The organism is Pandoraea sp. (genome assembly GCF_041919235.1).
Lineage (GTDB): Bacteria > Pseudomonadota > Gammaproteobacteria > Burkholderiales > Burkholderiaceae > Pandoraea.
In genome coordinates, this window is record NZ_JAYRUC010000032.1 from 1 (window position 1) to 40552 (window position 40552).

Consider the following 40552-nt stretch of genomic DNA (forward strand, 5'->3'; position numbering starts at 1 on the left):
CAATACGGCGGACGACGGATGTAGGTACTCATTTCACGCCAGTCGTACAGCGGCTCGGCCCGCTCGCCTTGCTCGATCGATGCGGCGAACATCGGCTCGTACACGCGGCGGAATTGCTCCGGCTTGACGCTGCTCTCGATGATCGCGTCGATCTCCTCGTCGCTTGGCCACAGATCCGCGAGCTTCACCGGCTTGCCATCGGCATCGACGCCCAGCACGTCCTTCTCGATGTCGAAGCGGATCGTTCCTGCAATGGCGTAGGCCACCACCAGCGGCGGCGACGCGAGAAACGCCTGCTTCGCATAAGGATGGATGCGACCGTCGAAGTTGCGGTTGCCCGAGAGCACGGCCGTGGCATAGAGATCGCGCGCGATGATCTCTTGCTGGATCACCGGATCGAGCGCACCCGACATGCCGTTGCACGACGTGCAGGCATAGGCCACCACGCCAAAGCCGAGCTTTTCGAGCTCCGGCAGCAGCCCCGCCGCTTCCAGATACAGCGTGACGGCCTTCGAGCCGGGCGCCAGCGAACTCTTGACCCAAGGCTTGCGCAGCAGGCCTGCCCGGTTGGCGTTGCGCGCGAACAGACCGGCCGCGACCATGTTGCGCGGATTGTTGGTGTTCGTGCAGCTCGTGATCGCCGCAATGATCACAGCGCCGTCGGGCATGCGCCCTGCTTCGTTCTCGACCTTGCCGCTGATGCCACGCGCCGCCAGCTCGCTCGTCGGCACACGGTTGTGCGGATTCGACGGCCCCGCAATATTGCGCACGACGCTCGACAGATCGAACTTGAGCACGCGCTCGTACTGCGCCTGCGTGAGGCTGTCGGCCCAGAGGCCCGTCTGCTTCGCATAGGTCTGCACCAGCGCAACGAGCGCGTCGTCGCGGCCCGTGAGCTTCAGGTACTTGATCGTTTGGGCGTCGATGTAGAACATCGCCGCCGTGGCGCCGAATTCCGGCGCCATGTTCGAGATGGTTGCGCGGTCGCCCAGTGTGAGATTCGCGGCACCTTCGCCGTAAAACTCGAGGTAGGTGGACACCACCTTCGCCTTGCGCAGGAATTCGGTGAGCGCGAGCACGATATCGGTTGCCGTAATGCCCGGCTGCGGCTTGCCCGTCAGTTCCACACCGACGATATCCGGTAGACGCATCCACGATGCGCGCCCGAGCATCACACTCTCCGCTTCGAGACCGCCCACGCCGATGGCGATCACGCCCAGCGCATCCACCATCGGCGTATGGGAGTCGGTGCCCACGAGCGTGTCGGGATAGGCCACACCGTCCGCGACCTGTATGACCGGGCTCATGCGCTCCAGATTGATCTGGTGCAGGATGCCATTGCCCGGCGGAATCACGTCGACATTGCGGAACGCTCGCTTCGTCCAGTTGATGAAATCGAACCGGTCTTCGTTACGACGATCCTCGATGGCGCGGTTCTTCGCGAACGCGTCCGGATCGAAGCCGCCGCACTCGACCGCGAGCGAGTGGTCGACAACGAGTTGCGTCGGCACGACCGGGTTGACGAGTGCCGGGTCACCGCCTTGCGCCGCGATCGCGTCGCGCAGACCGGCGAGATCGACGAGCGCAGTCTGACCAAGAATGTCGTGACAGACCACCCGTGCGGGGAACCACGGGAAGTCGAGATCGCGGCGTCGCTCGATCAGTTGCCTGAGCGACTCAGTGAGCGCCGCCGGATCGCAGCGGCGCACGAGGTTCTCAGCCAGCACGCGCGACGTGTAAGGCAGCGTGTCGTAGGCGCCCGGCGCAATGGCCTCGACGGCGGCGCGGGCGTCGAAATAATCGAGCGACGTCCCGGGCAGGGATTTGCGGTATTCGGTGTTCATCATGTGAGGAAGGTGTCGGCCCGGCCTATGGCGGTGTACAGCGTGTGCAGACGATGTCCCTGCGTGCCGGACGCCTGCGCGGCACAGCGGCGCGAAGGCCGCCGCTGTGCCGGGCTATCCGGGAAAGAAATGCCTGATTCAGACAGCCTCAGCGCTTTTCGATCGGCACGAACTGCTGATCTTCCGGCCCCGTGTAGTTGGCGCTCGGACGAATGATCTTGTTGTCGATGCGCTGCTCGATGATGTGCGCGCTCCAGCCCGACGTGCGTGCAATCACGAACAGCGGCGTGAACATCGCGGTCGGCACGCCCATCATGTGGTAGCTGACCGCGCTGAACCAGTCCAGGTTCGGGAACATTTTCTTGACGTCCCACATCACCGATTCCAGGCGCTCGGCAATGTCGTACATCTTCGTGCTCTGCTGATCCTTCGACAATTCGTGCGCGACTTCCTTGATGACCTTGTTGCGCGGATCGCTCACCGTGTAGACCGGGTGGCCGAAACCGATGATCACTTCCTTGTTCTCGACGCGGCGACGAATATCGGCCTCGGCTTCGTCAGGCGAGTCGTAGCGCTTCTGAATCTCGAACGCCACCTCGTTCGCACCGCCGTGCTTCGGACCGCGCAGCGCGCCGATGGCGCCGGTAATGGCCGAGTGGATATCCGAGCCCGTGCCCGCGATCACGCGCGCCGTAAAGGTAGATGCATTGAATTCATGTTCTGCGTACAGAATCAGCGACGTGTGCATTGCACGGACCCACAGATCCGACGGCTTCTCGCCGTGCAGCAGATGCAGGAAGTGACCGCCGATGCTGTCGTCATCCGTCTCCACGTCGATGCGCACGCCGTTCTGGCTGAAGTGATACCAGTACAGCAGCATCGAGCCGAGGCTGGCCATCAGACGGTCCGCGATGTCGCGCGCGCCCGGCACGTTGTGGTCGTCCTTCTCGGGCAGTACGGTGCCGAGCACCGAGACGCCCGTGCGCATCACGTCCATCGGGTGCGCAGCGGCGGGCACGGTTTCGAGCGCGTCCTTGACGGCGGCCGGCAAGCCCCGCAGCGACTTCAGCTTGGCCTTGTAGCCGCGCAGCTCGGCCACGCTCGGCAACTTGCCATAGACGAGCAGGTACGCAATTTCCTCGAACTCCGAGGTCTGGGCCAGATCCAGAATGTCGTAGCCGCGATAGTGCAAATCGTTACCCGAACGCCCCACGGTACACAGGGCGGTGTTGCCCGCGGTCACCCCCGACAGGGCGACGGATTTCTTCGGCTTGAAGCCGGTGGCAGTCGTCTCGCTCATGCTCATTCCTCCAGGTTCAGGGATTCGGTTATTTCTGTTGTTCGAACAGTGCGTCGAGCTTCTGTTCGTAAGCGTGGTAGCCAATGCTCTCGTAGAGTTCGGCGCGGGTCTGCATGGTGTCGAGCACGGCCTTTTGCGTGCCGTCGCGACGAATCGTGTGATACACATTTTCCGCCGCCTTGTTCATGGCGCGGAAAGCCGAGAGCGGGTACAGCACGAGACCGACCTGTGCGCTCTTGAGTTCTTCCACGGTGAAGAGCGGCGTCGCGCCGAACTCGGTGATGTTCGCGAGCACTGGCACTTTCACCGCATCCGAGAACTGGCGGTACATCGGCAACTCGGTCATCGCTTCCGGGAACACCATGTCGGCACCGGCTTCGACGCACGCGCACGCACGGTCGATGGCCGCCTGAAGCCCCTCGACGGCCAACGCATCGGTGCGCGCCATGATGACGAAGTTCTCGTCGGTGCGGGCGTCGACCGCCGCCTTGATGCGATCGACCATCTCCTGCTGACTCACGATGGCCTTGCCCGGACGATGGCCGCAACGCTTCGCGCCGACCTGATCCTCGATATGCATGGCGCCCGCGCCAAACTTGATGAGCGACTGCACCGTGCGCGCAATGTTGAACGCCGACGGTCCAAAGCCCGTATCGACGTCGACAAGCAACGGCAGATCGCACACGTCGGTGATGCGGCGAACGTCGGTCAGCACGTCGTCGAGCGTCGAGATGCCCAGGTCAGGCAGGCCCAGCGACCCCGCCGCCACACCGCCGCCCGACAAATAGATCGCCTTGAAACCGGCCGCCTTGGCCAGCAAGGCGTGGTTCGCATTGATGGCACCGACCACCTGCAACGGTTGCTCTGTTTTGACGGCCTCGCGGAAAGCGGCGCCGGCCGAACGGATGGAATGCGTCACGTGAGTCCCTTGGTCGTGTCGTGCGGGTGTGGCCGTGAAGCGCCGCTGGATCGCACGTGGGTTGAGTTGTGGCCATTAGCATAGCAATGGTCGTGCCAGACCGCTCCGCCTGCAGGCGCCACCATCGGCAACATACGCCTAAAGCATTCATTTAACAGCAGAAATTTCTCTCGCTCCTGGCATTCGCGCCAAGTCGATTGTCGGACTACACGCCTCGGTTGCGTCGCACATTGTTTCATATTGAAACGCAATGTGAAACACCATGTTGCTTTATGCTACGATCCGCGTGACGCTGTTGACGTCGCCAGCCCGCCCGCCGCACATATGTCGACGAAATACACCATGCCCGATAGCACCGCCACCGATGTACCGTCCCGTCTGCCCGCCTCTGCCGCGAGCGTCTCTCGCGCGGGGTATGCCGCGGGGTATGCATTACCGGCCGCCGCGGTTCGCAAGCCGGTGATCTGGGCCGTGGGCATCAGCAAGCTTGGCGAGCTGTATCGGGACATCGTGCCCGACTACGCCGCGCAAGCCGATGTGCAGATCATCGACAAAGGCTATGAAGCCGTCATCGATGCCTTGGCGCGCCTGCCGGCCGGCAGCGTCGACGGCATCGTCGCGGCCGGTTCGAATGGCGCATTCCTGCGCGAGCGCGTGGCGCTGCCCGTGGTGCTCGTGAAGGTGACGGGCTTTGATGTGATGCATGCCCTGGCCCGGGCACGCCGCGCCCTGCCGTCGCCCTCGCCCACGTCGCGCATCGCGCTCGTGTCATACGCCCGCCCTGCGCCCGAATTCGAGCGCTTCAGGAGCGCCTTCCACCTCGAAATCTCGCAGCACGCCTATCTCGACGCTCACGACGCCGAAGACCTCGTACACCGGCTGCGCGACGACGGCATGGAGGTCATCGTCGGCCCCGGCCTGGTGACCGAACTCGCCGAACGCGCCGGGCTCACGGGGGTCTTTCTCTATTCCCAGGACTCGGTGCGCGCTGCGTTCGACACCGCGCTCGAAGTGGCGCGCTTCGGGCGCATCGAAGCGCAACGGCGCGAGCGACTCGATACGGTATTGCGACACTTGCATGAAGGTGTGGCGGCGGTCGATCTGAACGGACGAATCGAAGCGATCAACGCATCGATGGCGGGCATGCTTGGCGTAACGGTTGCCGATGCGCTCGGCCGTGTGCTCGACGCCATCGCCCCGGCGCTCGACATCGCACGAACGCTGGAGAGCGCAAGCGCCGAACTCGAGGCAATCGTCTCGATGGCCGGCAAGACGTGGGTCATCAACCGCATTCCACTGCTCGATCAGGGCACGCTCACGGGCGCGTTGTTGACTTGTCAGGACTCGCAGTCGTTTGCGCGCGTCGATCGCTCGCTGCGTTCGCGCCATCGCCCACGGCATCTCGTGGCGCGCTATCGCCTCGACGATCTGATTGGGGACTCACAGGCGATGACACAGGTGCGCGCGTTGGCGCGCCGCTATGCGCAGACCGACTCGACAGTGCTCGTGCACGGCGAGAGCGGCACCGGCAAGGAGTTGCTGGCACAGGGCATTCATAACGCAAGCCGGCGGCGCGACTACCCGTTCGTCGCCATCAACTGCGCAGCGTTCCCGGAGACACTGCTCGAGAGCGAGCTGTTCGGCTATGAGGACGGCGCCTTCTCCGGCGCACGGCGCGGCGGCAAGGCGGGCCTGTTCGAGACAGCGCATAACGGCACCATTTTTCTCGATGAAATCGGTGAAATGCCGATGCCGCTCCAAACACGTTTGTTGCGGGTACTGCAGGAGCGCGAGGTGCTGCGTCTCGGCGCGAACGAGCCCGTACCCTGCGACGTGCGCGTGATCGCCGCCACACACCGCGATCTACGTCAACGGGTGGCCGCCGGCATGTTTCGTGAAGACTTGTACTATCGACTCAACATTCTGCGCATGGTGCTGCCCCCCCTGCGCGAGCGCATGGACGATCTGCCGCGCCTCACCCCGCTCTTTCTCGAGCGCGCCCTGGCGCGCGCGGGTGCGCGTATGAGTGTCGATGCGTTGCAGGCGTCGCTGCTACCGCTGCTCGCCGCGTATCGCTGGCCGGGCAATGTCCGCGAACTGGAAAATCTGCTTGAGCGAATTGCCGTCGTGTGCGCGGATGTCGTCGATGCGCGCGAGATCAGTCACGCGCGCTTGATCGAGATTGCGCCGGAACTGGGGGCGATGCCGGACGGGGCAGACATGGCGACGCCGCCCGATGTTGCAAAAACGAACAACGGACGGATAATCGGCGCGCGTGATGCTCACCTCGATGGCGTCGCCAGTGCAGACATCGGCGCGAGGCCCCCCGCCCCGCTGACAGGCCGTGCCCGTCGCGCAGCCGAGGAACTCGCACGCATTCGCACCGCGCTGGCGGCGTGCGGCGGCGACCGCAGCACCGCATGCGAAGCGCTCGGCATCAGCCGGTCGACGCTTTGGCGCAAGCTGCGCGACGCCTCGGACGGCTGACCCGTATCGGTCCGACGCAGACCTGCATCAATGCTGATGACGGATGCGGTCCCACATTTCGTGCCAATTCAGGCGCCTGTGGTCGGACGGCTCGTCGTGATGCGTCACCCAGAAATGATCGACAAGCATGCCGATGGCGAAACCGACAAGCAGCGCCACAAGCATCATCGAGACATTCAACATGGACATAGCGACCTCCCGTCGGTCGGAATCTCGCTTTCATTCTAGTCAAATGTCTTCATGCCTGCGTCGCGATCGTTGACCGATAGCGACATGGCGCTGCCGGGGTCGAAACCCCGGCTCGCGGCAGCCCCGAGCGATGGGCGCATCGTGCATGACGCATGCGTGCGCAGGCTTACCACGTCGGGATCAACGCCCCCTTGAACTGTGTTTCGATGAATTTCTTTACTTCGTCGGAGTGGTAAGCATCAACCAATTGCTTGACCCACGGCTTGTTCAGGTCTTGGGTGCGCACGGCAATCAGGTTGGCGTAGGGGCCCTTCAGATCTTCGATGGCGATGGCGTCGCGCTTGGGGACCAGACCGGCCTGCGCGGCGAAGTTGGTATTGATCGAGGCGGCGTCCAGATCCGGCAGTGCGCGCGGCAATTGCGCGGCCTCCAATTCCACGATCTTCAGCTTCCTCGGGTTCTCGGCAATATCGAGCGGCGTGGCGTTTTTACCGCCCACGCCAGCACCGGAACGTAGCTTGATCAAGCCTTCCTTTTGCAGCAGCAGCAACGCCCGGTTGCCGTTGGACGGATCATTCTGGATGCCGACCTTGGCGCCATTCGGCAGGTCCTTCAGCGACTTGTATTTCTTCGAGTAGAAGCCCAGTGGCGAGACATAGGTGAGGCCGGCGCTCACGATCTTGTAGCCGCGATCCTTCACCTGGCTGTCCAGAAAGGGCTTGTGCTGGAAGCCGTTGGCATCAAGATCGCCGGCGTCGAGCGCGGCGTTCGGCTGAGCGTAGTCACTGAACTCGATGACCTTGATTTCGAGGCCGCGCTGATGCGCGACCTTCTTCACAACGTCGAAGATCTGCGCGTCGGAGCCGGCCATGGTGCCGACCTTCAGCGGCTTCTCAGCCGTCTGAGCCGTGGCGCCGAGCGATGCCAGCGCAAGGGTAGCGCCGAGGAACGCGTTGATCAATTGACGGGACAGCATGTGCGAATTCTCCTTTTGCAATCGGGCACCTGTTGAGCACCCATTCGATGTCATGCGGACCGGATGGGTCCACGCCGGTCGCGGACGGACGGCAGCCCCCTCGCGCGCCCCAGCCCCCGGATGCTGCCATAGGCAAGCGTTGACGCGAAATACATAATCGGCATTTCCATATCCATCGCTCGCGTCATCCATCCAACCCAATAAAAAAACGCCCCTTCGTATCACCGAAGGGGCGTATCGCCGGGAGAACTGCCTGATCACGGGCCGGGGGGGTGGCACGGCTGACAGCGAGGCCGTCAGCCGGTCGAATCAGGAACCGACGATTAACCTGCGAGACTCACTAATAAGGTCAAGCGTTGCGAACCGGGGCCATCGCATGCGCTGTGCCGAGCGCATGCCGGCCGCCAAGACTGGCTCACGGACACGTCTCCTCGCCGTTCAGGCCATTCATCGCGCATCCACCGCCGCCGCCACCGAAACCGCTGGGACCGCCGAATGCGGCAAGTCCGTTCCCGCCTGCCGCGCCTCCGATGCCACGTCCACCCGGGCCGGATGCACCTCCTCCCCCGCCGCTGCTGGCACCGACGCCACCACCGCCACCGCCGGGAGCATTACCGCCACCACCACCACCACCACCACTACCGCCACCACCACCACCACCACCACTACCGCCACCACCACTACCGCCACCGCCGCCGCCACCACCACTGCCACCGCCGGGGGCATTACCGCCACCGCCACCGCCGCCACCGCCACCACCACCGCCGCCACCGCCGCCACCGCCGCCGCCGCCACCGCCGCCACCACCATGGCTACCGCATCCGCAACTTCCAGCGCCACCGATGCCGATACCTACGCCGTGACCTGCGCCGCCTGGACCACCGAAGGCACCCAGTCCGCCGATGCCGCCTCCGCCAAAGCCAATGCCGCCGCCTCCGCCGCGCCCACCACCTCCACCGCCCGCAGCGTACGAAGCGTTGATCGAAATGCCACACAGCATGGCCGCCGCCGCCGCCGCTACCAACGTCGCCTTGAACCCGTTCATGGTCCCCTCCCCGTGCACGCGCACACTCACCTCGTGATACACAGCACCCCGCCAGAAGGTGCTGCGTTACGGCGTGAGCGCATCAGCGAAAACGCGGGCAATAGCTGGCCGACCCGTGCGTGCATGCACAGGGACTCCTTGCCAACTGCCTGCGGGGAATTCGGGTTGGCGCTTCGCCATACACGATTCACATACGCGAATTTCGTGCCAGTCGAATCAACCCATTGATTTAAAAGGAACTAATACCTTGACTTGCGAGAGATCGCGACATCGCGTGCGAAAAGTGTATCGTTCCTGAAACGCCGATACCCACCGGCCCCGGCGCCATGACCATCAGCCGGACGAATCAAGCATGCATGAAACGGGGCGCACGGAGGCATGAGGTGGATATGTGCAAACCGTGTCCGGGGCTGGACACGGTTTGCGGAACCGCCGGGGATTTACTTGACCTGCACCGTCGCAAAGTCCTGACGACCGAATGGGCTCACCTGATACCCTGTCACGCCGGCACGCGTGATGACCGCTGCAATCGGGTGAGCGAGCGGAATCCACAGCGCATCGTCCTTGATCATTCGCTGCGCCACCTGATACTTCACGGTACGCGCCGCGAGATCACTCACACGCTTACCTTCATCGATGAGTCGGTCGAGGTCCTTGTCGCAGAAGCGTGCGAAATTGGTGCCCGACGTCACCGCCGCGCAACTGAACTGCGGGGTCAGGAAGTTATCCGGATCGCCATTGTCGCCCGACCAGCCCATGAACAGCAGGTCGTGCTCGCCGGCCTTGGCGCGTCGAATCAGCTCACCCCACTCCACGGTCTTGATCTGCGCCTTTACGCCGATCTTGGCGAGATCGCTCTGCAACATCTCGGCACTCATGCGCGGATTCGGGTTAAGCAGGCTACCGCCGGGACGCGTCCAGATCGTCGTTGTGAACCCTTTCGGGAAGCCCGCGTCGGCCAACAGCTTTTTCGCTCTGACGATATCGAACGGATACGCCATCACGTTCCTCGCAAAACTCCACGTGTTGGGCGGGTACACATTGGTGGCCGGGGTCGCGGCGCCCTCGAACACCTGCTTCACGTAGTTCGCTCTGTCGAACGCCATGTTCAGCGCCTGACGCACGCGCCTGTCGTCGAGCGGCTTGTGCTGCGTGTTGATGGCGACGAACGCCGTCATGAACGCAGGCGTCTCCACCACTTTGAGGGCCTTGTCGCCACGCGCGGCGCGCACGTCGAGCGGCGTGGGCGACAGCGCGATCTGGCATTCTCCGACCTTGACCTTCTGGGCACGTACGGCCGCATCGGGCACGATCGTGTAGATGAGGCGCTCCGACGCCGGCGCGCCGCCAAAGTACGCCTTGTTCGCGTCGAACCGTATGACACTGTCCTTCTGATAGCTGCGGAAGATGAACGGCCCGGTGCCGATGGGACGCGCATTCAACTCGCCAGGCTTGTTGATCGCGATGAGTTTGTCGGCATACTCAGCCGAGTAGATCGACGCGAAGCCCATCGAGAGCATCGACAGAAACACGGCATCCGGTTCGGACAAGGTGAAGCGAACCGTGTCGTCGTCGATCTTGCGCACCGATTTGATCAGCTTGCCCAGCGAGAGCGATTGCGCGTGCGGGAAGCCCGATGGCGTGAGCTTGTGCCACGGCGCATTGACGTTGAGCATGCGATCGAACGTGAAGACAACGTCGTTGGCATTGAACGGCCGCGTCGGCTTGAACAAGGCGTTGCTGTGGAAGCTCACGTTCGGGCGCAGCGTGAAGGTGTACGTCAGCCCGTCGGGACTCACTTCCCAGTGGGTCGCCAGGCTCGGCACCACCTTCCCCTGCGCAGCATCGAATTCGACCAGACGGTTGAAGACCGGATCGGCCGACGCATTGGTCGTCGTGAGCGAGTTGTAGCGCACCACGTCGAAGCCTTCCGGGCTGGCTTCGGTGCACACGGTGAGTGCCTTGGCATGCGCCGCAAGCGGCACCATCGGCAAGGAAAGAGCCGTCAGAACGGCAGCGACCTTAAGGCGCGAGCAACGGCGCATGGGCTTCTCCTCCAGGAAGTCGATGACGGTAGGCAAAACAGCGGATCAGAATAGCCTAAATTCCCGACGATTGCCCCTGCGCCACAAGCAAAAGCCAAGATCCGCTGTCGCAAATCCCAAAACCGAAAGTCAGTTCTGCCAACTGAATACCGGCAAGCGGCCGACGATGCGAACGCACACCCTGCTCGCCCTGCGTCGCGAACCGGCCGGCATGTCGCACCGAGACCGCCTGCAACTGACTCACGCAGAAGACGTGCGCGGCGGAACCAGCGGCGGTCGATAGCCCAACGCATGGCTCGCGGCCAGGGCTTCGCGACGCACGGCCTCGCCGATGGGGCCGTCCATGCGCGCGTCGAACCCGCCCGTCGCACCGAGCGCCGTGATCACCCCGACGAGGCGAGCGTCGTAGTTGAAGACCGGCGCAGCCAGCGCGCTGATGCCCGTCAGATTGGTATCGCGAACGCTCGCGCCTTGTGCGGCGCGCACCTCGGCGCGCAACGCACCGATGGGATCGACAGGATCGAGCTGTGCACGCTGTTCGGGCGTCGCCAGTGCCAACTCGCCTTCGGCCATCGCCAGTACTTGCGGGTCGTCGAGCAAGCCCAGGAAAACGCGGCCGGCGGCCGACCAGAGAACCGACATCACGGAACCGATGCGCACGTTGATCGTCACGGGCAGACCCGGCTCCTCGAACCGTACGATGGTCGGCCCCTTGTTGCCCATGACGGCAATGAAACAGGTGACTTCGAACGCTTCGCGCAGGCGGACGAGCGCGGGTTCGGACGCGCGCACCGGGTCGGCCTGCCGCATCGCGGCCACGCCAATGAGCATTGCTTCGAGACCGAGGTGGTAGTGCTGCGAATCGGTGTCCTGCGCCACGAGCCCCTCTTCCACGAGGCTCATCAGATACCGGTGCACCTTGGCGGGACTCTGCTGAACATGCAGCGCGAGCGCCGTGAGGCTGGCACGCCCGCCCAGCCGGGCCAGTCCCTTGAGCACCACCATGCCGGTCTCGGCCGATTGCACCCGTTGCCGGCGGCCGCGCTCGCGAGGCGCATCGACGGGCTCTGTGCCAGACGCCGCGAGGCCGTCCGATACGCTGGAAGTCGCGGCCGCACTACGCGGACGCCCTGCTGTGGATCGTTTGCTTGTCGTCATTGGCGAGATTCTATGATGCAAATCGACGTTGTCCGGCATCGGCAGGACTAGAGGTTAACCCCAGTCCACCAATTTACGCAATGCGTATTATATTTACGCTTATCAGATTCAAAGAATGTGAGCGCACGATGGATGCGCGGCTGCCCCGATGATAGGCGCGCATCGTCGCCCCGGCGCTGCAGGCGACCGGGTAGCCGGTGCGGAGCACATCGGAATGAGGAGACGTCCCGGCCAATCCAGCACGTTCAGCCGACTCGGCCGGGTCGGGTGCACGTGCCGGTGCGCACGCGTGGCCCGATCGCGCGGCACTCCTCTACACTTGTTTTATTGCGTGCGTCGTCGCGAGCCCGGAACGGCCGTCGTCGCACCCGACCCAGAGAGCGTGAACGGATGAGCCAAACGATGTCCCCCACCCCCGAGACTGCCGCAGCCAACGCTGGCGGCTGCCCTTTTCATCAGGCATCTCCCGCCAAGGCACCCAATGGCTGCCCGGTGAGTGCGCGTGCTGCCGATTTCGATCCCTTCGAGGACGGTTACCAGCAGGACCCGCCTGAGTACGTGCGTTGGGCGCGCGAGCAGGAGCCGGTGTTCTACAGCCCGAAGCTCGGCTACTGGGTGGTCACGCGCTACGACGACATCAAGGCGATCTTCCGCGACAACATCACGTTCAGCCCCTCGATTGCGCTGGAGAAGATCACACCGACCGGGCCGGAAGCGAATGCCGTGCTCGCATCGTATGGCTTCGCGCTCAACCGCACGCTTGTGAACGAAGACGAACCGGCGCACATGCCGCGCCGTCGCGTGCTGATGGAGCCGTTCACGCCCGAGCATCTCAAGCATCACGAACCGCTGGTCCGCCAACTCGCGCGCGAGTATGTCGATCGCTTCGTCAACGACGGCCGCGCCGATCTCGTCGACCAGATGCTGTGGGAAGTGCCGCTCACGGTGGCGCTTCACTTCCTCGGCGTGCCGGAGGAGGACATGGACAAGCTGCGCGAGTACTCCATCGCGCACACGGTCAACACGTGGGGGCGGCCGAAACCCGAAGAGCAGGTTGCCGTTGCCCACGCCGTGGGCAACTTCTGGCAACTGGCCGGCAAGATCCTCGACAAGATGCGCCAGAACCCGGAGGGCCCGGGCTGGATGCAGTACGGCATTCGCAAGCAAAAGGACTACCCGGAAGTCGTCACCGATTCCTATCTGCATTCGATGATGATGGCAGGCATCGTGGCGGCGCACGAGACCACCGCCAACGCCACCGCGAATGCCATGAAACTGCTGCTTCAACACCCGGACGTCTGGCGCGAGATCTGCGACGACCCCTCGCTGATTCCGAACGCAGTGGAGGAGTGCCTGCGCCATAACGGCTCGGTCGCCGCGTGGCGGCGTCTCGTCACCAAGGACGTCACCGTTGGCGGCATCGACATCGCGGCGGGCGCGAAGCTGCTGATCGTCACATCGTCCGCCAATCATGACGAAGCGCATTTCACCGACGCCGACCTGTTCGACGTGCGCCGCGAAAACGCGAGCGATCAGTTGACGTTCGGCTACGGATCGCATCAATGCATGGGCAAGAACCTCGCGCGCATGGAAATGCAGATCTTCCTTGAAGAGTTCACGCGCCGGCTGCCGCACATGAAGCTCGCCGAGCAGACGTTCACCTACGTGCCCAACACCTCGTTCCGGGGGCCGGAGCATGTCTGGGTTGAGTGGGACCCCGCGCAGAACCCTGAGCGTCACGATCCGTCCGTGCTGGCGCGTCAGTCGCCGGTGCGCATCGGCGAGCCCTCGGGGCATAGCGTGACGCGGCCGGTCGTGGTCGAGTCCGTCGCGCAGGTGGCCGAGGGTATCGTCAAGCTGCGTCTGGTCGCCCCGGACGGCCGCGCCATGCCGCGCTGGGCGCCCGGCTCGCACATCGACATCGAATGTGGCGATACCGGGCTGTCACGTCAATATTCGCTGTGCGGCGACCCGTCGGACACCGGCGCGCTGGAAATCGCCGTGCTGCATGAACCGGAAGGCCGTGGCGGCTCGAACTGGGTTCACACGCAGGTGAAGGCCGGCGACCGGCTGCGCATTCGCGGCCCGCGCAATCACTTCCGGCTGGATGAAACGACCTCCCGCGCGATCTTCGTGGCGGGTGGGATCGGCGTGACCCCGATTGCCGCCATGGCGCGCCGGGCGAAGGCGCTGGGCATGGACTACGAAATCCACTACAGCGGCCGCAGCCGTCGCACGATGGCGCTGATCGACGAACTCCAGGCGCTGCACGGCGAGCGTCTGCATCTGTGGGTGAAAGACGAAGGCCGGCGCGCCGACTACGCCCGCCTGCTCGCCACGCCGCAAGACGACATGCACGTCTATGCGTGCGGCCCCGCGCGCATGCTCGACGCGCTGGCACAGTGCTGTGCGCACTGGCCGGACGACACGCTGCGCGTTGAACACTTCCAGTCGCAACTGGGCACGCTCGACCCCGAGACATCGCACGCGTTCGACGTCACGCTCAAGGATTCGGGCATCACGCTGACGGTACCGGCCGATCAGACGTTGCTCACGGCACTGCGCGCCGCGAACATCGACGTGCAGAGCGACTGCGAGGAAGGGCTGTGCGGTTCCTGCGAGGTGCAGGTGCTGGAGGGCGAGGTAGAACACCGCGACGTGGTACTCACACGCGCCGAGCGCGAGACCAACACAAAGATGATGGCCTGCTGCTCGCGCGCCTGCGGCAAGAAGCTGGTGCTGGCCCTATGAGGTGCGGCGTCGCTTGACGCAATGACGCAAGCTTGACGCGAGTTCGAAGGGGCGCCACGGCGCCCCTTATTCGCTTTACCGACGGTCGCTACGCCGATCCTGACACCGCCGGTTCAGGCGTTGGGGCCTGACGCGTTCAAGGGGCGTGCTGCGGCTGGCGCAACATCGTGAGCAGCATGACGAGCGCGAGCAAGGCGAAGCCGCACATGACGGTTGCGAGCGGACGTGGCGTACCGTCGTTGAGCACACCGAGCAGGCCACCCGCTGCGAAGCCGAAGCCATACTGCACGCTGCCCACGAGCGCCGCCGCCGCACCCGCGCGCGTGGGGTGATCGGCAAGCGCCCCGGCGACGGAATTCGCGGTGATGATGCCGCGCAGCGACATGAACAGGAACAGCAGCGCCACCATGAGCGGCAGCAACGCGAAGCCCAGCCAAACCGTCGCGCACAACACGGACGTGACGATCGCACATCCAACAATGCCGGCGCGCATCAGGCGATACGCACCCAACTGCCCCACGCGACGCGAGTTGAACATCGTCATTGCGGCCATGCCGACGATGTTGATCCCGAAAAGCACGCCGAAAAACTGCGGCGACACATGGAAGTACTCCATGTACACCAGCGGCGTGCCGGTAATGTAGGTGAACGACGCGCCAAAGACCGCCCCGCCCGCCAGCGTGTAGCCGACGAAACGCGTATCGCGCAGCAACTGCCAATATGACGCCGCGACGGCGCGCGGGCCGCCCGACTGTCGCGCATGGACGGCCCCGGTCTCCGGCAGACGCCACAGGGCGAGCATCGCCACCGCGCCGAACGCCGCGAGGACGCCGAAGATGACCCGCCATGTCGTGAAACGCAGCATCTGGCCGCCGACGAGGGGGGCTACGATCGGCGCAACGCTCATCACCAGCAACATGATCGAAAAGGCCCGCGCACTGTTGCGCGGCCCGTAGACGTCGCGCACGATCGCCTGGGCAATCACCGGCATGGCGCAGCCGCCGAGTGCCTGCACGAAGCGCCATGCCATCATGTGATCGATGGTATCGGCGAACGCACAGCCGATGCTGCCAAAGATATACAGCGCGATCCCCGCGGCCATCGGGCGACGACGTCCGAACCGATCCGCGAGCGGCCCCCACACGAGCTGTCCGAAGGCGAACCCCAGGAAGAAGTATGAGAGGGTGAGCTGCGTGGCTGCCGCACTTGCCCCCAACGCGTGGCGCATCGTCACGAGCCCCGGCAGATACATGTCGGTGGACGCCGGCGCGATCATCATGAACAGGCCGAGAATGCCGAGCAACACCCGCTCGGAAGGCAACGCAGCGCAGCGTTCGGACGTCGATGTCATGAGAGCTCGGAGGGTTCGGTGCGAAGCCTGTCGCGCCGCAGGCGACGCCGCGCAAACAACGACGCCCGCCATGATAACGCTGGCGGGCGCCGCACTTTCATACTCGATCGCGATTCGTCATCGGACCCCTGGCTGCAGCGCCTGGCAAAGCCGTCGGGGCCGCGGTACTGACACCGTCAGCCAGCCGCTGCCGTGCGCAGATTGCCGCCGCTACCGCGCTGCGTGCGGGCAATCGCCAACACGCCGATCAGCGAAACGCACGCCGGCACCGCCGCCGCAAGAAACAGCGACGACGACGACCATTGCAGATGCATGAGCGCGCCGCCGAGCACCGGACCGAGCACCGAACCGATTCGCCCGATACCGAGGCTCCAGCCGATGCCGGTAGAGCGCAGCGACGTCGGGTAATACGTTGCGGCCAGCGCGTTGAGCGCCGGTTGTCCGCCGATGATCGAGAAACCCGCGAAGAAGATCGCGATGAACACCGCCAGCATCGACACCATCACCACCGGATTGCCGATCGCCGCCGTCGCTGCGATCGCGATCAGGAACGTCACGGCCAATACGCTCGTGAAGCCCACCCGGTCGATCACCCGGCCGAGCAGCAGCGTGCCGATCACGCCGCCGGCCCACAGCGCAGTCCCCGCCATCACGGCGACTTGCGTCGAATAGCCCGCGTCGCGAATCACCGTCGGCAACCAGTTCGAGAGGAAGTACATGTCGAGCAGGTTGGCGAAGTTGATGACCCAGAGCAGCAGCGTCACACGCGCTCGGCCGTCCTTGAACAACTCGATGAACGGCACGCCTTCTCCCTTTTGCTCGTCAAGCACGAAGCGGGCGTCGGCCGGAACGCTGGCCCCCGGCGCCACACGCAGCAATTGCTTGCGAATACGTGCGCTATCGCTCTTTTTGAACATCAGGAACTGAATCGACTCGGGCAGCGAGATCCACATCAGCACGCCGAGCACCAGCGGAATGGCGCCGCCGATGTAGAACACCGCGCGCCAGCCCAGACTCGGAATGATGGCCGCCGTGATGAGGCCACCGACCACACCGCCCAGCGTAAAGCCGCACGACACGATCATCATGAGCGACACGCGAATGCGGCGCGGGCTGTACTCCCCCGCAAGCGCCATTGCGTTGGGCATGATGCACCCCAGGCCCAGCCCGGCCGCAAAGCGCCAGATGACCAGTTCCGTAATCGTGTTGGCAAAACCGGTGACCATCATGCACACGGAGAAGCACAACGTCGCACCGATGAGCACCGGGCGGCGGCCCAACTTGTCGGCCAGCGCCGAGAACGTGAGCGAGCCGACCAGCATGCCGAACAGGCCCGCGCCGAACACCGGCGAGAGCGTTTCCTTGGCGATACCCCATTCGCGAATCACCACAGGGGCCACATAACCCATGGCCTGGACATCGAAACCATCCACCACCAGGCACATCGCGCACAGCACGATCACCCACCATTGATAAGCCCCCAAACGACTCTCGTCGATCAGCGCGCCGACATTCACTTCTGCTGCTTTCATCGTGTCTCCAAACGTTTTCGCAACTTCGTGGCATTGCGTACCGGTCAAGGCGCCGGTCTCTCCAGTCGTCGCCGCACACCCGGCACCCTGCCGCCCGGTCAGGCCAGCAAGGCATTTCATGCATCGGGACGAACTGCGGACAAGCCACCCCCGTCGCCCATGAAATTACGCTTTGCGGAAGTTTATATCGCCGAACGTAAATCAATGCCTAGTGTTAACACTTAGATTTTCGGAGGATGCCAATCGCCTTGGACGCACGGGCCGAACGAGATTAAAGGGTCGCTGAAGCGGACCCTGACGATCGGGTTTGTGGTTTTTCTCCATCGGGAGCATGGGATGACGCCTGGGTCGCGCATCGCAGAGCCATGCGGGACATGGAATTGGGCGATTGACGTGTGCCAACGCGACGAATTGTCGCAGTTGTGGTTTTTCTACAGATATTTCCAGCAAAGGTTAACCCGTCTAGGGATTTCCCTGATATAGTTGCACCTGTCTCCTCCACCTCCTCCTGGTGGATTTCACGGCCAGCAAATTGCTGGCCGTTTTTTTTGCCTCTCGATCGCGAGTCCCTTCGTGCTCACTGGCATTCACGGATCGTGATCCAGGCGCGTCGGCGGCATGGCTGGCGGCGCGCAGTCCTGCGCTACACTCGTCTCCATGAAATTCGCGCCGCTCGTTACCCTGCTCTGTGTGTTGCCGCTCGCCGGCTGCTATGTCGTGCCGTATCCAGGGGGCGCGCTCACGCTGTCTCCCACCCCTTTCGCGCCGCAAGCCATGCGGGCGGCGCCCGGCACGCCGGGTGCCGCCGATGTGGCGACCACGCCGGTGCCCACGCCGCGTGTCTCCGCGGCCGCTGTGAGATCGTCGCCGGTTCCGCCGCCGCCTGCGGGCACGGCGCGGCGTGAGACCTATCCAAACGGCTCGCCTGTGCCGCCGGATTACCGACCACCGAGCCAGCCAGCACCGCGCGCTCCCGCCAATCCCAATGGGTCTCCCGTACCGCCGGACTATGTCCCGCCGCCAACGGTGCATGTGCCGTCCGGTGCCGTCGTGTATTCGCCGGACGCAGCCTACGTGGCCTATCCAACTTATTCGACGTATTCGGCTTACCCGGCTTACCCGGCGTACGTTGCCTATCCAGCCTATTCGGCCTATTCGGCCTACCCGACGTTCGCCCCGTCGCCGTGGGTCAACCCTGTGTCGTTTTCATTTTCATGGGGACGCGGCTGGGGTGGCTGGGGCAGTCGATGCTGCCATCGCTGGCGCTGAACGACCGCCACCGGCGGTGTCGCTTTGCGTGCGATACGCTTGCGGTACGCATGTGATGCGCGGGGAGTGTTGCGATTGACGCAGCGATCGATGCGGCGATAAATGGTGCGATAAATGGTGCGATTAGTGCTTCGGCAAGTGCTTCGATAAGTCCAGCGGTCAGTGCGAGGTCTCGCTTTCGCCGGCGACGCGGTCTTCGATGCGGCGCTCGATGCGCTTGCGGATCTGCTGTGCCGCGTCTGACGCATCGTTGGCGTCGATGCTGGAGAATTCGCAACGGCCAATGTAGTGCCCCTCGCAGTACGCATCGACGGCACCGTCGAAGCGCGCGTCGGTACGCGGCGTAATGGCCCCCTCCAGGTCGAACGGGCGCCCGGGCGGCGTGTTGCTGACGTAGTGCCAAGAAAAACGGAATGATTGCGTCACATGTCCCCCTCTTTCCAATGACAGCAATGGGATTGCCGACCCATGCTGTTCTTTCGGAAATCCTAGCATGTTCAAGAATCTCGACAAACGGACGAAAAAAAAGCGGCCCGCCGATGCGGCGAGCCGGATAGTCCGTGGAGGTCGGGGGCACGTCTGAGCCACGGCAGTTTCACTGTAGTTCGGAATTGCGGTCGCGACTCTCGGTAATTTGCCGGATGCCGCTCGTGCTGCGGCCCAATCGGTTTGAGCGCCGTCGACGATCCAACGGCATTCTCAGGGGGGACGAAATGGGGTCGGCGCTCCGGTAATGTGGTGCTTCCCCCACTGCGTTCACAACCTCGCCATGACACTCAAATTTCGCAATCCGGCGAACGGCGATGTCGTCGCGATCACGTATATGTCGTGCGTCGCGGCATTCTTCCTCGGCCCGCTCTACTTGCTGGCGTATGGCTTTGCGTGGCATGCGCTCGCCTGGACCGTCCTCGCCATCGGCCCCGCATTGATCTGGAAGGAATCGGCGCTGGCGTTTTCACTGCCCGCCACTTGTTTGCTCTACTCGCTGACGATTCACCCGCTGCTCGTCGGCAGGTTGCGCGCCAATGGGTGGCTGCCCACGCGTGACGATGCCGTGCCGAGCCCGCGTCAGCGGGGCTACGATGCCTACACCGATACCCCGAGCCCCGGGGGCGCCCACGCGCCCATCGCCCTCGCGCCGGCGATATCGTCACTCGCTGCGCATCTCGCGAACGGCCCAATCGGCCAGATATCCTCGTCGGCGGCCAATGAAGGCACGACCCTCGCGGGTGACGAAAAGCGCTGCCCCTACTGCGCCGAGACGATCAAGCGTCAAGCGGTCCGCTGCCGCTACTGTCTGGCGAATCTGCAGGCAACATCGCAATAAACCGGTCGAGTGCGGCCGAACCGTGGTCCGCGCGATAAGCGAGGCTGATCGGCGCATGGGGCACGTCGCCGTCGATCGGCCAGAACCCCATGCCGGGTGTGCGGATCTGGCTCACCGACGCAGGCACCAGCGATACCCCGAACCCGGCGGCCACCATCGGCACGATGGATGTAATCTGCGGCGCCTCCTGCCCCAGCTTCGGCCGGAACCCTGCCGACTCGCAAGCCGCGATCGTGCGATCGTACAACGCGGGGCTGATCTCGCGCGGCAGCAAAATGAACTCGTCCTGGGCGAGCGCCGCCAGCGGGACGCGCTCCCGCGTACACATCGCATGTCCAAGCGGCAACACCAGCACCATCGGCTCATCGGCGACCGGAACGCTCACGACGCCCGCCGGCATCTCGAACGGCGTGCGCACGAACGCCGCGTCGACGCCGTCGTCCAACAGCGCCGCCAGCAGACTCGCCGTGTTGCTCTGTTGAGGATGGAGTTGCACGTCGGGATACCGGGCGCGGAAGTCACGGATCCACGCCGGAATGCGCGGCTCGAAGTATGTCGCCCCCGCAAACCCAATGCGGATATGGCCCGCGTCGCCGTGTGAAATCTGCAGCATTCTGCGCTTGACGCGCTCCACCCGCTCCAGCACCTGCCTCGCCTCCGGCAGGAACGCCTCACCCAGTGCTGTGAGCACGACATCGCGTGGCAAGCGCACGAACAACGGCCCGCCCAATTCCGCCTCGAGCTGCCGGATCTGCAGGCTCAGCGGCGGCTGCTGGATGCCGACGCGCGCGGCCGCCCGCGTGAAATGACGCTCCTCGGCGACCGCAATGAAATATTGCAAATGCCGCAATTCCATGAGCCCTCCTCTGTCAGCCCGGCCCCGCCAGTGTTCGATGTCTTCAAGACATAAAAAGTATTGAAAATGCGCGTTCAATATATTGGAAATGTAGACACCGGGTCAATACACTTCGAGTCAGGCGCGGATGGGCTTGCCTTTAGCCGCGACGCCAAGAGATCGAGAGATTCCAATAAGAGAGACGAGGAGCCTGACAATGTATGAAGACCGCATCCGCCTGGCGTCGCTGCGCGACCGGGTGATGAGTGCCGACGATGCTGCAAAGCTGATCGGCGACGGCATGGTGGTCGGCATGAGCGGATTCACCCGCGCCGGCGACGCCAAGGACATGCCGATTGCACTGGCCAAGCGCGCGCAAGCCCACCCGATGAAGATCACGCTGATCACCGGTGCATCGCTGGGGCACGATTCCGACAAGACGCTCACGGAAGCGGGCGTACTCGCGAAGCGCTTGCCGTTCCAGGTCGACACGACCTTGCGCAGCGCAATCAACCGCGGCGAGGTGATGTTTGTCGATCAGCACCTGTCGGAGACGGTTGAATTCCTGCGCACAGGTCAGTTCGGCAAGCTCGACGTGGCCGTGATCGAGGCTGTCGCCATTACCGAAGATGGCGGGCTCGTGCCGAGTTCGTCGGTCGGCAACTCGGCGAGCTTTGCGATCCTTGCGGAAAAGGTGATCGTCGAGATCAATCTGGCCCAGCCGCTCGCTTTCGAAGGCATGCACGACATCTGGATTCCGAGCCAGCGTCCGCACCGCATGCCGCTGCCGATTGTCGACGTGCGCAACCGTGTCGGCACGCGTGTCGTGCAGATTGCGCCGGAGAAGATTGCCGCCATCGTCATTACCGACACGCCGGACAGCGCCTCCAACGCACTTCCGCCCGATGCGCACACGCAGTGCATTGCCGGCCATCTCATCGAATTTTTCCAGCATGAAGTCTCGCGCGGCCGGCTGCCGCGCACACTGCCCGCGATTCAGTCGGGCATCGGCACCATTGCCAACGCGGTGCTCGCAGGCTTCATCGACTCGCCGTTCGAGAACCTCACGATGTATTCGGAGGTCCTTCAGGACTCGACATTCGACCTGATGGACGCGGGCAAGATGGTGTTCGCGTCGGGCTCGTCGATCACGGTGTCGCAGTCGGTGCAGGATCGCGTGTTCCGGCAACTCGAGCGTTACCGGGACAAGCTTGTCCTGCGTCCGCAGGAAGTCAGCAACCATCCGGAAGTCATTCGACGGCTGGGGCTGATTGCGTTGAACACCGCGCTGGAAGCAGACATATACGGCAACGTGAATTCCACGCACGTGGGCGGCACGCACATGATGAACGGCATAGGAGGCTCGGGCGATTTCGCTCGCAACGCCCGCATGGCGATCTTCGCCACCAAGTCGATTGCCAAGGACGGCAAGATCTCGAGCATCGTTCCGATGGTGCCGCACGTCGATCACAACGAGCACGATGTGGACATCATCGTGACGGAACAGGGCCTCGCCGATCTGCGCACACTCGCGCCGCGCGAGCGCGTGAAGCTGGTGATCGAGCATTGCGCGCACCCAAGCTATCGGGACCTGCTGCGCGACTATTATCGCGACGCACTGCGCTATGGCGGGCAAACACCGCACGCGTTGGAGCGCGCGTTCGACATGCACGTGAACTTACGCGAACGCGGTTCGATGCTGGCAGGGAAATGAGATCGGCATCCGGGCGCCGATGACCCGAGAAGGCGCGGCGACCGGATGAACCACCGGCGTCATGCGCTCGCCGCCGCGTCGCTAATGCGGCGGCGGCCGCGCGTCGACCGGCACGCGTAGACGTTGCGAGGTGTTCGTCGCGCGTGAGCCCGAAGTTAGGGGTGAGCGTCGGACGACGCTACCCGCAATGCCGTTGCGCCCATGTCTTTGTGCATGCAAACGGCCGACGCGGGGCACAGCGTAGCGAACTGCGCGCTGCGTTGCAGCACCTCCGGCACGAGGCGACGCTCGACGACGTCGTAGCCTTGCCGGGCGAAGAGGCGACTCGCAGTCGTCGTCAGCAGGTACACGTCGACAACGCCTCGCCGTCGGGCTTGCGCTTCGGCGACGGCGATCAGCGCATGTCCGATCTGCCCTCCTCTGGCCTGTTCCGCAACAGCGAGGGAGCGCAGCAAGCCAATCGTGGCAAACGACGCCAATCCGACACACCCGACCACGGAATGCGCGCTCGTTACGGCGACGAAAAAGTCGATCCCGGCAGACGGGGTGACGTCGTCGCACGGTAGGCCGCAATCGGCCAACATTTCACGAATCCTGGGCAATTCATCTGCACTGGCACTGCGAATTCTGATGCCGTTGTCGTTCATCGGGATGACTCCGGGGAAATTGCCGGCGGCGATGTCTCGTGTTTCGCCATTCTGGCGCCTTGGGCGAAATATACGGCGAAAGCAAACGACACCGTCGCGACCAAAGACACAGCGAGGACCATCCACTCGGCGAGCGCGTACTGCCTTTGAACGCGCCATATCGCAGCGGCGGAATCAGGCCAAGTGCCTTTCGCGATGTTGGACGGAATGGAGAGCAGGCCGCTGATCCCTCCGTAGCCTTGCGTCCATATCAAGACATCAAGCTGCACAAGGGTGCCGCGCAGAGTCGTCATCATGCCATTCGCCGCTCCGTAGCGCGGTGCAAATACGCCAGGTCCGATCCGACTGCGGACTCGATGGGTTGCGTTCCATACCGTGCGGCCCCGAAGCACTCTGAAATTGGCGTGCTCCGCAAAGGCGCTTCCAGACCTGGCCGACGCTGCCTCCGGCGATTCTACTTGCAATCCTTTGATAATTCCATAAACTTGGAAACGTAGAATACTGGACGAAGCCCTTCGATGACGACACCTAGCATGGACGCTTGCGCATTTCCGGCCGCACGCACCGACTTTCTGGACACCTCCATCGCGGCGCGACTTGGAATGCCGGGTGCGGAACCGGTCCGAATCCTGCTGCTGTATGGCTCGCTGCGACAGCGTTCCTATTCACGTTTTCTGGTAGAAGAGGCGGCTCGCCTGCTGCAATTGTTCGGGGCCGAGACGCGCATATTCGATCCTCACGGCCTGCCCTATCCCGACGATGCCGGGGCAGACGATCATCCCAAGGTCAAGGAGTTGCGCGCGTTGTCGGTATGGTCCGAGGGGCAGGTCTGGTGCAGCCCTGAGCGGCACGGGACTATTTCGGGCGTCATCAAGACCCAGATTGACCAACTTCCCTTGTCCATGGGGGGCATTCGGCCCACGCAGGGGCGCACGCTCGCGGTCATGCAAGTCAGCGGCGGCTCTCAATCGTTCAACACGGTGAACCAACTGCGCCAACTCGGGCGCTGGATGCGCATGTTCACCATCCCCAACCAGTCATCCGTTGCCAAAGCCTACGAAGCGTTCGACGACGCAGGGCGTATGAAGCCGTCGCCGTTCTACGACCGCCTTGTCGATGTGATGGAGGAACTCGTCAAGTTCACGCTGTTGCTGCGCGCTCACGCAGACTACCTCGTCGACCGGTACAGCGAGCGCGTCGAGGAAGGCCGGCCGCTTGACGGGAACACCGATCTTGCGTCGCTCGCAATGGGGCTGAACACACAGTCGCATCAAGACGAGGTCGACTAAGCCGTGACGACCTTCGATTCGAGTCGCGCGGTGACGGCCCTTGCCGCGCTTGCCCAGGCGTCGCGTCTTGCGGCATTTCGCCTGCTTGTAAGCGCGGGGCCGTCGGGCATGCGTGCCGGTGCAATCGCCGACGCACTCGACATGCCGTCACCGAGTCTGTCATTTCATTTGAAAGAGCTGACGCATGCCGGGCTCATCGAAGGACGGTCACAGGGGCGACACGTCATCTACCGTGCCCATTACGAGAACATGCAGGCATTGATCGGTTTTTTGCTTGAGAACTGTTGCGCCGCCGAGACGTGCAACGCGGCACCGCATGAGCCTCGTGCGGGTCAAGCGGACCAAGCGGGACCAAGCGGACCAAGCGAGCCAAGCAGCTAAATCGTAAGTGAGCCGATGGCATGCCGATGTCGTCGAACCGAAGTGCGACCTGTGGTGGCCGTCGGTCCGACCGCCTCGAACGTTGTCGCAGCCGGTCGAGCGCCTAATGGCTGCCGAAGACGCCGATGCCGTTCGGCGACCCTGCCGGGCGGCCAGGACAATCAGGCGGCCACCGTCGTCTTCGGCTTGCACTTGAGCGTCTTCTTCGGCGCGCACACGTCGGCTCCCTGACAGCAGTTTTCTGTCAGAAAGTCGATGAGGTCATTCATGTGCTCGATTGCAGGGGCGTAGTAGATAAAACGCCCCTCCTGGCGAGATGCGACGAGCCCGGAGTGGGCCAATTCCTTGAGATGGAACGACAAGGTGGCGCTGGCGAGTCCGAGTGTTTCCTGAATGACGCCAACGCTGAGCCCACTTGGGCCGGCCGCGACCAGCAGACGGAAAACCGCGAGACGGGTGGGTTGCGCCAGCGCGGATAGCGCTTTGATTGCGTCGTTTTCCTTCATGGTACTCAATGGCAAAAGTCAGGCGACTATTCTAAGCCTATCGAGATGACGGCGGCAGACTCACGCGCTTGCCCGCCCCAAAGGGGCACGTCACCCAGTGACAAGCCCGCCCGCTTCAACGGATCACCGACCAGCGGAAGTTGTCGGGCAACAACAATTCGATTATATTGGAATTATCGATATAATTCGATCCTTCCCCACTCAGCGGAGAAACTTCGTGACCGAACAACGCAAGTACAACGTCCTCTTTCTGTGCACGCACAACTCAGCGCGCTCGATTCTCGCCGAGGCCGCCCTGAACGCGCTGGCCGGTGACCGGTTCGTCGCCTACAGTGCGGGAAGCCATCCGGGGACGGCGCCGAATCCGCACGGCATTGCGCTATTGCGTTCGCAGAATATCCCCGTGGATGGACTTCGGAGCAAGAGCTGGGATGAATTTGCCAACGAGGGGGCGCCCCGAATCGACTTCATCTTCACCGTTTGCGATGACGCCGCAGGCGAAGTCTGCCCGATCTGGCCGGGTCATCCGTCCAAGGCGCATTGGGGTGTGCCCGATCCTTCGCGGATCGAGGGGAGCGATGAGGACAAGCGACGCGCGTTCCTGCAGACGTTCGTCCAGTTGAAAAAGCGCATCGAATTGTTCGTGAACCTGCCGTTCGAGAAGCTCGACGCCATGGCAATGCAAAAGGCGATGCAGACCATCGGTACGTCGTTGCGCGAGAAAGGAGAGTAACGATGTCGGAGCGTCGAACCGTCGGCACGCCGTCGGCGCCAGAACCGAGCGGCATCGGATACTTTGAGCGATACCTGTCCGTGTGGGTTGGGCTGTGCATCGTTGCGGGCATCGGACTTGGCAAGCTGATGCCCGGTGCGGTGCAAGCGATTTCCGCGCTTGAGGTAGCGCACGTCAACCTTCCGGTGGGCATCCTCATCTGGGTGATGATTATCCCGATGCTTTTGCGAATCGACTTCGCCTCGTTGGGCCAAGTCCGCAGCCAGCTCAAGGGTATTGGCGTCACGCTCGTCATCAACTGGGCCGTGAAGCCCTTTACCATGGCGTTCCTGGCGTGGGTTTTCGTGCGACACGCGTTTGCCTCGATGCTGCCGGCGGACCAACTGGACAGCTATGTCGCAGGCTTGATTCTGCTGGCTGCTGCGCCGTGTACGGCGATGGTGTTCGTGTGGAGCCAATTGACGAAGGGCGACCCGTATTTCACGCTCTCGCAGGTCGCCCTGAACGACCTGATCATGGTATTCGCCTTTGCGCCCATCGTGGGTTTGCTGCTTGGCATCTCCAACATTGCGGTGCCTTGGGATACGCTACTCACCTCGGTGGTTCTCTACATCGTGATCCCGGTCATCATTGCGCAGGTCATTCGCAAGCTGTTGTTGTCCAAGGGAAACGTGAGCTTCCAGCGCGCGTTAGCCAGGATCGGGCCGTTCTCGATAGCGGCGTTGCTGCTTACGCTGGTGCTGCTGTTTGCATTCCAGGGTGAGCAAATCATCGAGCAACCGGGGGTGATCGTGCTGCTTGCGGTGCCCATCCTGATTCAGGTCGTGCTCAACGCCTCGCTCGCCTATCTGGCGAATCGCAAGCTCGGCGTTGCCCACGAGGTTGCCGCACCGTCCTGCCTGATTGGCGCATCGAACTTCTTTGAGTTGGCCGTCGCCACGGCAATCGGCCTGTTTGGACTCAAGTCCGGTGCTGCGCTGGCCACCGTTGTCGGCGTGCTCATCGAAGTGCCGCTCATGCTCGCGGTCGTGAAGATCGTCAATGCGTCGCGACGGTGGTATCAACGATGCTGACCCGACTCGCGTTCTGATCCGTTAGGGCGGCTGGCAGGAGCACCGCCGCAGTGGTGCAGTGGTGCAGCGGTGCACCATGACTTTCAAGAACGGCTCCGCTCTCGAATCGATGCGAGGTATTGTGCAATCTGACTGGCGGTGTCTCTGGCGCCGCGCATGACGCCGATGAGCGTTGCCGACGCAAAGCCCGTCCACTCGCCGTACCCGACGAGCCACAGACGCGGCTCGCGCGTTGCACGGGTGCCATCGGTCGCCACGCGTCCGTCGGGCTCGCGGACGCCGAGCGCGTCGAGATGGTCCAGCGCCGGGCGAAAACCGGTGCACCAGATGACGACATCCACGCGAGAGTGCGAACCGTCGGGCCACACGACACCATCGGGTTCGAAGTGCGAGAAGGGGCGCACCGAATGGAGGACGCCTCTGGCGCGGGCTTCTTTCACGCTCTTCACCATGACGACGTCGCCAAGACCGCCGGTAGGTGCAGGCGCCGGCTTCCCTTCGCGATGGGCCTTCCACTGTTGCGTGGCGCGTTCGAACAGCACGCGGCCGTCGACTTCATCTGGCAGGAAGCGGGGTGCCTCCATCGTCACCCACGTCGCGTGACAGACTTGCGACACCTCGGCCAATATTTGAGCGCCCGAATTGCCGCCCCCGACGACCAGAACGGACTTCCCGTGCAAGTCGTCAGGGTTTCGATAATCGGCTGAGTGCAGTTGTCGGCCTAGAAACCGTTCTTGCCCCGGGTAAGCGGGAATGTAGGGGGTCTTCCACGTTCCCGTCGCGCTGACGACGGTCTGGGCGAGCCAGCTTCCCGCGTTGGTCTCAACCGTCAAGCCGGCTTCGGAGCGCTTCACGGATGACACATGAACGGGCCGCCGAACCGGAATCTGGTAACGGCGTTCATACTCGCTCAGGTAGTGCATTACATCGTTGCGCGATGGATACTCGTCGTCGCCGGGGGGCATCAGCCACCCGGGCAGAGAACTCCATTGCGCTGGCGAGAAAAGCCGCAACGAGTCCCACGTGTGTTGCCACGCGCCGCCAGGGGATGGCTGTTCGTCCAACACGACATAATCGATTGCGGCGCGGCGCAAGAAGTAGGCCACCGCCAGCGCTGACTGGCCACCGCCGATGACGCAAACGTCGGCTGAGAAGGTCTGTTGCATCGTCGGTCGAGCGGAGCCCGTGGTCAACTGGATATTTCCATAGTATCGGAATTATGGCTGCTTCCGTCGTGCGTGTTAGCGCCGATGTAAAACTGCCCCACCGGGGATGCGGACAAAATCCTGGACTACTTCGGAGGCAAGGATTGTTCGACATATCGAGTCAACGCCAAGTCCGTCCAACAACTGGAATACACGCAAGTCGTTCGAACTTGAGCTATGCGTTGCAGGCGCCAAGCAAGAATACGCCGGTGATCGAGGTGATCCGCGAGCCGCAGATCAGTCCAGCCCGCCCTGACAGACGTACTTGATAGACAGGTAATCGTCCAGCCCGTACTTCGATCCCTCGCGTCCATAGCCGGACGCTTTCACGCCCCCGAACGGAGCGGCTTCGCTCGACACGGCTCCTTCGTTCATTCCGATAACTCCGGCTTCGAGACGTTGCGCGACCCGCTGAGCGCGGCGCATATCCTGTGTGTAGAAGTATGCCGCCAGCCCGAAAGGAGTGTCGTTGGCTCTGTGGATCGCTTCATCCTCAGTCTCGAAACGGAACAGCGGAACCACCGGCCCGAACGTTTCCTCTTGACTGACGAGCATGCTGTCGTTCACGTCGGCCAGCACGGTCGGTGCGAAGTAGTTGGGGCCAAGCAACGGCAGCGTCGCGCCACCGGTCAGAGCGGTTGCGCCATGTGAGAGCGCATCGTCGACATGACGACCGATCTTCTCGACCGCCCGAGGGTTGATCATCGGTCCGATCTGCGCATTGGCATCGCTCGCGGGCGCGACGTGCAACGCCTCCACCCGTTTGGCCAGCAGTGAAGCGAACCGCTCGTAGACGCCCGCCTGCACATACACGCGATTCGGACAAACGCAGGTCTGTCCGCCATTCCGGAACTTTGACGCCATCAGACCCACGACCGCCGACTCCAGATCGGCATCGTCGAACACGATGAACGGGGCGTTGCCGCCGAGTTCCAGCGAGAGCTTCTTGAGCGTGCCGGCCGATTCGCGCGCGAGATGAATGCCCACGGCCGTCGAGCCGGTGAAAGTCATTTTGCGCACGCGGTCGTCTGCCAGCCAATCCGCAACGGAATCGATGCCGCGCGTGCGCGACGCCGTAATCACGTTGAGTACCCCCGGCGACACACCGGCCTCGACGGCGAGTGCCGCCAGCGCGAGCGCGGTGAGCGGCGTGTCCTCGGCGGGTTTGGCGACCACCGTGCAACCGACGGCTAGCGCCGGCGCAATCTTTCGCGCGATCATCGCGAGGGGGAAGTTCCAGGGCGTGATGGCGGCGACGACGCCGATAGGCTCCTTCACCGCCATCATGCGCTTGCCGGGTTGCTGCTGCGGAATGATATCGCCGTAGACGCGTGTCGCCTCGCCCGCGAACCAGTCGACATACGAGGCACCGTAAGCCACTTCGCCGCGAGCCTCGGAAAGCGGCTTGCCTTGTTCGAGAGAGATCAACGTGGCGAGATCGTCCGCGTTCGCGAGAATCAGAGCATGCCAGCGCTTGAGCACCTCGGCGCGTTCGCGCGGCAGCTTGTGACGCCAGGCGGGAAGCGCACGGTAGGCGGCGTCGGTCGCGGCGCGCGCATCGATGGCCGTGCTGTCGGCCACGTCCGCCAGCAACGCATCGCTGGCCGGGTTGTGCACGGGGTAGCGGCGAGCATCGCGGGCATCGGCCCATTCGCCGTTGATCAGGTTCTGGCGGCGCATCAAATCGGGGCGTGACAGGGAAAGCGACATACGGGCGAGTCTCCGGAATGGGGCGAATGGGATGCGGGTTCTAGACGGGCCGCGACGTTCAGCCATGAAGCGCGGCGCGCACGTCGGCCGCTTCGAGTACGTCGTCGAGCGTGGCGCGCACGCGGGCGAACAGTTCGGCGAAGTCGTCCGCCGTGAAACACAGGGCCGGGGCGAAGCCAAGGATGTTGTCGCCGAACGCGCGGAAAATCACGCCGTTGCGATACGCCGCCGCGCCGATGCGCTCATGGAGTTTGAGTGACGGATCGAAGCGTTGGCGCGTCGCCTTGTCGGCGACGAGTTCGAGCGCGCCGAGCAAGCCGCGATGACGCGAGTCACCGACCAACGGATGATCGAGGAGTGCGTCGAGACCGTCGGCAAACGTCTTGCCGTGTGCCTTACCGTTTGCCAGCAGACCGTCTTCAACATAGAGCTTCAGACATGCGAGACCGATGGCCGCGCTCACCGGGTGCGCAGAGTACGTCTGACCATGCCCTACGGGAGAGCCTTTCGCCGCGTCGGCGATGGCCTGATAAATGGCGTCGGACATCAGCACTGCGCCCATCGGCGCGTAACCGGCGGTCAGTCCCTTGGCGAGCGTCATCAGATCGGGAGAGACGTCTTCTGCTTCGCAGGCGAACATCGGCCCGGTGCGCCCGAAGCCAGTGATGACTTCGTCGGCAACGAACAGGATGTCGAGGCGCTTGCAGGCGTCGCGCATGGCGCGCAGCCAGTCTTTGGGCGGCACGATCACGCCGCCGGAGCCCTGCACCGGTTCGCAGAAGAACGCCGCGACGTGCTCCGCACCGAGTTCACCGACCTTTGCTTCGAGCGCAGCGACCGAGGCGGCAATGATCGCCTGCGGATCGTCGGGTGTGGCGCTTCGGTACGGATAGGGCGACGGGATGTGATGTTGCGTCGCCAGCGGCAGATCGAAGTTGCGATGGAAGGCAGACAGTGCGGTCAGTCCGGCACCGGTGGACGACGACCCATGATACCCGCGCTCAAGCGCAATGAAGTGCTTCTTGGCCGGCTTGCCGATGGCGTTGTAGTAATGGGTGATGAAGCGGACAGCGGCGTCGACGGCATCCGAGCCGCCGAGCGTGAAGTAGACGTGCTGCAACGACGGCGGCGTCAGTTCCACGAGTTTCTGCGCGAGCGTGATGGCCGGTGCAGAGGCAAAGCCGAAATAGCCTGTCGCGTAGGGCAACCGGTTCAATTGCTCCGTCGCCGCCTTGACGATGGACGGCTGTCCGTACCCGGTATTGACGCACCACAGCCCGGCGAATCCATCGAGCAGGGCGTTGCCGTCCGCGTCGTGCAACCAGGCGCCGTTGCCGCTGGTGAGCACCGTCGCGCCCTGCGCTTCATGCGCGCGGTAGTCTGCAACAGGGTGAATCAGAAACTGGCGATCGGCATCGATCAGCGATTCGTTGGACATACGCGGCACCTCATCGAAATGTTGGGGAACGGAGTCGCGACCCGCAGCGTGTTGCGCGCGGGCCACCATGTCATCCCATTAAAGGCGCACCGAAATTCGAGGTCATCCTACGAACCGATGGAGACGGCGTGCGCAATGTGCTGCTTCTCGTGGAGAGGCATGCTTTACCGCAGCACCTGCTCTGCAACGTCGTCCACTGCGGCGCGAGCAATGCTAACCATCTCGTCGACGTCAGCCCGCGTGGCGATCAGCGGCGGGGCGAAGCCGAGAATGTCGCCGTGTGGCATGGCGCGCGCGATCATGCCGCGGGCCAGTGCGGCGGCGGACACGCGCGGGCCGATCTTCATCGCGGCGTCGAACGGCTGACGTGCCGCACCATCCGCCATGAACTCGACCGCCGCCAGCATGCCGACGGCACGCACCTCGCCCACGAGCGGATGCGCGTCGAACGCCGCATGCAACTTCTCGCCGAAGTACTTGCCGGCGTCGGCCGCGTTCTGCGCCAGATTCTCGCGCTCCAGAATGTCAAGGTTGGCGAGTGCCGCTGCGGCGCAGATCGGGTGTCCGGAGTACGTCCAGCCGTGGCCCATCGGGCCGCTCTCGCGCGAACCGCGTTCGATCACATCCCAAACGCGCTCGCCCACGATGACGCCGGAGAGCGGCGCATATGCGCTCGTCAGCCCCTTGGCGATGGTGATGAGATCCGGCGTCATGCCGTAGTGCTGCGAGCCCATTGACGACCCGAGACGGCCAAAACCACACACGACTTCGTCTGCGATGAGCAGAATGTCGTGACGGCGCAGCACGGCCTGAATCGCCTCCCAATAACCGGCAGGCGGTGCGATGATGCCGCCGGTGCCCATCACCGGCTCACCGATGAACGCCGCAATTGTGTCGGCGCCTTCGCGGGCGATCAGCTTCTCCAACTCCTCGACGCAATGCGCCACGAACGCCTGCTCGCTCATACCGGCGGGCGCCTTGCGGTACCAGTGTGGGCAAATGGTGTGATGCACTCGCTCGACCGGCAGGTCGAAGTGCTGGTGGAAGCTCGGCAGCCCGGTCAGGCTGCCGGTGACGATGCCGGAGCCGTGATAGCCGCGCTCGCGCGAAATGATCTTCTTCTTTTGCGGACGTCCGAGCACATTGTTGTAGTACCAGACGATCTTGATCTGCGTTTCGTTCGCATCCGAGCCGGACAAACCGTAATAGACCTTCTTCATGCCGTCGGGCGACCAGTCGATGATGCGCTTCGACAACTCGATGATGGCGTCGGTCGAGTGGCCCACATACGTGTGGTAGTAGGCGAGCGACGACGCCTGCTTGTGGATGGCGTCAGCCACTTCCGTGCGGCCGTAGCCGATGTTCACGCAGTAGAGGCCGGCGAAGGCGTCGAGATAGCGGCGGCCCTCGTGGTCTTCGATGCGCATGCCCTGTGCGGTGCGGATGATCTTGCCCGGCAGCGTGCCGCTAGCGTGATCGGCCGCGTGCGTGGACGGGTGCATGAAGTGTGCGCGGTCCTGCGCGAACAATTGCTCGGTCGAGGCGGTCATGGGACGTCTCCTTGATATCAATGAAGCGAAAAATGAATGCGGACGAGCGAATCAGGCGCGATGCATGGGGATGCCGAGATTGCCGAGGCAGAAGTACTTGGTTTCGGTGAACGGCTCGAACCCGTCCATGCCGCCTTCGCGGCCGAGGCCAGACGCCTTGATGCCGCCGAACGGCACCGGCGCGCCAGTGAACTTCGCGCCATTGACGCCTACCATCGCGAATTCGAGGCGTCGGATCAGCGCAAAAATCTCGTCCACGCGTCGTCCGCAGACGCAAGCGGCAAGGCCGTACTCCGTGTCGTTGGCCCGGGTGACGACCTCGTCGAGCGAGTCGAACGCGCACACTGCGGAAATCGGGCCAACGTTTTCTTCGTCGTAGATGCGCATGCCGGGGGCGGCGGCGGCAACGACGGTCGGGCTGTAGAACCAGCCGCCGAGCGGATGCGGCTCGCCGCCGACGGTGATCTGGGCACCCTTGCGGCGTGCGTCTTCCACGCGGGCGGCGGTCGCGTCGAACGCCGCCTGATGCATGAGTGGCCCGATATCGACGTTCGCGCAAAACGCCGGACCGACGCGTAACCGCGCGACCGCTTGCGTATAGCGATCCACAAACGCCCCCATAGCGCGAGCACGCGACGAAAATCCGGTTCGCGGCGCAGCAGTCCTGTCCCGACGTCTGGAATCGGCAATCTCCTGACATGGCGTTCATTCGTCATGAAGAGATTGTCGGGGGCGAAGGCCCGGTGTTTTTTCTGTTCGGATAGTGCGGACTTCGGCTTTCTTCTGATTTCGCCGTGCCCGGCGAGAAAGATTTCGCGGACGGTGATCAGTCGGCGTCGACCCAGCCGGGGATCGCGTGCGTCTGGACTTTGACGACTTTGGTGACGACGTACGTGAAGTAGCGCTCGATGCCCAAGTCCGCCATCAGCAGGTCGTCGATGAAACGCTGGTAATGATCGATGTCGCGCGCGAGCACGTGCACGATGTAGTCGACGCCACCGCCTGTGGCGTGGCATTGCACGACCTCGGGGGCGTCGCACAAGCGCGCCTCGAAGCGGTTCATGTCGTGCGCGGTATGCCGCGCGAGCGTGATCTCGACGATGATACGGCTGACATGCATCACGCCGCTCCAGTCGACGTCGGCGCGATAGCCGCGAATCACCCCTGCCGCTTCGAGACGCTGCACGCGCTCCCACGTAGGCGAGACGGACAGGTGGATCAGCTCGGCCAGACGCGATTTGGTGATGCGGCCTTCGCGGGCAAGCACACTCAGGATAGCGATGTCGAAACGGTCGAGTTTCACCATAGGCGGAACGCTTTAGAGAGGGCGCTGCGGCGTACGCGAATCGTTGACGCTACGCCTTCGGTAGCACGTCAGCCAGAACGCAGAGCGTGTCGCCGATGCTGACGCGGCCCGGAAAGTGTCGGCCGATCAGCATACCATCGCGTCTGGCGCGGTACTCGACCGGCGCTACGCCCGTACGTGTCACGTCGTGAATGCGCGCAATGACGTCGCAACGCTTCACCATCGCGCCGAGCTCGTGGAGCATTTCGAGCAGCCCGTCGTGTTCGCTTGTGAGGTAGCAGTCGTCGCCAGGCATGGAGAGTTGTACCGACGTTGCTCGGGTCGAGGCGTCAGCGCCGTCGCGCCATGCCACGTCGGCCGGCACGATGCCCGCCTGCACGAGCACGCCATACACGCCGCGATGCGCGATTGCGACGTTGCCTGCACTCGCCGTTCCGCCGCCGCCGAGCTCCGTCGTGACGAACACCTTGCTCTGCGCTTCCGCCGCGTTGTCGTAAAGTCCGTGAGAATCGGGATCTCGCATGCGCAGCGAATGGGGCGCGCCGAAGGCCTGCATCGCGGCGTCGCAACGGGCTTGCTGCTCGGTGTCGTTCAGTTCGTGGATGGCGGCGAACGGCAGGAAGTCAAGCGTACGACCTCCGGAATGGATGTCGAGCACGACGTCCGCCATGGGCAGCAGGCAACGGGAGAAGTAGTCGGCCATACGCTCGGTGACCGAGCCGTCGGCGCGCCCCGGGAAGGCGCGATTCAGATTGCCGCCGTCGAGCGGTGACGTGCGTTTTCCCGCGTGCACAGCAGGCGTGTTCATGAACGGCACGATGATGACGGTGCCGGTGACGTCGCGTGCCTTGAGGGCATTCGCCAGTCGCGATAGCACGATAGGCCCTTCGTACTCGTCGCCATGATTGCCGCCGGTGAGTAAAGCGACGGGACCATCGCCACGCCGGATGACGGTGATCGGCACCATCACTGCCCCCCACGCGCTCGTATCGTTCGAGTGCGGGACTTTCAGAAAGCCGTGCTGAACGCCGTCCTGACGAAAATCGACGCTCGGATAGACGCGCGGCGGGAGTGCGAGAACCTCCTGATCGCGATGCATGCTCAATAACCTCGCGTCAGGTTGACGTTGCTGGGGATTCGTCCCGTTTCGCGAAAGTCGCGAATGTTATCGGCGATCACTTGCGCTGCCGTGTCGTGATCTGTCGGTGCCGAGATGTGCGGCAGCACCGTCACGCGTGGATGGTCCCAGAACGACGAATCGACCGGCAGCGGTTCGACGTCGAACACGTCGAGCACGGCGTGCGCGAGGTGGCCCCGGTCGAGGGCGTCGAGCAAGGCAGTCGTCACGATCACAGGGCCACGCGAGAAATTGATGAGCGAGGCGCCCGGTTTCAGGCGACCGAGGCGCTCCGCGTCCAGCATCCCTCGGGTTTGCGCCGTCAACGGAATCAGGCTGATGACGATGTCGCTTGCAGCGAGCATCGCGTTCAGGCCGCTCTCGCGAGCGTACGTTTCGACGCCGTCGAGCGTCTTCGGCGAACGACTCCATCCGTGCACGACGAACCCGGCGTCGCGCAATCGCGCAGCGGCTGCCTGCCCGAGTTCACCGAGTCCGAGCAACCCCACAGTCGTCTGCGACGGCTTGCGATATGCGTGCTGCGACCAAACGCGCTGCGTTTGCTGACGCGCGTAGCGGGGCATGTCGCGTTGCAGGTAGTAGGTCCACGCAAGCACGGCCTCGGCCATCGTGCGCGACATCTCGGGATCGATCAGCCGCATGATCGGCGGACTGTCCGACGGGAGCGCTGCGATGAGCGATTCCACGCCGGCCCAAAGGCTCTGTATCCATAGCAAGCCTGGCAGGGCCATCACGTCCGCTGGATCCGGATTCGCGACGATGGCAACGGACGCCTGCTCGCGCTGCGACGCGGACAGTTCGGCCAGCGGCGCGACGATCTCGCCGGGCAGCGCCGCGCGCAGGGCGTCGAGGTACGGACGTTGATAGTCCGCAGACATCCGGCTAAGGAAGGCAATGACGGGCGGCATCGTGGCGCTCGTTCAGGCTGTGGCGGCCGCGGTGGCAGCGTCGTTCGCCATCTCTTCCATGTCCTGAAAGCGGTCGGCGATGCGCGGATGCACGCGGCCGCCGTCGGACGCGCCAATCGCCAGCAGGATTTCGTCGGGGCCAGGGGCATCCGTCATCTGGAACGTCGCCGTGATGAAGTGCGAACGCTTGCCCGTTTCCGATTTGTGAATCATCGGCACCGACACCAGCGTGCCCGGGCCGACGCGCGTGTTGGTGAACGGCAGGAAGGCCGTGCCGTTCACGGCGGTGCGGAACAGATTGCCGAAGCGCAGCGTGTGGATAATGGCCGACGCATGCTCGATTTCGCCGTTCGTGCCGACGACAGCCGCCTTGCCGTATGCCTCCAAACGCTCGCCGGGGATGACGTTGACCAGACGTTGCGTCATGAGCGCGCCAAGCTCCGGGGCGAGACGCAGAATTTCCGGGCGCAGATTTTCGACGAATCCCTGATCGGCCCATGGATTGCGGATTACGGCGGCGACAACGACCGTCGTCACCGGCGTCTCGGCTGCCTTACCGCCTTCACGGTAAGTGGTCTCGACGTACGTTGCGATCTTGCGAAGCTCTTGTTTCACGGGTGTCTCCTGTTGCGCTGCAGTACAGATGCCGTCACCTGCCGCACAGGCGGCGAAGCGGCTCGAAGGATGTGCGCCGCGGCGATCCGGGCGCCTGGGGAAAACGTGGCAAACGTCCGTGGCTTGCCGATGAGACTCATGCTATTGCGCCCGAAGGGGTCGGTCTTCCGCTGGAACGTCGGAAGATGTTTTTTTTCTTCCGTCGCTTTGGTGTAGATTTTTTGGCAGAAAAGGAGACAAGCAATGCCGGAACATCACCAACGGCTCATGGCATTGCGCCATGTCGCCAGTCAGATCAGCAACGACGAAGACATCGACGCACTGTTTCGCGATCTCGTGCGTGGCGCGGTGCAGCAAGGCGGTTGGGATCTCGGCTCGGTCATGAGCATCGATCTCGCACACGGCTACGGGCTCGTGATCACGCGCTTCGAGACGAGCATGCTGCCGCAGCATGTCGAAGACCGCTGGGAGCTGGCGACCAGTCCGTCGCTCATCGCCTTGCAGACGAACGAACCCGTCTATATTCGCGATGCACTGGAGAGCACGCAATTCCTTGGCTACCGGCGCGAAGCGCGCGAGCGCGGCTACCGGACGGTGCTGGTACTGCCGATGGCCTCGCGCGACACGGAAGGCCGGCCGATGGTGCTGACGGTCGCGTCGCGCAAGGTGCGCGACGTCGGCGAGGACGACCTCACCTTCATGTCGACGGTCGTGCATCTCGGCGCGATTGCGGTGGAGCGCGCTCACCGGCAGCGCGCACAGGTGATGGCGCACGAGCGTCTGCAACGTACGCTCGAAGCGCAACGCACGTTGCTGGGCGATGTGCTCGCCGGCGGCTCGTTCGATCAGTTGACGTCGTCGCTGAGCGATCTGATCGGACGCCCTGTGCTCGTCATCGACTTCCTTGCCAATCAATGGCACGCGTCGGCGTCGCCCGTTCCCTCGCTGATGGACGATGCGGCGTGGACACGCTGGCTGTCCGGCGCGCAGGGGCGAGAGCTCAGCGGTACCGTGCGCGACGCCCTGCAACGCTACCGTCAGACGCGCCTCGACGTGCCGCTAGGCCGTCAGCCCGGTCAGGTCACCGTCGGCGCGGGCATTGAACCGTTGACCGTCGACGACGATCTCGTTGGCGCGCTGCTCACGTTCGGCGACGAAGCGCTGAGCGACCTCCAGCAGTTGCTGTTGGAGAGCGCCCGCTTTGCGCTGAGCGTTCAACTGATGCGCAGCGTGGTGCGGTTCCGGTTCGAGACCCGCACGCTCACCGAGTTGTTCTTCGAGATAGTGGAGCGCCGCTGGCGAGATGAGGACGATGTGATCAGCCGCGCCCGCCATCTCGTCGTCGCACTCGATGCGCCGCTGCGCATGATGGTCGTCGATTATCCCGATCAGCGAACGAATGCGGCCGCAGGCCGCGCCGCCGGGCATCTGTCGCTGGAAAGCCATAGCACCGTCGAATTGCTTGCCCGTCAGTTGAATGTGCCGATGCATATCGTGACGATCGGAGGCGGTCTGGTGTGTCTGGTGCCCCAGGACGGTTCGGCAGACGCCGCCGCGCTCGCCCGCCTCGCCAAGCGCATGAGCGAGGCGCTGGCACGGTCACTGGGACGCGAGCCTATCGTCGTGATGAGCGACCTCTGCGAAGGGCTGGAGCCGCTCGCGCGCGAATGGGAGCGTTGCTGGCGCATGATTCGCGTGGCGCGCAAGTTTGGTCGCAGCGGCCCACTGGACATGCCGGGCCTGGGCCCCTTGCCGATGCTCATGGGCGCGGCCGATTCGTCGGACGTCCACGGCTTTGTAGACGGCACCATCGGTAAGCTCGTCGAACACGACCGGCAGTCGGGATCGCCGTACCTCGAGACGCTGGCGGAATACGTGCGCTCCGGCTGCCGCAGTCAGCCGTGCGCCGACGCGATGGGACTTCACGTCACCACGCTACGCTATCGCCTCGCGCGTATTCAGGAGTTGTTCGGCATCGACGTGGAGACACCGGAGCGTCGCTTCGCGGTGGAGCTTGCGATTCATCTGCATGCGCTGACGAAGCGCGCGGTTCCCACCGCACCGGGGGCCGCATCATCCACCGGAGCGGTGAAGGCAAAAGCAATGCCTGCCGCGTCGAGCCTGCATGCTGGCGGGCGTGTGGCGACCGTATCCATGAAAACCCTGCCGCGCAATCGAGAGTAAATTACTTCGCTTCTCCTGCGATTCGACGGAAGCCGACAAAAAAGTCCTCGCATATCGTTGACCTCAACGTAATGACGTTTCGAGGTGAACGACATGCAAGCTGTCACCCAACAGAGCCAGACGCCGGCGGCCGGTGCTGGGACCACCCCGGCGATTTCCGCCATCGACCCGGTGGCGCTGCGCCGCGCGCTCGGAACGTTCGTGACCGGCGTGACCGTCGTCACGACCCGTGACGAAGAAGGCCGTCCGCGCGGCATGACCGCCAACTCCTTCACATCCGTCTCGCTCGATCCGCCGCTGTTGCTCGTGTGTATCGGCAAGAGTGCGGCGAGCTATCCGGTGTTCCAGCGCGCGGAACACTTCGCCGTCAATCTGCTGCATGACGCACAGACCGACGTGTCGAACCTGTTCGCATCGAAGTCGGCGGAGAAGTTCACGACGGTCGGGCATGACGTAGTCCACACGGGCGCGCCGGTCCTGACTGACTGCCTGACGTGGTTCGACTGCATCGTGCACAACCGCGTCGACGCCGGCGATCACGCCATCCTGATCGGCCAGATTCAGGCGTTCGGCACCAGCCCGGCCGCGCCGCTCGGCTTCTGCCGTGGCCGCTACGCTCATGTGAAAGATCCGTTGCCGCCGGGCTGGCTGTCGTCGCACGACATGATAGTCGGTTATCTGATCGACGCGAACGGAAGCCTGCTGCTCGCGCAGGACGGCAAGGGCGGATGGGTGCTGCCCAGCGCGCCGCGCCGTCTCGCGAACGGACGCCTGCCGCTCGCCGGTGGCGGCGAACTCGCGCTGGTGCCGCACGACACCTTCCTCTACTCGGTGTTCGACACCGCCGAGAGCGATCCCGGCTATCTGATGTATCGGGCGCGACTCGCGCAACCGCTCTTGCAGGACGAGTTGCCACCGAACTTCCGCTTCTTCCCGTTCGACCGGTTGCCCTACGACGACATCACGTCACGCGAAATTCGATCGATGGTGCGCCGCTACGTGCGCGAAACCGCCGGGGGCCACTTCGGCATTTACATGGATTCTCACGATGGTGGACGCATCGCAATGGTCAGCGATGCGCAGCCGTGGACCCAACTCTTCCAAGCCTGACGCTGGAGTCAACTGAT

Annotated in this window: 34 protein-coding genes and 1 pseudogene; 11 read left to right on the forward strand and 24 right to left on the reverse strand. The window is 63.7% G+C overall.

Annotated features, from left to right (window positions below):
- The 3 genes from acnA to prpB all read right to left on the reverse strand — a co-directional run.
- On the reverse strand, window positions 1-1844 hold a 1844-nt coding region (gene acnA, locus ACE3UG_RS20460), incomplete at its 3' end, for an aconitate hydratase AcnA (RefSeq protein WP_374627357.1).
- A gap of 148 nt (window positions 1845-1992) precedes the next feature.
- Window positions 1993-3144: a 2-methylcitrate synthase gene (gene prpC / locus ACE3UG_RS20465; RefSeq protein WP_374627359.1), complete on the reverse strand. Its 1152-nt coding sequence runs from the start codon at window positions 3142-3144 to the stop codon at window positions 1993-1995.
- Window positions 3145-3172: 28 nt separating this feature from the next.
- Complete coding sequence (prpB, locus tag ACE3UG_RS20470; RefSeq protein WP_374627360.1) at window positions 3173-4063, reverse strand: methylisocitrate lyase; 891 nt, start codon at window positions 4061-4063, stop codon at window positions 3173-3175.
- A gap of 342 nt (window positions 4064-4405) precedes the next feature.
- On the opposite strand from prpB, the gene prpR reads away from it, so the two are divergent.
- Window positions 4406-6550, forward strand: coding sequence for a propionate catabolism operon regulatory protein PrpR (gene prpR / locus ACE3UG_RS20475; protein ID WP_374627362.1), 2145 nt, complete (start codon window positions 4406-4408; stop codon window positions 6548-6550).
- A 27-nt stretch (window positions 6551-6577) separates the two neighbouring features.
- Here the strand turns inward: prpR and ACE3UG_RS20480 are convergent, their stop codons facing one another.
- The 5 genes from ACE3UG_RS20480 to ACE3UG_RS20500 form a co-directional block, all read right to left on the reverse strand.
- On the reverse strand, window positions 6578-6739 hold the full coding sequence (locus ACE3UG_RS20480; protein WP_374627364.1) for a hypothetical protein: 162 nt from the start codon (window positions 6737-6739) through the stop codon (window positions 6578-6580).
- A gap of 166 nt (window positions 6740-6905) precedes the next feature.
- A complete protein-coding gene (locus tag ACE3UG_RS20485) occupies window positions 6906-7715 on the reverse strand; it encodes a MetQ/NlpA family ABC transporter substrate-binding protein (RefSeq protein ID WP_374627366.1) in 810 nt (269 codons plus the stop codon).
- A gap of 415 nt (window positions 7716-8130) precedes the next feature.
- On the reverse strand, window positions 8131-8760 hold the full coding sequence (locus ACE3UG_RS20490; RefSeq protein ID WP_374627368.1) for a hypothetical protein: 630 nt from the start codon (window positions 8758-8760) through the stop codon (window positions 8131-8133).
- Between the two features lie 440 nt (window positions 8761-9200).
- Complete coding sequence (locus ACE3UG_RS20495; RefSeq protein WP_374627370.1) at window positions 9201-10805, reverse strand: ABC transporter substrate-binding protein; 1605 nt, start codon at window positions 10803-10805, stop codon at window positions 9201-9203.
- A gap of 240 nt (window positions 10806-11045) precedes the next feature.
- On the reverse strand, window positions 11046-11963 hold the full coding sequence (locus ACE3UG_RS20500; protein ID WP_374627372.1) for an IclR family transcriptional regulator: 918 nt from the start codon (window positions 11961-11963) through the stop codon (window positions 11046-11048).
- Window positions 11964-12353: 390 nt separating this feature from the next.
- Between ACE3UG_RS20500 and ACE3UG_RS20505 the strand changes: the two genes are divergently transcribed.
- The gene (locus ACE3UG_RS20505; protein WP_374627374.1) at window positions 12354-14714 is read left to right on the forward strand and encodes a cytochrome P450/oxidoreductase; all 2361 of its coding nucleotides are present in this window, start codon (window positions 12354-12356) and stop codon (window positions 14712-14714) included.
- A 136-nt stretch (window positions 14715-14850) separates the two neighbouring features.
- Here the strand turns inward: ACE3UG_RS20505 and ACE3UG_RS20510 are convergent, their stop codons facing one another.
- Together ACE3UG_RS20510 and ACE3UG_RS20515 are read right to left on the reverse strand one after the other, a co-directional pair.
- Window positions 14851-16065 (reverse strand): multidrug effflux MFS transporter, encoded by a 1215-nt coding sequence (locus tag ACE3UG_RS20510; RefSeq protein WP_374627376.1) that lies wholly within the window; start codon window positions 16063-16065, stop codon window positions 14851-14853.
- 176 nt (window positions 16066-16241) lie between these two features.
- Window positions 16242-17597: an MFS transporter gene (locus ACE3UG_RS20515; protein ID WP_374627378.1), complete on the reverse strand. Its 1356-nt coding sequence runs from the start codon at window positions 17595-17597 to the stop codon at window positions 16242-16244.
- 657 nt (window positions 17598-18254) lie between these two features.
- Here ACE3UG_RS20515 and ACE3UG_RS20520 point away from each other — a divergent pair.
- Window positions 18255-18866 carry a hypothetical protein gene (locus tag ACE3UG_RS20520; RefSeq protein WP_374627380.1) on the forward strand — a complete coding sequence of 204 codons (612 nt, stop codon included), beginning with the start codon at window positions 18255-18257 and terminating at the stop codon, window positions 18864-18866.
- A gap of 159 nt (window positions 18867-19025) precedes the next feature.
- Here ACE3UG_RS20520 and ACE3UG_RS20525 read toward each other — a convergent pair whose 3' ends face one another.
- Complete coding sequence (locus tag ACE3UG_RS20525) at window positions 19026-19292, reverse strand: hypothetical protein (RefSeq protein WP_374627382.1); 267 nt, start codon at window positions 19290-19292, stop codon at window positions 19026-19028.
- A 343-nt stretch (window positions 19293-19635) separates the two neighbouring features.
- On the opposite strand from ACE3UG_RS20525, the gene ACE3UG_RS20530 reads away from it, so the two are divergent.
- The gene (locus ACE3UG_RS20530; RefSeq protein ID WP_374627384.1) at window positions 19636-20193 is read left to right on the forward strand and encodes a hypothetical protein; all 558 of its coding nucleotides are present in this window, start codon (window positions 19636-19638) and stop codon (window positions 20191-20193) included.
- On the opposite strand, the gene ACE3UG_RS20535 is transcribed toward ACE3UG_RS20530, so the two are convergent.
- Window positions 20132-21049, reverse strand: coding sequence for a LysR substrate-binding domain-containing protein (locus ACE3UG_RS20535; RefSeq protein ID WP_374627387.1), 918 nt, complete (start codon window positions 21047-21049; stop codon window positions 20132-20134). The two genes, ACE3UG_RS20530 and ACE3UG_RS20535, sit on opposite strands and share 62 nt — an antisense overlap.
- Window positions 21050-21245: 196 nt before the next feature.
- Between ACE3UG_RS20535 and ACE3UG_RS20540 the strand changes: the two genes are divergently transcribed.
- Window positions 21246-22742: an acetyl-CoA hydrolase/transferase family protein gene (locus ACE3UG_RS20540; protein ID WP_374627389.1), complete on the forward strand. Its 1497-nt coding sequence runs from the start codon at window positions 21246-21248 to the stop codon at window positions 22740-22742.
- A 155-nt stretch (window positions 22743-22897) separates the two neighbouring features.
- On the opposite strand, the gene arsN2 is transcribed toward ACE3UG_RS20540, so the two are convergent.
- Window positions 22898-23389: an arsenic resistance N-acetyltransferase ArsN2 gene (gene arsN2, locus ACE3UG_RS20545; RefSeq protein WP_374627391.1), complete on the reverse strand. Its 492-nt coding sequence runs from the start codon at window positions 23387-23389 to the stop codon at window positions 22898-22900.
- Window positions 23386-23685, reverse strand: coding sequence for a hypothetical protein (locus ACE3UG_RS20550; protein ID WP_374627393.1), 300 nt, complete (start codon window positions 23683-23685; stop codon window positions 23386-23388). The genes arsN2 and ACE3UG_RS20550 overlap by 4 nt, the downstream gene beginning before the upstream one ends.
- Before the next feature lie 222 nt (window positions 23686-23907).
- Between ACE3UG_RS20550 and arsH the strand changes: the two genes are divergently transcribed.
- Together arsH and ACE3UG_RS20560 are read left to right on the forward strand one after the other, a co-directional pair.
- Window positions 23908-24678 (forward strand): arsenical resistance protein ArsH, encoded by a 771-nt coding sequence (gene arsH, locus ACE3UG_RS20555; RefSeq protein WP_374627395.1) that lies wholly within the window; start codon window positions 23908-23910, stop codon window positions 24676-24678.
- A gap of 3 nt (window positions 24679-24681) precedes the next feature.
- Window positions 24682-25059 (forward strand): ArsR/SmtB family transcription factor, encoded by a 378-nt coding sequence (locus tag ACE3UG_RS20560; RefSeq protein WP_374627397.1) that lies wholly within the window; start codon window positions 24682-24684, stop codon window positions 25057-25059.
- 161 nt (window positions 25060-25220) lie between these two features.
- Here the strand turns inward: ACE3UG_RS20560 and ACE3UG_RS20565 are convergent, their stop codons facing one another.
- Complete coding sequence (locus ACE3UG_RS20565) at window positions 25221-25565, reverse strand: ArsR/SmtB family transcription factor (RefSeq protein ID WP_374627399.1); 345 nt, start codon at window positions 25563-25565, stop codon at window positions 25221-25223.
- Window positions 25566-25782: 217 nt separating this feature from the next.
- On the opposite strand from ACE3UG_RS20565, the gene ACE3UG_RS20570 reads away from it, so the two are divergent.
- A complete protein-coding gene (locus ACE3UG_RS20570) occupies window positions 25783-26298 on the forward strand; it encodes an arsenate reductase ArsC (protein WP_374627401.1) in 516 nt (171 codons plus the stop codon).
- 2 nt (window positions 26299-26300) lie between these two features.
- On the forward strand, window positions 26301-27371 hold the full coding sequence (arsB, locus tag ACE3UG_RS20575) for an ACR3 family arsenite efflux transporter (protein ID WP_374627403.1): 1071 nt from the start codon (window positions 26301-26303) through the stop codon (window positions 27369-27371).
- Between the two features lie 83 nt (window positions 27372-27454).
- Here arsB and ACE3UG_RS20580 read toward each other — a convergent pair whose 3' ends face one another.
- From ACE3UG_RS20580 to ACE3UG_RS20620, 9 genes and pseudogenes are all read right to left on the reverse strand, one after another.
- Complete coding sequence (locus ACE3UG_RS20580) at window positions 27455-28537, reverse strand: ArsO family NAD(P)H-dependent flavin-containing monooxygenase (RefSeq protein ID WP_374627405.1); 1083 nt, start codon at window positions 28535-28537, stop codon at window positions 27455-27457.
- A 276-nt stretch (window positions 28538-28813) separates the two neighbouring features.
- Entirely contained in the window at window positions 28814-30286 is a 1473-nt protein-coding gene (locus ACE3UG_RS20585; RefSeq protein ID WP_374627407.1) for an NAD-dependent succinate-semialdehyde dehydrogenase, read from the reverse strand.
- 58 nt (window positions 30287-30344) lie between these two features.
- The gene (locus ACE3UG_RS20590; RefSeq protein WP_374627409.1) at window positions 30345-31724 is read right to left on the reverse strand and encodes an aminotransferase class III-fold pyridoxal phosphate-dependent enzyme; all 1380 of its coding nucleotides are present in this window, start codon (window positions 31722-31724) and stop codon (window positions 30345-30347) included.
- A 164-nt stretch (window positions 31725-31888) separates the two neighbouring features.
- Window positions 31889-33274, reverse strand: coding sequence for an aspartate aminotransferase family protein (locus ACE3UG_RS20595; RefSeq protein WP_374627411.1), 1386 nt, complete (start codon window positions 33272-33274; stop codon window positions 31889-31891).
- A gap of 51 nt (window positions 33275-33325) precedes the next feature.
- Window positions 33326-33959: pseudogene (locus ACE3UG_RS20600) on the reverse strand (aldehyde dehydrogenase family protein); the annotation flags it as partial.
- 141 nt (window positions 33960-34100) lie between these two features.
- A complete protein-coding gene (locus ACE3UG_RS20605; protein WP_374627413.1) occupies window positions 34101-34580 on the reverse strand; it encodes an Lrp/AsnC family transcriptional regulator in 480 nt (159 codons plus the stop codon).
- A gap of 49 nt (window positions 34581-34629) precedes the next feature.
- Entirely contained in the window at window positions 34630-35679 is a 1050-nt protein-coding gene (gene doeB / locus ACE3UG_RS20610; protein WP_374627416.1) for a N(2)-acetyl-L-2,4-diaminobutanoate deacetylase DoeB, read from the reverse strand.
- A gap of 2 nt (window positions 35680-35681) precedes the next feature.
- Window positions 35682-36626 (reverse strand): 2-hydroxyacid dehydrogenase, encoded by a 945-nt coding sequence (locus ACE3UG_RS20615; protein WP_374627418.1) that lies wholly within the window; start codon window positions 36624-36626, stop codon window positions 35682-35684.
- Between the two features lie 12 nt (window positions 36627-36638).
- Complete coding sequence (locus ACE3UG_RS20620) at window positions 36639-37241, reverse strand: amino acid synthesis family protein (RefSeq protein ID WP_374627420.1); 603 nt, start codon at window positions 37239-37241, stop codon at window positions 36639-36641.
- A 243-nt stretch (window positions 37242-37484) separates the two neighbouring features.
- Between ACE3UG_RS20620 and ACE3UG_RS20625 the strand changes: the two genes are divergently transcribed.
- On the forward strand, window positions 37485-39425 hold the full coding sequence (locus ACE3UG_RS20625) for a helix-turn-helix domain-containing protein (RefSeq protein ID WP_374627422.1): 1941 nt from the start codon (window positions 37485-37487) through the stop codon (window positions 39423-39425).
- Window positions 39426-39518: 93 nt separating this feature from the next.
- A complete protein-coding gene (locus ACE3UG_RS20630; protein WP_374627424.1) occupies window positions 39519-40535 on the forward strand; it encodes a flavin reductase family protein in 1017 nt (338 codons plus the stop codon).
- The last annotated feature ends 17 nt before the right edge of the window (window positions 40536-40552 follow it).

What these genes read in the sequence shown, in the direction of transcription:
- arsH (WP_374627395.1), top strand. Translation starts at nt 23,908, where the DNA reads ATGACGACACCTAGCATGGACGCTTGCGCATTTCCGGCCGCACGCACC.
- arsN2 (WP_374627391.1), bottom strand. Translation starts at nt 23,389, where the DNA reads ATGAACGACAACGGCATCAGAATTCGCAGTGCCAGTGCAGATGAATTG.
- ACE3UG_RS20480 (WP_374627364.1), bottom strand. Translation starts at nt 6,739, where the DNA reads ATGTCCATGTTGAATGTCTCGATGATGCTTGTGGCGCTGCTTGTCGGT.
- ACE3UG_RS20510 (WP_374627376.1), bottom strand. Translation starts at nt 16,065, where the DNA reads ATGACATCGACGTCCGAACGCTGCGCTGCGTTGCCTTCCGAGCGGGTG.
- ACE3UG_RS20515 (WP_374627378.1), bottom strand. Translation starts at nt 17,597, where the DNA reads ATGAAAGCAGCAGAAGTGAATGTCGGCGCGCTGATCGACGAGAGTCGT.
- ACE3UG_RS20550 (WP_374627393.1), bottom strand. Translation starts at nt 23,685, where the DNA reads ATGATGACGACTCTGCGCGGCACCCTTGTGCAGCTTGATGTCTTGATA.
- ACE3UG_RS20535 (WP_374627387.1), bottom strand. Translation starts at nt 21,049, where the DNA reads ATGGAATTGCGGCATTTGCAATATTTCATTGCGGTCGCCGAGGAGCGT.
- doeB (WP_374627416.1), bottom strand. Translation starts at nt 35,679, where the DNA reads ATGCATCGCGATCAGGAGGTTCTCGCACTCCCGCCGCGCGTCTATCCG.
- ACE3UG_RS20520 (WP_374627380.1), top strand. Translation starts at nt 18,255, where the DNA reads ATGAAATTCGCGCCGCTCGTTACCCTGCTCTGTGTGTTGCCGCTCGCC.
- ACE3UG_RS20495 (WP_374627370.1), bottom strand. Translation starts at nt 10,805, where the DNA reads ATGCGCCGTTGCTCGCGCCTTAAGGTCGCTGCCGTTCTGACGGCTCTT.
- ACE3UG_RS20500 (WP_374627372.1), bottom strand. Translation starts at nt 11,963, where the DNA reads ATGACGACAAGCAAACGATCCACAGCAGGGCGTCCGCGTAGTGCGGCC.
- ACE3UG_RS20605 (WP_374627413.1), bottom strand. Translation starts at nt 34,580, where the DNA reads ATGGTGAAACTCGACCGTTTCGACATCGCTATCCTGAGTGTGCTTGCC.
- ACE3UG_RS20595 (WP_374627411.1), bottom strand. Translation starts at nt 33,274, where the DNA reads ATGACCGCCTCGACCGAGCAATTGTTCGCGCAGGACCGCGCACACTTC.
- ACE3UG_RS20540 (WP_374627389.1), top strand. Translation starts at nt 21,246, where the DNA reads ATGTATGAAGACCGCATCCGCCTGGCGTCGCTGCGCGACCGGGTGATG.
- ACE3UG_RS20615 (WP_374627418.1), bottom strand. Translation starts at nt 36,626, where the DNA reads ATGCCGCCCGTCATTGCCTTCCTTAGCCGGATGTCTGCGGACTATCAA.
- ACE3UG_RS20530 (WP_374627384.1), top strand. Translation starts at nt 19,636, where the DNA reads ATGACACTCAAATTTCGCAATCCGGCGAACGGCGATGTCGTCGCGATC.
- ACE3UG_RS20565 (WP_374627399.1), bottom strand. Translation starts at nt 25,565, where the DNA reads ATGAAGGAAAACGACGCAATCAAAGCGCTATCCGCGCTGGCGCAACCC.
- arsB (WP_374627403.1), top strand. Translation starts at nt 26,301, where the DNA reads ATGTCGGAGCGTCGAACCGTCGGCACGCCGTCGGCGCCAGAACCGAGC.
- prpR (WP_374627362.1), top strand. Translation starts at nt 4,406, where the DNA reads ATGCCCGATAGCACCGCCACCGATGTACCGTCCCGTCTGCCCGCCTCT.
- ACE3UG_RS20590 (WP_374627409.1), bottom strand. Translation starts at nt 31,724, where the DNA reads ATGTCCAACGAATCGCTGATCGATGCCGATCGCCAGTTTCTGATTCAC.
- ACE3UG_RS20630 (WP_374627424.1), top strand. Translation starts at nt 39,519, where the DNA reads ATGCAAGCTGTCACCCAACAGAGCCAGACGCCGGCGGCCGGTGCTGGG.
- ACE3UG_RS20585 (WP_374627407.1), bottom strand. Translation starts at nt 30,286, where the DNA reads ATGTCGCTTTCCCTGTCACGCCCCGATTTGATGCGCCGCCAGAACCTG.
- ACE3UG_RS20625 (WP_374627422.1), top strand. Translation starts at nt 37,485, where the DNA reads ATGCCGGAACATCACCAACGGCTCATGGCATTGCGCCATGTCGCCAGT.
- ACE3UG_RS20485 (WP_374627366.1), bottom strand. Translation starts at nt 7,715, where the DNA reads ATGCTGTCCCGTCAATTGATCAACGCGTTCCTCGGCGCTACCCTTGCG.
- ACE3UG_RS20580 (WP_374627405.1), bottom strand. Translation starts at nt 28,537, where the DNA reads ATGCAACAGACCTTCTCAGCCGACGTTTGCGTCATCGGCGGTGGCCAG.
- ACE3UG_RS20505 (WP_374627374.1), top strand. Translation starts at nt 12,354, where the DNA reads ATGAGCCAAACGATGTCCCCCACCCCCGAGACTGCCGCAGCCAACGCT.
- prpC (WP_374627359.1), bottom strand. Translation starts at nt 3,144, where the DNA reads ATGAGCGAGACGACTGCCACCGGCTTCAAGCCGAAGAAATCCGTCGCC.
- ACE3UG_RS20490 (WP_374627368.1), bottom strand. Translation starts at nt 8,760, where the DNA reads ATGAACGGGTTCAAGGCGACGTTGGTAGCGGCGGCGGCGGCGGCCATG.